At 69.7% G+C, this 56,034-nt stretch carries 49 protein-coding genes and 9 pseudogenes (1 of these 58 only partly in view); 31 read left to right on the top strand and 27 right to left on the bottom strand.

The features are described from left to right. A protein-coding gene (locus ACZ60E_RS41160) for a serine hydrolase domain-containing protein (protein WP_469447304.1) crosses the window boundary here: on the bottom strand, positions 1-242 show its beginning. 913 nt of this gene lie to the left of the window's left edge; 242 of the gene's 1,155 nt are visible here — the first part of the coding sequence; the start codon lies at positions 240-242; the stop codon falls past the left edge of the window. 314 nt (positions 243-556) lie between these two features. Then, positions 557-1,525 carry an acetylxylan esterase gene (locus ACZ60E_RS41155; RefSeq protein WP_469447302.1) on the bottom strand — a complete coding sequence of 323 codons (969 nt, stop codon included), beginning with the start codon at positions 1,523-1,525 and terminating at the stop codon, positions 557-559. A gap of 33 nt (positions 1,526-1,558) precedes the next feature. Here ACZ60E_RS41155 and ACZ60E_RS41150 point away from each other — a divergent pair, with 33 nt between their 5' ends. Beyond that, complete coding sequence (locus ACZ60E_RS41150; RefSeq protein ID WP_469447301.1) at positions 1,559-3,637, top strand: sensor histidine kinase; 2,079 nt, start codon at positions 1,559-1,561, stop codon at positions 3,635-3,637. Between the two features lie 108 nt (positions 3,638-3,745). Here the strand turns inward: ACZ60E_RS41150 and ACZ60E_RS41145 are convergent, their stop codons facing one another. From ACZ60E_RS41145 to ACZ60E_RS41135, 3 genes are all read right to left on the bottom strand, one after another. After that, positions 3,746-4,444: a response regulator gene (locus tag ACZ60E_RS41145; RefSeq protein ID WP_469447299.1), complete on the bottom strand. Its 699-nt coding sequence runs from the start codon at positions 4,442-4,444 to the stop codon at positions 3,746-3,748. Positions 4,445-4,575: 131 nt separating this feature from the next. Beyond that, positions 4,576-5,040 carry a Crp/Fnr family transcriptional regulator gene (locus tag ACZ60E_RS41140; RefSeq protein WP_469447297.1) on the bottom strand — a complete coding sequence of 155 codons (465 nt, stop codon included), beginning with the start codon at positions 5,038-5,040 and terminating at the stop codon, positions 4,576-4,578. 239 nt (positions 5,041-5,279) lie between these two features. Further along, positions 5,280-5,894, bottom strand: a complete 615-nt coding sequence (locus tag ACZ60E_RS41135) for an Rv1733c family protein (RefSeq protein WP_469447295.1) — start codon at positions 5,892-5,894, stop codon at positions 5,280-5,282. Positions 5,895-6,254: 360 nt separating this feature from the next. On the opposite strand from ACZ60E_RS41135, the pseudogene ACZ60E_RS41130 reads away from it, so the two are divergent. Beyond that, positions 6,255-8,621 (top strand): annotated as a pseudogene (locus ACZ60E_RS41130) (phosphoketolase family protein); the annotation flags it as partial. A 73-nt stretch (positions 8,622-8,694) separates the two neighbouring features. Further along, the gene (locus tag ACZ60E_RS41125; RefSeq protein WP_469447293.1) at positions 8,695-9,705 is read left to right on the top strand and encodes a universal stress protein; all 1,011 of its coding nucleotides are present in this window, start codon (positions 8,695-8,697) and stop codon (positions 9,703-9,705) included. Positions 9,706-9,779: 74 nt separating this feature from the next. On the opposite strand, the gene ACZ60E_RS41120 is transcribed toward ACZ60E_RS41125, so the two are convergent. Further along, on the bottom strand, positions 9,780-10,556 hold the full coding sequence (locus ACZ60E_RS41120; protein ID WP_469447338.1) for a ferredoxin reductase: 777 nt from the start codon (positions 10,554-10,556) through the stop codon (positions 9,780-9,782). Between the two features lie 10 nt (positions 10,557-10,566). Next, positions 10,567-11,172, bottom strand: coding sequence for a sulfite oxidase-like oxidoreductase (locus ACZ60E_RS41115; protein WP_469447291.1), 606 nt, complete (start codon positions 11,170-11,172; stop codon positions 10,567-10,569). 254 nt (positions 11,173-11,426) lie between these two features. On the opposite strand from ACZ60E_RS41115, the gene ACZ60E_RS41110 reads away from it, so the two are divergent. Together ACZ60E_RS41110 and ACZ60E_RS41105 are read left to right on the top strand one after the other, a co-directional pair. After that, positions 11,427-12,347 carry a quinone oxidoreductase family protein gene (locus tag ACZ60E_RS41110; protein WP_453793140.1) on the top strand — a complete coding sequence of 307 codons (921 nt, stop codon included), beginning with the start codon at positions 11,427-11,429 and terminating at the stop codon, positions 12,345-12,347. Beyond that, positions 12,344-13,072 carry a GNAT family N-acetyltransferase gene (locus ACZ60E_RS41105; protein WP_469447288.1) on the top strand — a complete coding sequence of 243 codons (729 nt, stop codon included), beginning with the start codon at positions 12,344-12,346 and terminating at the stop codon, positions 13,070-13,072. Before ACZ60E_RS41110 ends, ACZ60E_RS41105 begins: the two co-directional genes overlap by 4 nt. Before the next feature lie 54 nt (positions 13,073-13,126). Here the strand turns inward: ACZ60E_RS41105 and ACZ60E_RS41100 are convergent, their stop codons facing one another. Beyond that, positions 13,127-13,657, bottom strand: coding sequence for a MarR family winged helix-turn-helix transcriptional regulator (locus ACZ60E_RS41100; RefSeq protein ID WP_469447336.1), 531 nt, complete (start codon positions 13,655-13,657; stop codon positions 13,127-13,129). Between the two features lie 260 nt (positions 13,658-13,917). Here ACZ60E_RS41100 and ACZ60E_RS41095 point away from each other — a divergent pair, with 260 nt between their 5' ends. The 3 genes from ACZ60E_RS41095 to ACZ60E_RS41085 all read left to right on the top strand — a co-directional run bounded on the left by ACZ60E_RS41095 (position 13,918) and on the right by ACZ60E_RS41085 (position 17,921). After that, positions 13,918-14,718: a putative protein N(5)-glutamine methyltransferase gene (locus ACZ60E_RS41095; protein WP_469447286.1), complete on the top strand. Its 801-nt coding sequence runs from the start codon at positions 13,918-13,920 to the stop codon at positions 14,716-14,718. Between the two features lie 592 nt (positions 14,719-15,310). After that, complete coding sequence (locus ACZ60E_RS41090; RefSeq protein WP_469447285.1) at positions 15,311-17,326, top strand: FAD-dependent oxidoreductase; 2,016 nt, start codon at positions 15,311-15,313, stop codon at positions 17,324-17,326. A 40-nt stretch (positions 17,327-17,366) separates the two neighbouring features. Next, positions 17,367-17,921, top strand: a complete 555-nt coding sequence (locus ACZ60E_RS41085) for a PadR family transcriptional regulator (protein WP_469447283.1) — start codon at positions 17,367-17,369, stop codon at positions 17,919-17,921. Positions 17,922-17,962: 41 nt separating this feature from the next. Here the strand turns inward: ACZ60E_RS41085 and ACZ60E_RS41080 are convergent, their stop codons facing one another. Together ACZ60E_RS41080 and ACZ60E_RS41075 are read right to left on the bottom strand one after the other, a co-directional pair. Then, the gene (locus ACZ60E_RS41080; protein ID WP_384809714.1) at positions 17,963-18,529 is read right to left on the bottom strand and encodes a hypothetical protein; all 567 of its coding nucleotides are present in this window, start codon (positions 18,527-18,529) and stop codon (positions 17,963-17,965) included. A gap of 160 nt (positions 18,530-18,689) precedes the next feature. Continuing rightward, positions 18,690-19,688: a fibronectin type III domain-containing protein gene (locus ACZ60E_RS41075; RefSeq protein ID WP_469447281.1), complete on the bottom strand. Its 999-nt coding sequence runs from the start codon at positions 19,686-19,688 to the stop codon at positions 18,690-18,692. Between the two features lie 429 nt (positions 19,689-20,117). Here ACZ60E_RS41075 and ACZ60E_RS41070 point away from each other — a divergent pair, with 429 nt between their 5' ends. Continuing rightward, complete coding sequence (locus ACZ60E_RS41070) at positions 20,118-20,897, top strand: glycoside hydrolase family 75 protein (protein ID WP_469447279.1); 780 nt, start codon at positions 20,118-20,120, stop codon at positions 20,895-20,897. A gap of 23 nt (positions 20,898-20,920) precedes the next feature. Here the strand turns inward: ACZ60E_RS41070 and ACZ60E_RS41065 are convergent, their stop codons facing one another. The 3 genes from ACZ60E_RS41065 to dhaK all read right to left on the bottom strand — a co-directional run bounded on the left by ACZ60E_RS41065 (position 20,921) and on the right by dhaK (position 23,041). Next, on the bottom strand, positions 20,921-21,376 hold the full coding sequence (locus ACZ60E_RS41065; RefSeq protein ID WP_469447334.1) for a PTS-dependent dihydroxyacetone kinase phosphotransferase subunit DhaM: 456 nt from the start codon (positions 21,374-21,376) through the stop codon (positions 20,921-20,923). A gap of 4 nt (positions 21,377-21,380) precedes the next feature. Continuing rightward, the gene (dhaL, locus tag ACZ60E_RS41060) at positions 21,381-21,980 is read right to left on the bottom strand and encodes a dihydroxyacetone kinase subunit DhaL (RefSeq protein ID WP_384809708.1); all 600 of its coding nucleotides are present in this window, start codon (positions 21,978-21,980) and stop codon (positions 21,381-21,383) included. 68 nt (positions 21,981-22,048) lie between these two features. After that, positions 22,049-23,041 carry a dihydroxyacetone kinase subunit DhaK gene (dhaK, locus tag ACZ60E_RS41055; protein WP_469447277.1) on the bottom strand — a complete coding sequence of 331 codons (993 nt, stop codon included), beginning with the start codon at positions 23,039-23,041 and terminating at the stop codon, positions 22,049-22,051. 432 nt (positions 23,042-23,473) lie between these two features. On the opposite strand from dhaK, the gene ACZ60E_RS41050 reads away from it, so the two are divergent. The 5 genes from ACZ60E_RS41050 to ACZ60E_RS41030 all read left to right on the top strand — a co-directional run bounded on the left by ACZ60E_RS41050 (position 23,474) and on the right by ACZ60E_RS41030 (position 28,348). Then, on the top strand, positions 23,474-23,938 hold the full coding sequence (locus ACZ60E_RS41050) for a hypothetical protein (RefSeq protein WP_384809704.1): 465 nt from the start codon (positions 23,474-23,476) through the stop codon (positions 23,936-23,938). 339 nt (positions 23,939-24,277) lie between these two features. Beyond that, positions 24,278-25,048, top strand: a complete 771-nt coding sequence (locus ACZ60E_RS41045; RefSeq protein WP_469447276.1) for a response regulator transcription factor — start codon at positions 24,278-24,280, stop codon at positions 25,046-25,048. Then, positions 25,035-27,110 (top strand): sensor histidine kinase, encoded by a 2,076-nt coding sequence (locus ACZ60E_RS41040; protein ID WP_469447274.1) that lies wholly within the window; start codon positions 25,035-25,037, stop codon positions 27,108-27,110. The genes ACZ60E_RS41045 and ACZ60E_RS41040 overlap by 14 nt, the downstream gene beginning before the upstream one ends. Positions 27,111-27,233: 123 nt before the next feature. After that, the gene (locus ACZ60E_RS41035) at positions 27,234-27,626 is read left to right on the top strand and encodes a hypothetical protein (protein WP_469447273.1); all 393 of its coding nucleotides are present in this window, start codon (positions 27,234-27,236) and stop codon (positions 27,624-27,626) included. Between the two features lie 101 nt (positions 27,627-27,727). After that, positions 27,728-28,348, top strand: a complete 621-nt coding sequence (locus tag ACZ60E_RS41030; protein ID WP_469447271.1) for a class F sortase — start codon at positions 27,728-27,730, stop codon at positions 28,346-28,348. Between the two features lie 107 nt (positions 28,349-28,455). Here the strand turns inward: ACZ60E_RS41030 and ACZ60E_RS41025 are convergent, their stop codons facing one another. Beyond that, complete coding sequence (locus tag ACZ60E_RS41025) at positions 28,456-29,877, bottom strand: tetratricopeptide repeat protein (RefSeq protein WP_469447269.1); 1,422 nt, start codon at positions 29,875-29,877, stop codon at positions 28,456-28,458. A 625-nt stretch (positions 29,878-30,502) separates the two neighbouring features. Between ACZ60E_RS41025 and ACZ60E_RS41020 the strand changes: the two genes are divergently transcribed. Then, positions 30,503-30,661, top strand: a complete 159-nt coding sequence (locus ACZ60E_RS41020) for a hypothetical protein (RefSeq protein WP_469447268.1) — start codon at positions 30,503-30,505, stop codon at positions 30,659-30,661. 33 nt (positions 30,662-30,694) lie between these two features. Here the strand turns inward: ACZ60E_RS41020 and ACZ60E_RS41015 are convergent. Continuing rightward, positions 30,695-31,357 (bottom strand): annotated as a pseudogene (locus tag ACZ60E_RS41015) (AfsR/SARP family transcriptional regulator); the annotation flags it as partial. A gap of 266 nt (positions 31,358-31,623) precedes the next feature. On the opposite strand from ACZ60E_RS41015, the gene ACZ60E_RS41010 reads away from it, so the two are divergent. Beyond that, on the top strand, positions 31,624-32,169 hold the full coding sequence (locus tag ACZ60E_RS41010; protein WP_469447266.1) for an RICIN domain-containing protein: 546 nt from the start codon (positions 31,624-31,626) through the stop codon (positions 32,167-32,169). Positions 32,170-32,821: 652 nt separating this feature from the next. Here ACZ60E_RS41010 and ACZ60E_RS41005 read toward each other — a convergent pair. Then, the gene (locus ACZ60E_RS41005; protein WP_469447265.1) at positions 32,822-33,676 is read right to left on the bottom strand and encodes an MBL fold metallo-hydrolase; all 855 of its coding nucleotides are present in this window, start codon (positions 33,674-33,676) and stop codon (positions 32,822-32,824) included. A 90-nt stretch (positions 33,677-33,766) separates the two neighbouring features. Here ACZ60E_RS41005 and ACZ60E_RS41000 point away from each other — a divergent pair, with 90 nt between their 5' ends. The 4 genes and pseudogenes from ACZ60E_RS41000 (at position 33,767) to ACZ60E_RS40985 (ending at position 35,499) form a co-directional block, all read left to right on the top strand. Beyond that, complete coding sequence (locus tag ACZ60E_RS41000) at positions 33,767-34,399, top strand: TetR/AcrR family transcriptional regulator (RefSeq protein ID WP_469447263.1); 633 nt, start codon at positions 33,767-33,769, stop codon at positions 34,397-34,399. 126 nt (positions 34,400-34,525) lie between these two features. Beyond that, positions 34,526-34,717: pseudogene (locus ACZ60E_RS40995) on the top strand (GAF domain-containing protein); the annotation flags it as partial. A 109-nt stretch (positions 34,718-34,826) separates the two neighbouring features. After that, positions 34,827-35,012 (top strand): ANTAR domain-containing protein, encoded by a 186-nt coding sequence (locus ACZ60E_RS40990; protein WP_469447261.1) that lies wholly within the window; start codon positions 34,827-34,829, stop codon positions 35,010-35,012. A 31-nt stretch (positions 35,013-35,043) separates the two neighbouring features. Further along, on the top strand, positions 35,044-35,499 hold the full coding sequence (locus ACZ60E_RS40985; RefSeq protein WP_469447259.1) for a hypothetical protein: 456 nt from the start codon (positions 35,044-35,046) through the stop codon (positions 35,497-35,499). A gap of 229 nt (positions 35,500-35,728) precedes the next feature. Here the strand turns inward: ACZ60E_RS40985 and ACZ60E_RS40980 are convergent, their stop codons facing one another. The 3 genes and pseudogenes from ACZ60E_RS40980 to ACZ60E_RS40970 all read right to left on the bottom strand — a co-directional run. Then, positions 35,729-36,859 carry an amidohydrolase family protein gene (locus ACZ60E_RS40980; RefSeq protein WP_469447257.1) on the bottom strand — a complete coding sequence of 377 codons (1,131 nt, stop codon included), beginning with the start codon at positions 36,857-36,859 and terminating at the stop codon, positions 35,729-35,731. Between the two features lie 121 nt (positions 36,860-36,980). Continuing rightward, positions 36,981-37,139: pseudogene (locus tag ACZ60E_RS40975) on the bottom strand (hypothetical protein); the annotation flags it as partial. A 71-nt stretch (positions 37,140-37,210) separates the two neighbouring features. Then, positions 37,211-37,570, bottom strand: a pseudogene (locus ACZ60E_RS40970) (IS110 family transposase); the annotation flags it as partial. A 344-nt stretch (positions 37,571-37,914) separates the two neighbouring features. Here ACZ60E_RS40970 and ACZ60E_RS40965 point away from each other — a divergent pair. Continuing rightward, positions 37,915-38,598, top strand: coding sequence for a response regulator transcription factor (locus ACZ60E_RS40965; protein WP_384816595.1), 684 nt, complete (start codon positions 37,915-37,917; stop codon positions 38,596-38,598). Continuing rightward, the gene (locus tag ACZ60E_RS40960) at positions 38,595-40,055 is read left to right on the top strand and encodes a HAMP domain-containing sensor histidine kinase (protein ID WP_469447255.1); all 1,461 of its coding nucleotides are present in this window, start codon (positions 38,595-38,597) and stop codon (positions 40,053-40,055) included. The genes ACZ60E_RS40965 and ACZ60E_RS40960 overlap by 4 nt, the downstream gene beginning before the upstream one ends. Positions 40,056-40,264: 209 nt before the next feature. Here the strand turns inward: ACZ60E_RS40960 and ACZ60E_RS40955 are convergent, their stop codons facing one another. The 3 genes from ACZ60E_RS40955 to ACZ60E_RS40945 form a co-directional block, all read right to left on the bottom strand. Next, positions 40,265-42,421: an MMPL family transporter gene (locus tag ACZ60E_RS40955; protein ID WP_469447252.1), complete on the bottom strand. Its 2,157-nt coding sequence runs from the start codon at positions 42,419-42,421 to the stop codon at positions 40,265-40,267. Positions 42,422-42,507: 86 nt separating this feature from the next. Beyond that, a complete protein-coding gene (locus ACZ60E_RS40950; RefSeq protein ID WP_469447250.1) occupies positions 42,508-42,864 on the bottom strand; it encodes an aromatic-ring hydroxylase C-terminal domain-containing protein in 357 nt (118 codons plus the stop codon). Positions 42,865-43,023: 159 nt separating this feature from the next. Next, positions 43,024-43,257, bottom strand: a complete 234-nt coding sequence (locus ACZ60E_RS40945; RefSeq protein WP_469447248.1) for a hypothetical protein — start codon at positions 43,255-43,257, stop codon at positions 43,024-43,026. A 364-nt stretch (positions 43,258-43,621) separates the two neighbouring features. Between ACZ60E_RS40945 and ACZ60E_RS40940 the strand changes: the two genes are divergently transcribed. From ACZ60E_RS40940 to ACZ60E_RS40915, 6 genes and pseudogenes are all read left to right on the top strand, one after another. Continuing rightward, positions 43,622-44,587: a DUF6461 domain-containing protein gene (locus tag ACZ60E_RS40940; RefSeq protein ID WP_469447246.1), complete on the top strand. Its 966-nt coding sequence runs from the start codon at positions 43,622-43,624 to the stop codon at positions 44,585-44,587. An 859-nt stretch (positions 44,588-45,446) separates the two neighbouring features. Further along, positions 45,447-46,913, top strand: coding sequence for a non-reducing end alpha-L-arabinofuranosidase family hydrolase (locus ACZ60E_RS40935; protein WP_469447244.1), 1,467 nt, complete (start codon positions 45,447-45,449; stop codon positions 46,911-46,913). A 147-nt stretch (positions 46,914-47,060) separates the two neighbouring features. Continuing rightward, complete coding sequence (locus ACZ60E_RS40930; RefSeq protein WP_469447243.1) at positions 47,061-47,630, top strand: hypothetical protein; 570 nt, start codon at positions 47,061-47,063, stop codon at positions 47,628-47,630. Next, positions 47,627-48,036, top strand: a pseudogene (locus ACZ60E_RS40925) (SDR family NAD(P)-dependent oxidoreductase). Before ACZ60E_RS40930 ends, ACZ60E_RS40925 begins: the two are co-directional and overlap by 4 nt. 281 nt (positions 48,037-48,317) lie before the next feature. Continuing rightward, entirely contained in the window at positions 48,318-49,271 is a 954-nt protein-coding gene (locus tag ACZ60E_RS40920) for an SMI1/KNR4 family protein (RefSeq protein ID WP_469447242.1), read from the top strand. Further along, positions 49,214-49,741 carry a replication-relaxation family protein gene (locus ACZ60E_RS40915; protein ID WP_469447240.1) on the top strand — a complete coding sequence of 176 codons (528 nt, stop codon included), beginning with the start codon at positions 49,214-49,216 and terminating at the stop codon, positions 49,739-49,741. The genes ACZ60E_RS40920 and ACZ60E_RS40915 overlap by 58 nt, the downstream gene beginning before the upstream one ends. 158 nt (positions 49,742-49,899) lie before the next feature. Here the strand turns inward: ACZ60E_RS40915 and ACZ60E_RS40910 are convergent, their stop codons facing one another. Together ACZ60E_RS40910 and ACZ60E_RS40905 are read right to left on the bottom strand one after the other, a co-directional pair. After that, a complete protein-coding gene (locus ACZ60E_RS40910; RefSeq protein ID WP_469447238.1) occupies positions 49,900-50,304 on the bottom strand; it encodes a hypothetical protein in 405 nt (134 codons plus the stop codon). A gap of 47 nt (positions 50,305-50,351) precedes the next feature. Next, positions 50,352-50,777: a DUF4259 domain-containing protein gene (locus tag ACZ60E_RS40905; RefSeq protein ID WP_469447237.1), complete on the bottom strand. Its 426-nt coding sequence runs from the start codon at positions 50,775-50,777 to the stop codon at positions 50,352-50,354. A 735-nt stretch (positions 50,778-51,512) separates the two neighbouring features. Between ACZ60E_RS40905 and ACZ60E_RS40900 the strand changes: the two genes are divergently transcribed. Then, entirely contained in the window at positions 51,513-51,827 is a 315-nt protein-coding gene (locus tag ACZ60E_RS40900; RefSeq protein ID WP_453795833.1) for a hypothetical protein, read from the top strand. A 14-nt stretch (positions 51,828-51,841) separates the two neighbouring features. Here ACZ60E_RS40900 and ACZ60E_RS40895 read toward each other — a convergent pair whose 3' ends face one another. Next, on the bottom strand, positions 51,842-52,315 hold the full coding sequence (locus ACZ60E_RS40895) for a hypothetical protein (RefSeq protein WP_469447235.1): 474 nt from the start codon (positions 52,313-52,315) through the stop codon (positions 51,842-51,844). Positions 52,316-52,416: 101 nt separating this feature from the next. On the opposite strand from ACZ60E_RS40895, the pseudogene ACZ60E_RS40890 reads away from it, so the two are divergent. Further along, positions 52,417-52,902 (top strand): annotated as a pseudogene (locus ACZ60E_RS40890) (Tn3 family transposase); the annotation flags it as partial. A gap of 278 nt (positions 52,903-53,180) precedes the next feature. On the opposite strand, the pseudogene ACZ60E_RS40885 reads toward ACZ60E_RS40890, so the two are convergent. Together ACZ60E_RS40885 and ACZ60E_RS40880 are read right to left on the bottom strand one after the other, a co-directional pair. After that, positions 53,181-54,695: pseudogene (locus ACZ60E_RS40885) on the bottom strand (sensor histidine kinase). 25 nt (positions 54,696-54,720) lie between these two features. Next, positions 54,721-55,401 (bottom strand): response regulator transcription factor, encoded by a 681-nt coding sequence (locus ACZ60E_RS40880; protein ID WP_469447234.1) that lies wholly within the window; start codon positions 55,399-55,401, stop codon positions 54,721-54,723. Between the two features lie 280 nt (positions 55,402-55,681). Here ACZ60E_RS40880 and ACZ60E_RS40875 point away from each other — a divergent pair. Then, positions 55,682-56,034: pseudogene (locus ACZ60E_RS40875) on the top strand (peptidase S8); the annotation flags it as partial.

Raw genomic sequence — 56,034 nt, 5'->3', positions numbered from 1 at the left:
AGGATGTGTGCGCACAGTGCGGTCGGCCCCTTGGAGGTGGACCACACGTTGACGAGGGTGTCCCGCCCCCAGGCCCGCGTCCTGGCCGCGTCGGCCCAGCCACCCCACAGATCCACGACGAGCTCACCACCCACGGTGACGGCCACCGCCGCGCCGAGTTCACCCCGGTCACGAAAGTTCTCTTCGAACGCACGCCGCACACCCACGAAACGATCCGCGCAGTACCCCTGGACCTGAACCATGACGCCTCCGTCCTCGAAACCAGAGCCCCGCAGGGGGCACGGCAAACGGCACACCCAGCCACAACGAACCCGCACCGCCCTAAGGGGCGCGGGGAACGGCGCGCCGAGCCACGACGAACCCGCACCTACAAGCCCACCCTCACCCCCACCCCCTAAGGGGCGCGGGGAACGGCGCGCCAAGCCACGACGAACCCGCACCTACAAGCCCACCCTCACCCCCACCCCCCAAGGGGCGCGGGGAACTGCGCGACCAGCCACAGTCGACCCGCAGACACCCGACACCGACACCCGACACCCCCACAACAACAACCCGCTCAGAAATACCCCGGCAGCCAAGCCAACTTGACCGCCTCCTGATACGGCCCCCCACCCTCGTGGTCGTTGAAGTCGTACACCTCGATCCCCTTGTCGACATGCCCCCACGCATTGAACGCGGCGAACACAGTCGACGGCGGACACGTCTGATCCTCCAGCGCCGCGGAGAACAACGCAGGCGCCCGCCCCCGCCCAGCGAAGTGCACCCCGTCGAAGTACGACAACGTGCGCAGCACCGACTCGGTCCGCCCCCGATGCGTCTTCAGGTAGTTCCCGATCTCCCGATACGGATCCCGATCCGTCAGCCTCGTCGCGCGCGGGTAGTCGCACAGGAACGGAACATCGGGCGCGACCGCCACAAGGTCCGGCACCAGCCCGCCCACGGCGATCGAGATACCGCCCCCCTGACTCGTACCGACGACCGCGGTCCGTGAGGCATCGACCAGCGGATGCGAACGCGCGGCCTCCACGGCCCGTACCCCGTCGGTGAAGACCCGCCGGTAGTAGTAGTTCTCCGGAGCGTCGATGCCCCGCGTCATGAACCCGGGATACGCGGGCACGCTGCCCACCGGGTCGGGCGTGTCACCGCCACCGCCCCACGCACCGCCCTGGCCCCGCGTGTCCATCACGAAGTGCGCGAACCCGGCCGAGGCCCACAGCAGATGCGTGTGCGAGAGACCGCGTCCGCCGCCGTACCCGATGAACTCCACGACCGCGGGCAGCGGCCCGTCCGCCCCGGCCGGAAGGATCAGCCAGCCCCGCACCGGGTGACCGCCGAACCCGGCGAACGTGACGTCGTACACCGTGACGTTCCGCAGATGCGTCTCGACCGGCTCGAAGCGGGCGTCCAGGTTGTGCTCGCGCGCCTCCGCCAGCGTCTTTCCCCAGAAGGCGTCGAAGTCCTCGGGCTCCACGGACGCGCTGCGATAGTCCCGCAGCTGATCGAGAGGAAGGTCGAACAAGGCCATGGAGGACCGCCTTTGCTACGAATGAGGGTGCGGATGATCCACACCGTACGGGTGGTGCCCGAAGGCCGCCAGGCCATGCCGTCGGACCCGGCACGAGTGGCCCGACTCCGCGATGCCACCGCCGCGTTCACCGGTTACGGTGAGAGACCGGGGGATGACGTCTCGTCGGCTCCCGATGTGGAGGGGCCCATGGCCGGGGGCGGATACGGGAGCGGTGAGAGCGGCCACGGTGAAGTCGACCGTGGAGAAGTGGACCGTGGAGAAGGCGGTCGCGGGGAGGGCTGCGGTGGCGAGGGCCGTCGCGGAGCAGACGGCCGTGGCACCCGGGAGCAGGTGCCGAAGCTGCGGCTCGACGAACTGCTCGACGAGCTCCAGGGGCGTATCGAAACCGTCCGCGGCACCCGGGACCGGCTCCAGGGACTCCTGGAGGCCGTCCTGTCGGTGGGCCGCGAACTGGACCTCGCGCAGGTGCTGCGCCGGATCGTCGAGTCCGCGATCGTGCTGGTCGACGCGGAGTACGGCGCCCTCGGCGTCATCGGTCAGCAGCGACAGCTCGACCAGTTCGTGCCGGTGGGCATCAGCGACGAGAAACGGGCGCTGATCGGCGAACTGCCCGCCGGACACGGGCTCCTCGGTGAACTCATCCGGCACCCCGAGCCGCTGCGCCTCGCCGAACTCTCCGACCACCCGGCGTCCGCCGGCTTCCCGCCCCACCACCCGCCGATGCACACCTTCCTCGGCGTACCGATCAGCGTCCGCGACACGATCTTCGGCAATCTCTACCTCACCGAGAAGCGCGGCGGCGGGGAGTTCGACCCGGAGGACGAGGCCGTCCTGTCGACGCTGGCCGTGGCGGCCGGCGTGGCCATCGAGAACGCCCGCCTCTACGAACAGGTCAGACTGCGGGAACGCTGGCTGGCGGCCGGCGCGGAGATCACCAGCGAACTTCTCTCGAACGTGCCCCAGGAACAGGTCCTGGAAGTGATGCTGGACCGCGCCCGGGAGATCACCGCGGCCGACCTCGGCGTCGTCGACCTGATCGTGGAGGGCACCGGCGATCTGCGCGGAGCGCTGGCGCGCGGCCGGCAGGCCGAGATGCATCTGGGCCTGCTGCTGCCCCGGGAGGGGACCTTCGCGGGCGCCGCGCTCACGGCGGGCACACTCGTCACCACGACGGACGTACGCAAGGACACGAGGATCACCTACGGACCCGACCGCTGGGACGGACTCGGTCCCGCCGTGGCCGTGCCCCTGGGGACGAACGACGGTCTGCGCGGCGTCCTGATGCTGGCCCGTGGCGCGGGCCGCCCGCCGTTCAACGAGCGGGAGACCATGTCGCTCCTCAACTTCGCGGGACAGGCCGCACTCGTCATGGAGCTGGCGGACCGGCGGCGTGACGCCGAGCAGCTGAGCCTGCTGGAGGACCGCGACCGCATCGCCCGTGACCTGCACGACCTCGCGATCCAGCGGCTGTTCGCGACGGGCATGACCCTGCAGAGCGCGCAGCGCTTCGTCCAGCATCCGCAGGCCGCCGACCGGCTGGGCCGGGCCGTCGACGACCTCGACGACACCATAAAGATCATCAGGTCCACCATCTTCGGCCTGCGCGCCCACGAGACGGCGGCCGAGGGGCTGCGGGTCCGGGTCGTGCGCGCCCTGGAGGAAGCGGCGGCGGTCCTGGGCTTCACCCCGTCCCTGCGCATGGAGGGGCTGCTCGACGTCGACGTACCCGGTGATGTCGCCGAGGACGTCGTGGCCGTGGTGGGAGAGGCACTGACCAACGTCGCCCGGCACGCGAAGGCCACCGCGGTGGACGTCGCCCTCGTCGTGCGCGACGGCCACCTCACGCTCACCGTCACCGACGACGGCACCGGAATGCCGACCGGCGCCGACGGCCGCCGCAGCGGCCTGCGCAACCTCGCGGAACGGGCCCGACGCCGGGGCGGCGACCTGCTGCTGACGAGCAGTCAGACACGCGAGGAGCGCGTCGACGGCGGTGTCGAGAGCGACGACAGAAGTGACAGCGGAGGCAGCGGTACGAGGCTGACGTGGCGGGTTCCGCTGGAAACCCACCGGGCGCCCGAAACACCGCGAGTGACCGACCCGCCGTGAGTGACCGACGCGCTGTGAGCGACCGACGAGCCGCGAGCGATCAGTGCGTCATGAGCGATCGGTGCGTCATGAGCGGTCGACGCCACTCGGCGCGCACGCGCTCCGATCTCACCGTTCGCCTTTCCGGCGAGGAGGCGGCAGTCGCGCCGCGAGCACCGCTGCCTGGATGCGCCGTTCCACGCCCAGTTTGGCCAGCAGCCGGGAGATGCCGTTCTTGACGGTCTTCTCGGAGAGGTAGAGCCGTTGGCCGATCTGCCGGTTGGTGAGCCCCTCGCCGATCAGGACGAGGAATTCGCGCTCGCGCTCCGTGAGGCCCGCCGGCCGCGCGTCGTCGGCGGCCGGGGTGTCGCCCGCCGGGGCCCGCAGCGTGTTCATGAGCCGGCCGGTGGTCGCCGGATCGAGCATCGACTGCCCCGCCCCGACCGTGCGGACCGCCGAGATCAGGTCGGAGCCCTTGATCTGCTTGAGGACGTAACCGGCCGCCCCCGCCATGATCGCGTCCAGCAACGCGTCGTCGTCATCGAAGGACGTCAGCATCAGACAGGCCAACTCGGGCATCCGCGAACGCAGTTCACGGCAGACGGTGATGCCGTCGCTGTCGGGGAGCCGGACGTCCAGGATCGCCACGTCGGGCCGCAGCGCCGGTCCGCGTACCAGCGCCTGTGCGCCGGTGGCGGCCTCCCCGACGACCTCCAGGTCGGGCTCGGCGTCCAGCAGATCGTGCAGTCCCCGGCGCACGACCTCGTGGTCGTCGAGCAGGAAGATCCGGACCGGTGCGCCGCCGGGCGCGTTCTGACGGTCGGCCATGACCACGACTTCCTGGGACTGGGCTGGGCTGAGGGCGGTTGGGTTGGGCTGAGCAGAGCTGCGGTGTCCCGATCGAGCGTCGCGCACCGGGCGGGAGACCCGACAGGGGCCGAACGGTCCCCTGCGGAGGCTCAGCGGGGAGCACCGCTGCCGTTGGCGGCGTACAGGTCGAGCAGCCGGGTGCGGGCGGCGTGCAGGCGCCGGGAGAGCACCCGTCCCACCCACTGCCCGACCGCCGTGCCGAGGGCGGGGTCGGACTGGCACATCAGACGTACGGTCGACGCGTCCAGCTCGTACGCCTCGACCGCGGACACGGCCTCCGCGCCCAGCTGCCACACATAGGGCGGGAACAGCCAGGACCAGCCGACGAGTTCACCGTGGCCGAGGGTGTCGATGACGGGGGAGTTGTGGCCGGGAACGCGCAGGTCGAGGGCTACGGTTCCGGTGCGCACGATCCAGAAGTGGTCGGCCCGCCCTCCTTCCTCGAAGAGGCGTGTGCCCGGTGCGAACGACACCTCCCGTGCGAGCCGCATCAGGCGGTGCGTCTGCTCGGCGTGCAGGGCCTCGGACAGTCGGGGAGTGGAGGGTGAGAGCATGCGGGTCCCCTTTCTGGAGTGCCGCGAACACCGCGTCGGGACACCTCCAGGGTCCCGGGCGCCGCCCTCCGGGGACAGGGACCAACCGGTCCCGGCAGGGGCCATTAGGTCCCGTTCCAGGGCTGGTCGGCCCGGTCGTCATGGACGGACGGACCACTTTCGTCGCCGCCCGACTCGTCGTCCTCACCGGCGCCCGGTCAGTTGCCTCCGTCGCCGTTCGGCCCGTCCCGCCCCGGCCGTCAGGTCCGGTCCCGCGCCCATTCGGGCCCGAAACGGGCCCACTCCCGCTCCCACTCGGCCAGCCGCCGACGCGCGGCGACCCGGCGTACCAGGGCGTGCAGGGCCAGTACGCCGGCCGCGGCCACCCCCGCGGCACAGGCACCCACCGCCAGCGTGTGCTGCCAGACCACCGTGTCGCTCGTCGGCGCCGGGACGATCCGGTCCTGGCGGTCCAGCCAGATGTACGTGCGGTCGCCGACCCCGGCTCCGGCGTGCACCCGGGTCTCACCCGTACGCGCCCGCTCGCCCGGCTCCGACCAGCGGACGTTCACCCGTTTGACCGGCCGCCGGTCCCCCTCGCCGGTGGGCGCGGAGGCGTACGACCCCTCGACGATCTCCGCCAGGACCCGGTGATGTTCGGCCCGCTGCTCCACCGCCGTGGACCGCGCCCCCTCGTACGCCCACCAGCCCACCGCCAGCCCGGCCAGCGGCGCGCCGGCCCACAGCACGACGGAGACGACCAGCGCGGTCCACGCCTCCACCACGTCCGTACGACGGCACAGCGGATTGTGGCGCCAACGCCGCCCGATCACCCGCGCCCGCTTCTCGCTCGCCCGCTGTTCCCGTGTCCGCATGTCCCGCCTCCTCAGCACCCGCGACCGTGCCGCGCCGCCCGAGCCACTGCCGTACACCGTGCGTGTGCCCCGTGTAGGCCGAACGGACCCTCCCAGGGGCCGGTTTGCCACTCCCGCCCGCTCGCCGGTCGGTGCGAACGTCACGAGGGTGCTCGTAGCAGGGCCCACCACCGGACACGACGGCCACCGCACGGAGCGGGGGCCACCGACACGAACGGCCGAACAACCCGTCCTTCCACGACTGATCGGCGCCCCGTGTGGAACCCGCGTCCCACCCCCTCCGAACCATCGCAACTGCCGGAACCCCCGTAGTCCCCGTAACCCCCATTACCCCCGTAGCCCTCGGAACAGGAGTCCCTCACCATGGCCAAGGACCGCATGGCGGCGCTCGACGCGCACTGGCGTGCCGCGAACTACCTGGCCGTCGGTCAGATCTACCTCCTCGGCAACCCGCTGCTGACCGAGCCGCTCACGGCCGCACACATCAAGCCGCGGCTGCTCGGACACTGGGGCACCTCGCCCGGCCTCAACCTGGTGCACACCCATCTCAACCGTGTCATCGCCGAGCGCGACCTCGACGCGATCTGTGTGTGGGGCCCCGGCCACGGCGGCCCCGCGGTCCTCGCCAACTCCTGGCTCGAAGGCAGCTACACCCAGACGTACCCGGACGTCACCCGGGACGCCGCCGGCATGGAACTCCTCTTCCGGCAGTTCTCCTTTCCCGGCGGAGTCCCCAGCCATGTCGCCCCCGAGACCCCGGGCTCCCTGCACGAGGGCGGCGAGCTGGGCTACTCGCTCACCCACGCCTACGGGGCCGCCTTCGACAACCCGGACCTCCTGGTCACGTGTGTGATCGGGGACGGCGAGGCCGAGACGGGACCCCTCGCCGGTTCCTGGCACTCCAACAAGTTCCTCGACCCGGTGCACGACGGCGCCGTCCTGCCCGTCCTGCACCTCAACGGCTACAAGATCGCCAACCCCACCGTGCTCGCCCGGCTGCCGCGCGCCGAACTCGACGACCTCATGCGGGGCTACGGACACGACCCCATCCACGTGTCCGGCGACGACCCCCGCCGCGTCCACCGGGAGCTCGCGAAGGCGATGGACCAGGCGCTGGACCGCATCGCCGAAATCCAGCAGGGGGCCCGCGGCGGGAAGAGCGGGGGTCCGGCCGGCGGGCGGCCCCGCTGGCCCATGATCGTCCTGCGGACCCCCAAGGGCTGGACCGGCCCGGCCGAGGTCGACGGGGAGCCGGTCGAGGGCACCTGGCGCTCCCACCAGGTCCCGCTCGCCGGCGTCCGCGAGAACCCCGAGCACCTGAGGCAGCTGGAGGCCTGGCTGCGCTCGTACCGCCCCGAGGAACTCTTCGACGCCGAGGGACGGCCCACCCGCCTCGTCCTCGACGCCGTGCCCGAGGGCTCCCGCCGCCTCGGCGCGAACCCGCACACGAACGGCGGACTGCTGCTGAGTTCACTGCCCCTGCCGGACCTGGACGACTTCGCCGTCCCCGTGGACAAGCCCGGCGCGAGCACCCACGAGCCCACCCGGGTCCTCGGCGGCATGCTCGCCCGCATCATGGCCGACACGTCCGAGCGGCGGAACTTCCGGGTCGTGGGCCCCGACGAGACCGAGTCGAACCGCCTGGGCGCGCTGTACGAGGCGACCGGCAAGGCCTGGCAGGCCGAGACCCTCGACACCGACGAACACCTCGCCCGCGACGGCCGCGTGGTGGAGGTCCTCTCCGAACACCTCTGCCAGGGCTGGCTGGAGGGCTATCTCCTCACCGGCCGGCACGGTCTGTTCTCGTCGTACGAGGCGTTCGTGCACATCGTCGACTCCATGGTCAACCAGCACATCAAGTGGCTCAAGACCTCGCGGGAGCTGCCCTGGCGGGCACCGCTCGCCTCCCTCAACTACCTGCTGACCTCGCACGTCTGGCGCCAGGACCACAACGGCTTCTCCCACCAGGACCCGGGCTTCGTCGACCACGTCCTCAACAAGAGCCCCGAGGTCGTACGGGTCTATCTGCCGCCGGACGCCAACACCCTGCTGTCCGTGGCGGACCACGCCCTGCGCAGCCGCGACCACGTGAACGTGATCGTCGCCGGGAAGCAGCCCTGCTTCGACTGGCTGTCCATGGACCAGGCCCGCGCCCACTGCGCCCGGGGCGCGGGCATCTGGGAGTGGGCCGGCACGGAGAACGGCAACCGCGAACCCGACGTGGTGCTGGCCTGCGCCGGAGACGTACCCACTCAGGAAGTCCTCGCCGCCGCCGCGCTGTTGCGCACCCACCTGCCCGACCTGGCGGTCCGTGTCGTCAACGTCGTCGACATCGCCCGGCTGATGCCGCAGGGCGAACACCCGCACGGCATGGCCGACTCCGAGTACGACGCCCTCTTCACCGCCGACAAGCCGGTGATCTTCGCCTACCACGGCTATCCCTGGCTGATCCACCGGCTGGCCTACCGGCGCACCGGCCACGCCAACCTCCATGTGCGCGGCTACAAGGAGTCGGGCACCACCACGACCCCCTTCGACATGGTCGTCCGCAACAGCCTCGACCGGTACCGCCTCGTCATGGACGTCATCGACCGCGTCCCGGGCCTCGCCGTCCGCGCCGCCGCCGTACGCCAGCGGATGAGCGACGTGCACACCCGCCACGAGACCTGGATCCGCGAGCACGGCACGGACCTGCCGGAAGTCGCCGAGTGGACCTGGTCCGGCTGACGACGACCCACGACGACCAACGACGACGAGAAGACGCAAAGACGCGCGTGATGAACCGGGAAGGGCCCGCACCATGAGGAAGGACATCCGAACCGTCACCGTGGGTGTCGACGGCTCCCGCGCCGGTCTCGACGCCGCCGACTGGGCGGCCCGCGAGGCCGAGCGCCGCCGTGTCACCCTGCGGCTGCTGCACGCGGGCGGCGAACCCACCGCGTCCGCCTCCGGAGCCGCGTCCGCCTCCGGAGCCGCGCCCGCGTCCGGATCCGTACCCCGCCCCCGCCGCCCCCGGGTACGCGTCCGGCCGGGCCCTGAGCTGTCAGCAGCCGCCGACAGCGAGCTCCAACGGGGCATCCTCGACCGGGCCGCCGTGCAACTCTCCTATGCGCACCCGACGTTGGAGATCGCCGCCCGCCGAACGGACACGCCGGCCCTTCCGGCGCTGCTCGAAGCCGCCACGGAGTCCGAGACGGTGGTTCTCGGCTCACGCGGCTTCGGCGGGTTCAGCGGATTCCTGGTCGGCTCGGTCGCACTCGCCGTCGCCGCGGGCGCCGCGTGTCCCGTGGTGCTCGTCCGCGCGGGCGAACTCCCCCTGGACGAGCGCGTACCGGCCGACACGGGCGACGACACCACCTCGCCCGCCCGGACCCCGTACCTGCCGGTGGTCCTGGGACTCGACCTGGAAGAACCGGCCGACGAACTCATCGGCTACGCCTTCGACGCGGCCGGTGTCCGGGCCGCGCCCCTGCACGTCGTGCACACCTGGACTCTGCCGCCGCTGTCGCCGCCGTCGCCCCTGCGCGATGGCGCGGGCGGTGCGGGAGCGCCCGGCGAAACGGCCGTGGAGCAGGACGCCAGGGAACAGTCCCTGGCGGCGGTCCTGGGACCGTGGCGCCACAAGTTCCCGGAGACCGAGGTCTCGGAGGAGGTCGTGTACGGGCATGTCGGCCACCATCTCCTGAAGGCGTCGACGAGGGCGGGGCTGCTCGTGGTCGGCCGTTCCGCGGCGGACGACGGTCTGGGCCGGGCCGCGCACTCCCTGGTCCACCACTCCACGTGCCCGGTCGCCGTGGTCCCGCACGACTGACGGCACCGGGATCGGGGTGGGGTCACGGGCAGGCCCGCACTCTGGGCCGGGCTCGCGCTCGGGATTCGGGGCGGTCAGCCGAAGCGTTCGATCCGGATACGTTCCACCGGCTGGCCCGCGTCCACCAGCAGCCGCGAGGCGTGCTCGGCGAACCCGTTCGAGCCACACACATAGGCTTCCCACCCACCATCGGGCCCGTCGGCCAGGAGCCGCGCCACATGTGCGGCCGCCACACGGCCCACGGCCACACCCTCAGGGGCGCTGCGCGTGAACACCGGGGTGGTCTCGGCGCCGTACTCCGACGCGTAGATCAGTTCCTCGGGACTGCGGGCCGACACCAGCAGCCGCAGGGGCACCGTCAGGTTCCGCGCACGGTGGTGGCGGAGCATCGACATCAGCGGTACGACACCGGAGCCCGCGCCGATCAGCAGGGCGGGCCGGTCGCCGGGCCAGGCGAAGAACCCGCTGAGCGGTCCACGCAGCTCGACCTCGTCGCCGGGCTTGGCAACCGTGTGGAACCAGCCGGACACCTCACCGCCGTCGACGTGGTCGAGGGTGAGTTCGACGTGTCCGTCGTCCTCGGGGGGCGAGGCGATGGAGTAGTGCCGCTGGGCGACGTAACCGTCCTCGGCCCGCAGCCGGAGCATCAGATGCTGGCCGGGCAGATGACCCGTCCACTCGGGCACGGCGAACCGGAAGGTCGCCGCGTGGGGGGTCTCCCGGCGGATCTCGGTGAGGGTGGCGCGCTGCCAGGTGGCCGCGGCGCGGTTGCTCACGGCGATCCGGCCGGGCACCGCGAACCGCGTCGAGGGCACGGAGGCCGCCGAGGACAGGGAAGTCGCCGAGGGCATGGAGGTTGTCTCAGTCACCGGAGTAACGCTGCTCTTCCCAGGGGTTGCCGCGGTGGTGGTAGCCGTTCTGCTCCCAGAAACCCGGCTCGTCGTGGTCCAGGAGCCGGATGCCGGCGATCCACTTGGCGCTCTTCCAGAAGTACAGGTGCGGCACGATCAGCCGTGCCGGGCCGCCGTGCTCGGCGGGCAGCGGCTGGTCCCCGTACTCCCAGACGATCCAGGCCCGTCCGCCGGTCAGATCGGCGAGCGGCAGGTTCGTGGTGTAGCCCGTGTGCGAGTAGGCGACCGCGTGGGTGGCCTCGGCGGCTGGGCGGGCGAGATCGAGGAACGCGTCGAGTGACACGCCCGCGAACCGCACCCCGAACTTCGACCAGCTCGTCACGCAGTGGATGTCGCCCTCGTAGGCGGACGGCGGCAGCGCGTGCGCCTCGTCCCAGGACCAGGTGCGCTCCTCGGCGACGAGCCCGTCGACGGTGAACGTCCACTGCGAGGTCGCCAGCTCCGGCGTGACCTCCGCGGACAGGACGGGCCAGTCGTCGCGGGCGTCGTACTGGCCGGGCGGCAGTCCGTCGTTGCGGACGCGCGGGCGCCCGGCGAAGCCCCGGGTGACGTTCATCGGGTCACGTTCATGCGAGTGGTGCCTCCAGGCCGACCGGACGGCGGCCCTTGATCGTTGCGTACGCCCTCCACGGTACCGGGCCCGCCGGGGGCACCCCACCGGGGATCATTGCCGCCGTATGAACACTCGCCGGGTCCGGCCGCTTCCGGGAATAGCCGCACCCGCGATCTTCCTTGCCGATAGTGCCCAGCCAGTAGCCGGCCGGCTTCCGGCCGGTGCCCACATCGGCGTGAAGGAGAGTGACGGAGTAGATGCCCAAGGCGTACGTCTTCACCCAGTACGGCGGTCCGGAGACCGAGGCCCTCGTCGAACAGGACCGGCCGAGCCCCGGACCCGGCCAGTTGCTGGTCGCCGTCCGGGCGGCGGGCGTCAACCCGGTCGACTGGAAGCAGCGCACCGGCTACCAGCGGCCGGGCCAGCAGCGGCGTGAGCTGCCCGCAGTCCTCGGCAACGAGGCCGCAGGGGTCGTCGAGGAGATCGGCGAGTCGGTCACGGGCTTCGCGGTCGGCGACGAGGTCTTCGGCAACCCCGTGGCCGGCGGCTACGCCCAGTACGCGCTGTTCCCCGTGGCCGTGACCGCGCACAAGCCCGCCGGTGTCTCCTTCACGGACGCGGCCGCCCTGCCCGTCGCGGCGGCCACCGCCTACGACGGAGTACGCCAGCTCGCCCTGCCGACGGGCGCGACCCTGCTGGTCACGGGCGCGGGCGGCGGTGTGGGTGTCGCGGTCGCGCAGATCGCCCGCGCCGACGGACTGAACGTCATCGGAGTGGCGAGCGCCGGCAAGAAGGACCTGGTCGAGTCGCTGGGCGCCGCGCACGTGCCGTCCGGCCCGGACTTCGCCGAGGGCGTGCGGGCTCTGGCGCCCGACGGCGTGGATGCGGTGTACGACCTGGTCGGCGGCGAGGTCCTGGAGGCCGCGGCCGAGCTGGTGAAGGACCGCGCCAAGCTGATCACCGCGGGCGGCAAGGACATCGTGGAGGGCCTGGGCGGCTCACCCGTCGTACGGGCCCGTACCGCCGCGGTGCTCGACGAGGTGGTCCGGCTCGTAGTCGACGGCAGGCTCGACCCCCTGGTGACACGGACGTTCCCCCTCGAAGAGGCCGCCGAGGCACTGCGTACCGTCGAGGAGGGCCACGCCCGCGGCAAGGTCGTGATCGAGGTCGCGGAATGAGCGGCACGCCCCACATCCTGGACAACCCCGCGCGGGCCTCGCTGACCGGTCCGCACGCCCACTTCGCCGAACGCCGTGGCCGGGTGCTGCGCTACCCCGCCGACGTGTCGCCCTGGCTGGCGCTGCCCGACGACCCCGGCGCCGACGACTGGGCCGATGTCGCGGCGCTCGCCGGGCCGGGCAACGAGATCGCGCTGCCCGGCTTCCGCGGGGAGATCCCGGAGGGCTGGGAGATCACGTTCCGCGGGGAGGGCGTGCAGTTCGTCGACGACGGCCTGGCCGCCGCGCCGGACCCCGAGGCCGTCCGGCTGGGCCCTGCCGACGTACCGGAGATGCTGGCGCTCGTGGAGCGGACCAGACCGGGCCCGTTCCTGCCGCGCACGGTCGAACTCGGCACCTATCTCGGCATACGCCGGGACGGGGCCCTGGTCGCCATGGCGGGGGAGCGGCTGCATCCGCCCGGCTGGACGGAGATCAGCGCGGTCTGCACCGACGCCGCCGTCCGCGGCCAGGGCCTGGCGACCCGGCTGACGCTTGCGGTCGCGCACGGCATACGCGCCCGGGGCGAGACCCCGTTCCTGCACACGGGCGCTGACAACACCACTGCCGTCCGCCTCTACGAGTCACTGGGCTTCCGGCTGCGACGCAGCACGAAGTTCCTGGCGGCGCGGGTACCGGAGCGGCCGGACCGGCTGGAGGACGAGCGGGTGGTGGCGGCCGGCTGAGGGCTGGGGAGCCCGCCCGGGTCGGGGCCCTGGTGCCGCGTGCTCGGGCGCCGCTCAGCCGCTCGCGGGCGAGTCGTCCGGACGCGCGGTCACACCTGGCCCCGGACCTGGCCCGGGACCCGGACGTGAGTCTGGGCTTGGGCCTGTGGGTGGGTCGATGCCGGGTCCCGCCGCGTTGTACCGCAGCAGATAGCCCGCGAACCGTCGCAGATCCTCCTCGGGCCAGCCCGCCAGCCGCTCGCGGAAAGCCACCCGGCGGCTCGCGGTCACCTGCGCGAGGATCTCCGTCCCGGCCGCCGTGAGGTGCAGCACCTGGACGCGCTGGTCCTGCGGATCGGACCGCCGCTCGATCAGCCCGGCACCTTCGAGGGCCGACACCTGGCGGCTGACCGTGGACTTGTCGAGGGCGTAGTGCGCGGCGAGATCGGTGGCACGGCAGCCGTCGCGCTCCTCCAGATGACCGAGCAGCGTGTACGAGACCAGGGACAGCTCCGGGTGCAGACGGCCGGCCGAGGCCCGAGCGCGGCGGGCGAAGGCCGTCATCTCGTGGTGGATGGTCTCGATGGCGACGTCGGCTGCGGACACGGATGCGTTCACGGGGGTTGCCCTTTCACTGATGGTTGCACGCTACAACCATCAATTGCATGAGGCAATCAGAAGGCCGGCGTGTAATGTTGCCGTCCGGCTGGGAACTGCCCCGGCCGTGTCGGACCAAGGAGGTGAGCCCCATTACTGCTGTGTCAGCTCGGGTGCTCCCGCCTCGTGGCCTCATCGGCATCAGGTGACCTAGGCCCTGCCGGCCTCGGAGAGCGCCCTTCGGTTTCCCGAAAGGCTCCTCGGCTTCCATGCCACCTTCTTACGTCCATGTCGTCACCGCGCTCCGCTCCGCGGGCTGTGTCTTCGCGGAGGACGAGGCACGACTCATCCTCTCCGCCGCCCGTACTCCGGCCGAACTCACCGCCATGGTGGACCGTCGTGCGGCGGGCCGGCCTCTTGAACACGTCCTGGGGTGGGCCGAGTTCAGCGGTCTGCGGATCGCGGTGGAACCCGGCGTCTTCGTGCCGCGCCGCCGTACGGAGTTCCTGGTCGGGCAGGCCGTCCGGCTCGCCCGCGCTCTTTCCTCCGAGGTACCGGTCGTCGTGGACCTGTGCTGCGGCTCGGGGGCGGTGGGTGCGGCACTCGTGGCGTCGCTTCCCGGCGCGGAACTGCACGCCGCCGACATCGACCCCGTGGCCGTACGCTGCGCGCGCCGCAACGTCGGCGGACACGGCCGGGTCTACGAGGGCGACCTCTTCGGGCCGTTGCCGCGCGGTCTGCGCGGGCGGGTCGGGGTCCTGGCCGCGAACGTGCCGTACGTGCCCACGGGCGAGGTGGGGCTCCTGCCGCCGGAGGCCCGCGACCACGAACCGCTCGTCGCGCTCGACGGGGGAGGGGACGGGCTCGACGTCCTGCGCCGCGTGGCCGCGGAGGCGCCGGGGTGGCTGGCGCCCGGGGGGAGCCTGCTCGTGGAGACGAGCGAGCGGCAGGTCGGGCGGGCCGTCGAGATCTTCGAGGCGGCGGGCCTGGTACCGCGAGTGGAAACCTCGGAGGAGCGAGGCGCAAACGTCATAGTCGGCCAACGCCCACACGGAGGGGTCGCGGATTGACCGCGCCCACTGAACCTGGGGGGCGCGCCGGCGGTCTGTCGGCTGCGGTCCGGCGGGGGCTGGCAGCGCAGTTCCCCGCGCCCCTAAAAGACAACACTGCCCCTGACCCCCGCGCCGCCTCAGGGACGCGAGGAACGCCGCGAGCAACCACGACGTTCCCGCAGGTCAGATCGCACCTGTGCCCCCGCCCCGTGAGGGGGCGCGGGGAACGGCGCGAGCAACCACGACGCTCCGGCAGGTCAGATCCCACCCGGGCCCCCGCCCCGTGAGGGGGCGCGGGGAACGGCGCGAGCAACCACGACGTTCCCGCAGGTCAGATCTCACCCGGGCCCCCACCCCCCAAGGGGCGCGGGGAACGGCGCGAGCAACCACAACGCTCCCGCAGGTCAAATCACACCCGGCCCCCACCCCGTGAGGGGGGCGCGGGGAACGGCGCAACCAGCCCCCACACACCCGCACCCGCAAGCAACCCCCCAACACGCCCCGCCGAGAGGCTCTCGTCACAAAGACCCCCCACCCTTTTGCAACTAGTTGCATAAACCCCCGGACGTCGTCTACAACCATGGGGACGACGCCGCGCACGGAGGGGCCAATGACCCACTACCCACACCTGCTGAACCCGCTGAACCTGGGCTTCACCACCCTGCCGAACCGCGTACTCATGGGCTCCATGCACATAGGCCTGGAAGAGGCAGAACACGGCTTCACCCGCATGGCCGAGTTCTACGCGGCCAGAGCCCGCGGCGGCGTAGGCCTCATCGTCACCGGCGGCATCGCCCCCAACGAAGCGGGCCGCCCCTACGAGGGCGGCGCCAAACTCACCACCGAGGCAGAAGCGGAACAGCACGCCGAGATCACCGCCGCGGTACACCGCGAAGGCGGAAGGATCGCGATGCAGATCCTCCACTTCGGCCGCTACGCCTACCACCAGGACCTGGTCGCCCCCAGCGCACTCCAGGCCCCCATCAGCCCCCACATCCCCCGCGCCCTGACGGACGACGAGGTCGAGCAGACCATCGACGACTACGCCAGGACGGCCCGCCTCGCCAGGCGCGCGGGTTACGACGGCGTGGAGATCATGGGCTCCGAGGGCTACCTGATCAACGAGTTCATCGCCGCCCGGACCAACAAGCGCGACGACCGCTGGGGTGGCAGCTACGAGAACCGCACGCGGTTCCCCCTCGAAATCGTCCGCCGCGTCCGCGAAGCCGTCGGCGACGACTTCATCATCATCTACCGCCTGTCGATGCTGGACCTGGTCACGGGCGGCTCCTCCCTCGACGAGGTGATCACCCTCGCCAAGGCCGTGGAGGCCGCGGGCGCGACCATCATCAACACCGGCATCGGCTGGCACGAGGCACGCATCCCCACCATCGCGACCTCGGTGCCGCGAGGCGCGTACGCCTGGGTCACCAAGAAGGTCATGGGCGCCGTGTCGATCCCGCTCGTGACGACGAACCGCATCAACACCCCGGAACTGGCGGAGCAGTTGCTCGCGGACGGCCACGCGGACATGGTGTCGATGGCTCGCCCGATGCTCGCGGACCCCGACTTCGTCAGCAAGGCGAAGGCCGGCCGCCCCGAGGCCATCAACACCTGCATCGGCTGCAACCAGGCCTGCCTCGACCACACCTTCGGCGGCAAGATCACCTCCTGTCTGGTGAATCCGAGGGCCTGCCACGAGACGGAACTGGTCCTGGCCCCGACCCGTACCCGTAAGCGCATCGCCGTCGTGGGCGCGGGCCCGGCCGGACTGGCCTGCGCGGTCAGTGCCGCCGAACGCGGCCACGACGTCACCCTGTACGACGCCGCGGCCGAGATCGGCGGCCAGCTCAACGTGGCCCGCAAGGTCCCCGGCAAGCAGGAGTTCGACGAGACGATCCGATACTTCCGCACGCAGCTCGAACTGCACGGCGTGGACGTCCGGTTGAACACCCCGGTGTCCGACGGCGACCTCGCCGCGTACGAGGAGGTCGTCGTCGCCACGGGCGTCGGCCCACGCACCCCCGAGATCCCCGGCGTGGACCACCCCAGCGTCGTCGGTTACCTCGACGTGCTGCGCGACGGTGCCCCCGTCGGCGACCGGGTCGCGATCCTCGGCGCGGGCGGCATCGGCTTCGACGTCGCCGAGTACCTGACCGACAGCGGCGACAAGGCGAGCGAGGACCCGGCGACGTACTTCCGGCACTGGGGCGTCGACATGGACTACCAGACACCCGGCGGCCTCGGCGCCCCCGAGCGGCCCGCCCCGCCGCGCAGCGTCCACCTCCTGCAGCGCAAGGCGTCCAAGGTCGGCGCCGGGCTCGGCAAGACCACGGGCTGGATCCACCGCGCGGAGCTCAAGCACCGCGGAGTCACCATGGTCCCCGGCGTCCGGTACGACCGTATCGACGACGCCGGACTGCATGTCACCGTCGACGGCGAGAGTTCCGTCCTGGCGGTCGACACCATCGTGCTCTGCACGGGCCAGGAACCACGCCGCGACCTGTACGAGGCACTGCGCGTCGCGGGTCGCAGCGTGCACCTCATCGGCGGCGCCGACGTGGCGGCCGAACTGGACGCCAAGCGGGCCATCAAGCAGGGCACCGAGCTGGCGGCGGCGTTGTAGGCCGCCGGACCCCGCCCGGACCCGTCCCTAGGATGACCCCATGTCACTCCCGCACGCGATCCTCACCGCCCTGCTTGAGAAGCCGTCGTCGGGGCTGGAGCTGACCCGCCGCTTCGACAAGTCGATCGGCTACTTCTGGTCGGCGACGCATCAGCAGATCTATCGCGAGTTGGGAAAGCTGGAGGCCGAGGGCTCCATCAGGGCCCTCGCCTCGCAGCAGCCGGCCCGCGGGCAGAAGAAGCGGTACGAGGTCCTGCCGGCGGGCCGCGCCGAACTGGCCCGCTGGACCGCCGTGTCCCAGGACCCCAAGCCGCTGCGCGACACACTGCTGCTGCGGCTGCGCGCGGCGGCGGTGGTCGGCACCGCGGGCATCGGGGAGGATCTGCGCCGCCATCTCGACCTGCACCGGCGGCAGTTGGCGGAGTACGAGGAGATCCAGGAGCGCGACTTCCCGCCGGGCAAGGACGCTCCCGCGGACCGGCTCCAGCATCTCGTCCTGCGGGCCGGGATCGACTTGGAAACCTTCTGGACGGGCTGGCTCACGCACGCGCTGGAGGAGTTCGACCGCATCCCGGCCGAGGGCTCCACACCCTGACCGGCCCGGTCACAGCCGACGAGGTCGGAGGCGGGCCCCTGTCACAGGCGGTTCGGCTTGGAGCGCCGGCGCAGGACCCAGACGGTGGCCCCGACCCCGGCGGCCACCAGTACCCCGCCCGCCGCGTAGGTGACGGTGCTGTAGTCCTGACTTGTGCTGCCCATACCGCCCATCACCCCGCGCGACGGTGACGCCGTGGCCGTTGCCGTCCTCGTCGCCGAGATCGTGGGGGTCGAGACCGGCGAGACGGTGACGGACTGCGTGCCCGCCGTCGACCCGTCGGCGCACACCACGATGACGGTGTACGTACCGGAGGTGACGCTCGACCAGGCGGCGGACTGGCTCCCGCTGGTCCCGGACAGGGTCACCTGGCGCCCCTGCGCGAAGTTGGCCTGACCGCTGGAGAGCAGCGAGGCGTTCCCCATCGATCCGTTGGACCTGGTGACGCACGCGGCCGTGGTGACCTGCACCGTCCCGCCACTGGTGGTCACGTTGATCCCCGTGGCCGCCGCGGCGGCCACGCCGGGCATGCCCGCGGTGAGGGCCAGCGGCAACGCGGCGACCGCCACGGCCTGCCCGGAGCGGACGAGTGTCTGAGTGATACGCATAGGACTGCCCTCCAGCGGCACGGTGGCGGTACATCCCATGAGCCGCCGAGGGTCGGGAACGCCCGTGCTGCCTTCGGACCGAGCCAATGCGACGGCCACCGTTTCCGCATGCGGGCCGGGACCGTACAGGTGAACAATTGCCGTGGTGTGCGGCTCTTCCTCACGCCTTCCCGGTCGTCACCGTCCGCTCAGCCGAGAAGGCGCCCCACGTGCCGTCCGGCAGCTTCGCCCGGATCCGTACCCGCTGGGTGAGCCCGGCCTCCCGGCCCACGTAGAAGCTGTACGTCGCCCTGCCGGGCGGAGGGGTCGCGCCCCAGACGAGCGAGGTGACCGGCTTCCGGTCGAGCTGGATCTGGTACTCCGTGATCACCCCGTCCACCTTCGGCTGGGTCCATGACAGGTCGAGGTAGTACGCCCCGTCCTTGCGATGCGTGGCGGCACGGAACGCGGCGGGCGCCATGCCCGTCCCGGTGCCCGCGCCCTTCGCGCCGTCGGGGCCCGCAGCGGTGGTGATCCGGACGGCCTCGCTCGCGGGCGAGACGTTGTCCGCCGCGTCGCGTGCCCGGACCGTGAAGGAGTAGCGCGTCCCCGGCCGCAGCCCGGTGACCACGGTCGCCGTCTGGGCACCGCCCACACTGTGGATCTTCGTGTCGCCCTGATAGACGTCGTACGAGGCCACGCCCACGGCGTCCGTGGACCGGGTCCAGGAGAGTTGCGCGGCCCGGTTCCCGACCGCCTTCCCGCCGGGGCGCTCCGGGCGGCTCGGCGCCCGCTCGTCGGCGGCGGTCGCGGCGGGCGTGGTGGCCCGGACCCGCTCGCTCGGCGGCCCCAGCCTGCCGTCGGCGTCCCGGGCCCGCACGGAGAAGGCGTACCGGGTCGACGGCTTGAGCATGGTGATGTCCACCATGTACTCGGAACCGGGCACTTCCTTCACCTTTGTGGTGCCGCGATACACCTCATAGCGGGTTACCGCCGGTTTTCCCGAGGCCCGGTTCCACATGACATGGACGCTGGTCGCACTGCCCGCCGCCGCGGTGACCCCGGCCGGAGCGCCCGGAGGCCGGTCGTCCTCGCCCGAGCCCTGCCCGGTCCGACCGCAGGACACCATCGTGAGCAGCGCGCCGCAGACCACGGCGGCTCGCAGGAGTACGCGTCGCACAGCCCTGCCCTCCCTCGACGTTTCCGCAACGAGATTGGTCCGGACCAATATGGCGTCCCATGTGGGGCCACAACAAGAGGGCCGCCGTTCGCGATTTCGGCCGTACGTTACGTATGCTGATCCTCTGAACGGCTGAACTCGCCCATGTCGCAGGGAAGTTCATGCCGACGGTGCGGAACGCTGTCGTCGCTGATCCCGCGCCGGCGAGGGCGGCCGGGTGGCCGGAGTCGTCGACGAATCCGGCCACCCGGCCCCCGACGACACGTCACTCGGCACGTCCCCGGCACGTCACCCTGTGCACCCCTCTGTACGTCCCGACGTGTCACCGGACGTGCACCGTACGGCCCCCCAGCGGTGGCCGCCCGGGCGGACCCCCACCAGATTGGGCTGAGTGTTCGTCAGTGCCCGCTCAGGAGAGGGTCTTTTATCGTGCGTGTCCGGTCACTGATGCTGGCCGCGGCCGGTGCCGCCCTGATCGCCCCCACGGCGCTCGCCAGCGCCGCCCCGCCGCCCGACGCCGCGCACGAGCGCGCCGGACACGGCGGCCCGGGCGCGGAGAACGTCCCACGGGCGGGTGGCGCCGCGGACACGCGGAAGGCACCGCGTCGGAAGGCGCCGCGTCCGGGGAACGTGCGGGCCACGGAACTCCTGGCCGCCGTACGCGACTGCGCCCCCGTCTCGGACGACCGCTTCAGCAGCGACGACGGCGAGCCTGCGGACATCGAGGTCTGCGGCAGGAAGGAAGCCGTCTTCTGGAAGGCCGACCTGGACATCGACTGCGACGGCAGACCGGGCAAGCACTGCAACGAACGCACCGACCCGCTCTTCTGCGACACCACCGCCTTCCAGCAGTCCGACGGACGCCAGCTGAGCGCCGAGCGACTGCCGTACGTGGTCGTACCCGGGCCGAGCCACCGCTGGAACCACAAGGAGCACGACGTCCGGCGCGGGACGGTCGCCGCGGTCATCCACGGCGACCGTGTCCGGTACGCGGTCGTCGGCGACATCGGCCCCGCGGACATCATCGGCGAGGCCTCGTACGCCCTGGCCCGGAACCTCGGCATCCGCCCCGACCCGAAGGGCGGCGGAGCGGCGTCCGGAGTCACCTACATCCTGTTCAAGGGCTCCGGCGCCTCTCCCATCGAGAACCCCGGGGCAGCCGCGGCCCAGGGGGAGCGGCTGGCCCGCGAACTCGTCGGCCGCAGCTGAGCCACCCCGTCGACGTGCCGGTGTCAGACCTTCCGGTAGGTGTACGCCTCCGCTGCCGCGGCCTCCACCGCCGCCAGGTCAGCTCCGGCGGAGGCCGTGACGACCGCCGCCACCGCGCCCTCGACGAACGGCGCGTCCACCAGCCGGGTGTCCGGCGGCAGCTCGTCGCCCTCGGCCAGCAGGGCCTTCACCGTGAGGACCGCACTGCCGAGATCGGTCAGTACGGCGACACCGGCACCGCGGTCCACGGTGGCCGCCGCGGCGGAGATCAGCTCGGAACTGGTGCCCAGGCCGCCGTCCCCGTCACCGCCCGCCGCCGCGACCGGAGCGAGCGTGCCGCCGCCCGCGAGCCCCGCCGCCAGTTCGGCGACCGCCGTGGCCACCGCGGCGCTGTGCGACACGAGCACGACGCCCACGAGCTTCGCGCCGTCGCCGTCGCTGTCACCTTCGGCCGTCCGGCTGTCCGTCCCGCCGTTCACGAGGTCACTCACCGGCCGTCTCCGCGAGTGCCGCGATCAGGATCGCCGAGGAGGTGGCACCCGGGTCCTGGTGCCCGATGCTGCGTTCGCCCAGATAGCTCGCCCTGCCCTTGTGCGCCTGCAGCGGCGTCGTCGCCTGGGCGCCCTCCTCCGCGGCGGACCGTGCCGCGGCGAAGGACTGCCCCAGCGCGTCGACCGCCGGCAGGAGCGCGTCGATCATCGTCTTGTCGCCGGGCGCCGCGCCACCGAGCTGCATCACGGCGTCCACGCCGGTGCGCAGCGCCTGCGCGAACTCCGGCTCGTCGACCTCGGCGGCCTCACCGAGTGCCTTGCCCGTCCGCCGCAGCAGAGTCCCGTACAACGGGCCCGAGGCGCCGCCCACCGTCGAGATCAGCGTGCGTCCGGCGAGGATCAGGACAGCGCCCGGGGTGCCGGGCTCCTCCTTCTCCAGCGCGGTCGCCACGGCGCGGAAACCGCGCTGCAGATTGCTGCCGTGGTCGGCGTCGCCGATCGGCGAGTCGAGGGCGGTGAGCCGTTCCGCCTCGTGTTCCACGGACACGGCGGTCGCCGTCATCCAACGGCGGAAGAAGTCGGCGTCGAGCACTGGATCTCCTTGCGTGGTAAGGGTGTTGCCGGGTCGCACCGGGAGGGACGAGGCGGGGGAGCGGCCCCTCACATGCCCCAGCGCAGACCCGCGGTACGCACCGGCGCGTCCCACAGCCGCAACAGGTCCTCGTCGACCTGGCACAGGGTCACCGACGCGCCGGCCATGTCGAGTGAGGTGACGTAGTTCCCGACGAGGATGCGGGCCACCGGGACCCCGCGGTCGGCCAGGATGCGCTGCACCTCCGCGTTGAAGCCGTACAGCTCCAGCAGAGGGGTGGAGCCCATGCCGTTCACCAGGACCAGGACGGGGTTGCGCGGGTTCATGTCCTCCAGGATGGCGTTCACCGAGAAGTCGGCGATCTCCCGCGAGGTCATCATGGCCCGCCGCTCCCGGCCGGGCTCGCCGTGGATCCCGACGCCCAGCTCCAGTTCCCCCGGGGGCAGGTCGAAGGTGGGGCTGCCCTTGGCGGGCGTGGAGCAGGCGCTGAGCGCGACACCGAAGCTGCGCGAGTTCTCGTTGACCTGGCGGGCCAGTGCCTCGACGCGCTCCAGCGGCCGGCCCTCCTCGGCGGCGGCGCCCGCGATCTTCTCCACGAACAGGGTCGCGCCGGTGCCGCGGCGGCCGGCCGTGTAAAGACTGTCGGTGACCGCCACGTCGTCGTCGACGAGCACCTTGGCGATCTGGATGCCCTCGTCCTCGGCCAGCTCCGCGGCCATGTCGAAGTTGAGGACGTCACCGGTGTAGTTCTTCACGATGAACAGCACTCCGGCACCGCTGTCCACGGCCGCAGCGGCCCGTACCATCTGGTCCGGAACCGGACTGGTGAACACCTCGCCCGGACAGGCGGCGGACAGCATCCCGGGACCCACGAATCCGCCGTGCAGCGGCTCGTGCCCGGACCCGCCGCCCGACACGAGCCCCACGTTCCCGGCCACCGGCGCGTCCCGCCGCACGATCACCCGGTTCTCGACATCCACGGTCAGCTCGGGATGCGCGGCGGCCATACCCCGCAACGCGTCCGCGACAACGGTCTCCGCGACGTTGATGAGCATTTTCATGGGTACCTCCTGGGAGCCTTGCAGGCGGGTGTACGACCTGCGTTCTTGCTGTTCAAAGGGCGTGATGCGGGTTCTCGATCTTGACGGTCCGTAGCGGCTGGAAGCGGGTTGTGACGGTACTGACGCTGACCCAATACTGACTGCACTGACGGCCCGTCGGTACTTCTGTGCGGCTGGACGAGGGGCAGCAGCGGTGCTGTCATCCGCAGTATCGACCTTGCGGCAGCGAAGGGCACGTGTGTGGCTGCGTGAGCGGGGTCGGCTCGACGGGGGCAGTGAGGGGACTTCGTCATGAAGCTGCCTACCCAGAGGCACTGACCTGCGTGACGCCATGTCCCGGGTAAGGGCCCCTTACGGGCATCGGCGGGCTTCCGGAGGGAAGGCGGTGGATGCCTGTTCAGGTCTTTCCTATTCGTTGGCCGGGAGCGCTTCATGCTTGAGATCAAACGGGAACGCGCCTTCGGACGCACCTACCAGGTCTTCTCGGAGGGTGTGCCGGTCGCGCGATGGTCCGCCCGCGCCTGGAGGTCGGGCGGTCACGTCGAGCTGGCGGGCGAGGTCTTCGAGCTGCGCTCTTCCAACTGGGGACGCTCCTTCCACATGCTCGCGGGCGAAGCGGGAGGACCGGTCCGAGCCGAGGCGCACCGGTCCGGCCGGCGGTGGTACATCACTGACGGGGAGACTGAGTACGAGCTGACCCGCCCGTCGGCCCTGCGCGGCAAGCGGCGGCTGGTCCGGGGCAAGAGCGTCCTCGGCGAATTCCGGCGTGGCCGGTTCGGCAGCGGGCTGATGGCCGACCTCACCGATGTGCCGCTCCCTCTTCAGGTCTTCGCGGGCTTGGTGGTCCTGTCGCTGCAGCAGCGACAGGACGCGGCCGCTGCGGCGTCCAGCGGCTGATCGGAGTAGGCAGGAGGGGAACTCGGCACGCCGGTGTCCGCGCCGCGTTCTTGCAGGGTCAGTACGGTGACCGCAGGGCATGGCCAGGCGTTCGGTGGCGCTGCCGTCGGCCTTTCCAGCGATCGGGCGCCACCCCGACCAGCTCAGTTCAACTCAGTCATCCGAGCCCGCATCACCGCAACCCGCGGGGCCGTCCGCGCCCGCGACAACCGGCGAACGACGGCCCGTTCGGCCTCGTCACGCCCCGGACCTTGCACACTCGCCCGTCCACCACCGAACCGCCTTCACGGTAAGGACACTTCCGACCTCCCGGCGCCGGTGGTCGCTACGATCTGCGGCGTGTGCGCAAACATTGTGGTCGCCGAAGACGACGCGAAGCAGGCCGAACTGGTGCGCCGCTACCTGGAGCACGAGGGGCACGCCGTCACGGTCGTCGAGGACGGCCGGACGGCTCTCGAGACGGTCCGGCACCAGGAACCCGACCTGGTCGTCCTCGACGTGATGATGCCAAGGGCCGACGGTCTCGACGTCGTACGGATCCTGCGCGCCGAACGCCGGGAGGTGCCGGTGCTGATGCTGACGGCCCGCAGCACCGAGGACGATCTGCTGCTCGGCCTCGACCTCGGCGCCGACGACTACATGACCAAGCCGTTCAGTCCGCGTGAACTCACCGCCCGGGTAAGGACGTTGCTCCGCCGCAACCGGCGCGGCCCCGACCCGGCTCCGGCGACCGTGCTCGCCCCCGCTCCCGCCTCGGGGCCCGAAGCGGCCCCGGACGACGAGGTGTTGACGGTCGGCGTGCTCAGGGTCGATCCCTCGCGGCACGAGGTGTCGGTCGCGGGGGCGCCCGTCGAGTGCACGCCCGGTGAGTTCCGTCTCCTCGCGGCGATGGCGGCCGAGCCCGGCCGGGTCTTCACCAGGGCACGGCTCCTCGACGAACTGCACGGCTTCGACAAGTACATCAGCGGCCGGACCGTCGACATGCACGTCATGAACCTGCGCAAGAAGATCGAGCGCGTCCCACGACGGCCGGCCCGCCTCATCACCGTCTTCGGCGTCGGCTACAAACTCATGGACCCCGCGAAGAACGTGCGCCATGCGTCGTCCTGACAGGGGAGGTGCGGTGGGGGCCGCCCGGCTGCCGCTGCGCAAGAGCCTGGCGGGGCGGCTGTTGACCGTGACGGCGCTGGTGGCCTCGTGCTCGGTCGCCGCGACCGCCTGGCTGGCCGTGCAGACGACCTCCGTCGCGATCCGCCAGGAGCAGGGGCAGAACCTCAAGTCCGACGCGAAGATCTACGACACCCTCCTCGGCTACGCGGCCACCCACCCCGACTGGGACGGCGTCGACACCACCGTGCGAGATCTGGCTGTGGAGTCCGGGCGCCGGATCGTGCTCACCACGCCGGGCCGACGCCCGTTCGTGGACTCGGCCGACTCGCGCTCAGCGGGCGGCGGTTCGTCCGACGATCTGCTCGCTCAGCAGGCCTCGGCGGTCGTGGATCCACGCTCCGTCGACACCGTGCTGGTGCCCGACGATGCCAGGGCCGGCGCCGACCGCGTCGATCCACGGGCCGTGGGGCCCTTCCGGCTGCCCGCGAAGGAACACGACGCACTGCGGAAGGCCTCCGCCGGGAGGGTGGAGTGCCTCAGCCGGATGGGTATCGCCGCCGACGTCGTCGAGAGCCCGGGCGGACGGCCCCGCGTCCAGTTCGTGAGCGACGAGACCGAGGCGGGGACCGGCAGCGTCACCGACCGTGACATGGAGGCCAAGTGCTTTGCGTCCTACCCGGTCGGTCCCACCGCGACCGAGCGGAAGGCCCTGAGCGCCCTCAACCAACTGGCTGACGCCTGTCTGAAACGACAGGGTCGCACCGCCGTGAAACTGAACCTGGACCTGTCCTGGGACCGGAGTTACGCATACGGGCGGGACGACGCGGTCTCCGGCGCCGAGGACGGCCTCAGCGATCGGGAGGCGAAGGCCCTGGCCGCCAAGAAGGCGGAGGACGCCGCGACGGCCGAACGCAAAGCGGCTTCCGGCGACGCACTCGACTACGCCCCCGCCGAGATCCGCGACAGCGCGTACGACCGGGCCGTGGCCAGCTGTGTCGAAAGCGCTCGCCGGGAACAGCTCACGGGCTATGTCGCCGAGCCCGCACTCCTGTTCATCGACGGCCCGGGTGCCGCCGGCGTGCCTGGCTTCGACCTCTCCCGCGCCAACACCGCACGCATCGCCGGTGTCACCGCCCTGGTCCTCGCCCTCACAGTGGGCGCCTCGGTGCTCGCCGGAGCCAGGCTCGTACGCCCGTTGCACGCGCTCACCGGCGCCGCCCAGCGCATGCGGGAGGGCCTGCACGCGACGCCGGTGCCCGTGCCCGTCGTCTCCGACAACGAGATCGGACGGCTGACGGCGGCCTTCAACGACATGGCCGCGCACCGGGCCCGCCTGGAGGAGCAGCGCAAGGTGATGGTCAGCGATGTCGCCCATGAGCTGCGAACGCCGCTGAGCAACATCCGGGGCTGGCTGGAGGCGGCCCACGACGGACTGGCCGTGCCGGACCCCGCGTTCGTCTCCTCGCTCCTGGAGGAGGCGGTGCAGCTCCAGCACCTCATCAACGACCTCCAGGACCTGGGTGCGGCCGACGCGGGCGCCCTGCGGCTGCACCGGAAACCGGTACGGATCGACGAGCTGCTCGGCCAGGTCGCCGCCCCGCACCAGGGGCTGGCCGAGACGGCGGGCGTCACCCTCACGGTCCTGACACCGCCGCTGGGCACCCCTCACCCACCGCTCCTGGACGCCGACCCCGTACGGCTGCGGCAGGCCGTCAGCAATCTGCTCTCCAACGCGGTGCGCCACACCCCGGCCGGCGGCACGGTGACCCTGCGCCGGTACGTCACCGACCCGGGGGACGAGCTCGCCGTGGAGGTGTCCGACACCGGCAGTGGCATTGCGGCGGGCGACCTCCCGTACGTGTTCGACCGTTTCTGGCGGGCGGAGAAGTCCCGCAATCGCAGCACCGGCGGCAGCGGCCTCGGCCTGGCGATCGTCCTCAAGCTCGCCGAGGCCCACGGCGGCACGGTGGACGTGGCGAGCACGGAGGGGGAGGGGGCCACCTTCACCCTGCGGCTGCCGACAGCCGGGTCACGGAAGCCGGAGGGCACCGGTCGACCCTGATGGGATGACGACAGCGCTCTGACAGTTTCCTCACAAGCGGCCGTCAGGGTGAAGCCATGCCCGGAACCTGGTGCGGATCGGCAACCAGGAACGACCAAGCCGGGCTGGAACTGGAGCCCTCACATGTCCCGCCGTCTCACCCTGCGCCCGCTGCGTATCGCTGTCCTGACCGGCGTCGCGGCCGGCGCGCTGCTCGTCCCGGCCAACGCGGCCTTCGCCACCGATCCGACCCCGACGCCGGGCGCGACCGACTCGACCCCGGCCGACAAGGAGGCCCTGGCGAAGAAGAAGGCCGAGGACGCCAGGACGCTCAAGGAGGCCGAGGCCCGGAAGGCCGCCGAAGCCCGGAAGGCCGGAGGCAAGGACTACCCGCGTGGCGGTGTCGCCGCGGGCGAGGCCCCCGCCCAGGACGACAACACCGGCACGCTCATCGGTTCGGCCACCGGCGCGCTGCTGCTCGCGGGCGCCGGCACCTACGTACTGCGCCGCCGCACCACTGCCCGCCGCGAAGGCTGACCCGACAGCACGACCTCTCGTACGAAACGGTGGCGCCGCCCTTCACCAGGCGGCGCCCTGTGCGTTCCGGCGAACCCTCGCACCCTGTTCTGGAGCCCGAGTTGCCCCCTGCACACCGTCCGGCCCTGTCCCGGGCCCGCCTCGCGACCCTCACCCTGTTGACCCTCGTCACCCTGCTCACCGGCTGTTCGTCCGGCCCCGAACCGACGGTCCGGGTCGCCCCGACCGCCCCCGCCGCGTCGGGTGCTCCGAAGTCCGGGCGGCCTGCGGCCGACGCTCCGGCGGCCCCTGCCGAGGTGGCCGTCCCCTCCGTGGGGATCACCAGTTCGCTGATGGAGTTGGGCCTCAACACGGACCGGACGGTCCAGGTCCCGCCGGCCGAGGAGGGGATGACCGCGGGCTGGTACACGGGCGGTGCGGTGCCCGGTGAGATCGGCGCGGCCGTCATCATCGGCCACAACGACACCCGCTTCGGCGAGGCCGTCTTCCACGACCTGAAGAAGATCAAGGAGGGTGCGGACATCACCGTCACCGACAAGACGGGAAAAGCCCTCCACTTCACCGTCACGGCCACGGAGAGCGTCGCCAAGAACGCCTTCCCGACGGAGAAGGTCTACGGGCCGACCCAGGAACGTGCTCTACGGCTCATCACGTGCGACGGCGACTTCGACGCGCAGGGGCACCCTGTCGACAACCTCATCGTGTACGCGACAGCGAGCTGAGGTCCGTAGGCGTGTCCGTTTCGCCCTGTCGTCACGGGTGACGTCCGCAGCTCGATCGTCAGCGGCCGGTTCCAGGAGCGCGCCGCTGACCGGTAGGTACGCGTCAGTCACGGCGCGGCGATGCGCCGCGACCGCCCGGAGGCCGTCACCGCTCTCGCCTGCACAGGTCCGGGGTGTTCGCTGGTGGGGTGGGGGTGCCGGTTGAGGTTGTGGAGGATCTTGGCGCGCAGTGGGGCTGTGCCCGGGAGGCTGATCTCGTCGGTGATGGCCAGGGCCTGGGTCCAGGCGTAGTGGGCGGCAGCGCGGTCGGCTGCGGCGTGGTGGGTGTCGCCGAGGTCGGTGAGGCTGGTGGCTTCGTGGTAACGGTCGTCGGTCTTGCGGTACAGATCGATGGCCTGCCGGTGGGAGTCGATGGCGTGCCCGTACTGGCCGAGGTGGTGGTGGATGTAGCCGAGGCTGCTCCAGGTGTAGGCCTGGCCGTTGATATTTCCGATCTCCTCGACCAGTGCGAGGGCCTGCCAACCGTAGGAGAGTGCCGCCTGGCGGTGGTCCCCGAGCCTGACGTGGTATCGGCCGATGTCGTCCAGGGCGATGGCTTGTCCAAGCATGTTGTGCGCGGCCTTGTAGTGCGTGGATGCCTGGTGGGCGTGACCGAGTGCTTCCCGGTGGTGACCCCGGTCCGAGGACAGCCTGCCGAGATGTTTGTGGATGCGAGCCTGACCGTTGTGGTCGCCGAGTTCCTTGAACAGCTCCATCGCGAGCTCGTAGTGGGCGCGGGCTTCGTCGAGATGGTCCAGCCGGGTCCGGACAAGCGCGAGACCGTGGTGGGAGTTGGCCTGCCCGGCCTTGTCGTTCGCGCGCTGTGCGGCGTTCAGGGCGGTCGTGTGGGCGGCGGCCAGCGCAGGCCAGCGTCCCTGCCTGCTGAGGGAGGTGGCGACGGCCGTGGCCAGTCGCCAGGTGTGGGTCTCAAACCCTGCGGGGGCCTGCTCGATGGCGGCGAGGATGACGGGGTTCTCGGCGGTGAACCAGGCCAGCGCCTCCCGGCGATCGCGCAGTTCCTCAGGAGCAGCTCTCGGTTGAGCTGGGGCCAGGCTGATCGGAATCTGCCTGCGGGGGGTCAGCAGCGCGTCGGCGGCGTGGGCGGTGTGCAGATAGTGGTCGAGCATCCGGTGGGCCGCCGCACGCCGGGTGGCATCGTTGTCCTGCGTGGTGACCAGTTCGGTGGCGTAGATGCGGAGCAGGTCGTGGAGGGCGTACCGGCCCGGGGTGTGCTCGGTGAGCAGGTTGCCGCGGGTCAGCTCGGTCACCAGGGTGCTGGTGCGGGCGGGTGGCAGACCGGCCAGGGCGGCGACCGCGGGCAGCGCGGTGTCCGGTCCGGGGTGCAGGCCCAGCAGCCGGAACAGCCGGGCCGCGTCGGGGCTCAGCGCTCGGTAGGACCAGGTGAACACCGCCCGTACCTGGGTGGCCGGGTCCCCGCCGTCCAGGGCGTTCAGACGAGTGCCGGCCTCCCGTAGCTCTCCTGCGAGCACGGCGAGCGGCAGATGGAGCTGGTCGTCGGCGCGGGCGGCGACGATCGCCAGCGCCAGGGGCAGTCCGGCGCACCGGGTGACGATCTCGTCGACGGCGGCGGGTTCGGCGGCCGTGCGGTGGGGGCCGAGGCGGCCTGCCAGCAGGTCCCGGGCCTGGCCGGGGTTGAGCAGGTCGACGGACAGCAGGTGGGCGCCCTCGGTCGCGGCCAGACCGGTGAGGCGGTTGCGGCTTGTGACCAGGGCCAGGCAGCCGGGGGGCGCCGGGCAGCAGCGGGCGGACCTGTTCGGCGTCGCGGGCGTTGTCCAGCACTACCAGCACCCGTCGGCCGGCCAGCAGGCTCCGGTACAGGCCCGTCTGTGCTTCCAGGCCGTTCGGGATGCGGGCCGGGGGCACCCCCAAGGCGTCCAGGAACCCCCGGACCGCCTCGGCCGGGTCCGTGATCGAACTGCCGGGGACGAATCCGCGCAGGTTCACATACAGCTGCCCGTCGGGGAAGGCTTCCCGTACCCGGTGAGCCCAGTGCACGGCCAAGGCGGTCTTGCCCACCCCCGCGGTGCCCGACACCGCCGAGATGACCACTGCGGCAGACCGCACTGGACCGGCCCCGGCCGCGGCGGGCAGGAGATGGTCGAGCTGCGCGAGTTCGCCGTCGCGTCCGGTGAAGGCCGCGACGGACAGCGGCAGTTGCGCTGGGGGCGGGCTCGGCTGCGCCGGTGCTCCCGGCTGCGGGACGGCGGTGGGGGCGGTGTCCTGGCGCAGGACAGCGGTCTGGATCTCCTGTAGCGCCGGCCCGGGGTCGATACCCAGCTCCCGGGCCAGCCGGTCGCGGGTGCGGTGGTAATGGTCCAGGGCTTCGGCGGAACGGCCGTTGCGGTGCAGCGCGAGCATCAATTGACCGGCCAGACGTTCGTCCAGCGGGTGCGCCGCGGCGCGGGCCGACAGCTCGGGCAGCAGCGCGATGTGCTGACCCAGCCGTAATCGCAGGTCGCCAAGGTCCAGTTGGGCCGCCAGCCGTTCCTGGACCAGGGCGTCGCGCAGCGCGTTCAGCCAGGGAGTGTCCAGGGCGGCGAAGGGCTCCGCGCGCCACAGCCGCAGGCCTTGCTCGAACAGGGCCGCGGCGCGGATGTCGTCGTCGGCGGCGCGGGCCTGTGCGGCCAGGCGGCGGAAGGAGTGCATGTCCACGGCCACAGTGCCGGCTGTGGCCAGCACGTAGCCGCCCGGCTGCCGGGCGATGACCGCCTCGCCGGTGGCGGCCAGGGCCTGTCTCAGCCGGGAGAGGTAACCGCGCAAGGTAGCGCGAGCCTGCCGCGGAGGATGGTCCCCCCAGACGCGGTCGATCAGTTGATCGACCGTCACCGGATGGTCGATGTCCACCAGCAGAACCGCCAGTACACCCCGCTGGCGGGCATGGCCCAACCCCACGGGCCGGCCGTCGATGCTGCCCTCGACGCTGCCCAGCACCCTGAATTCCACCGTCATCCCGACCGCACTCCCTCAGAAGCCGGATACCGCACACCCGTTCTTACCGGGCCCGGATGGTCGATACAACGTTTGTCCAACGTTTGTCCCTGACCGGCCTGCCACCTTGGTCCGAGGCAGCAAGAGCTCCCGAGGAACCATCCCCGTCGGCCGCCGACCCATCGGCGTCCGCACGGTTTCCGTCCCGGACCGGCGGAGAAACACCGACCCGCTTCCACCGGGACACAGCCGAGCAGAAACATTCGTCGAAGGAGAGTCCTGAGATCATGCGTTTTCTTCTGCGTAAGAGACTCGGCGGTTCAGCCGCCGCGGTACTTCTGGCCGTCGCCGGTCTGGCCGCCACCGCACCGAGCGCGAACGCTCAGCCGGTGCCGGCTGCGTCCGCGTTCACTCCCATCAAGAACGTCGGCAATGGCCTGTGCCTCCAGCCCGCGGGCGGTTCCACGCAAGAGTTTGCGGCGATCGTGCAAGAGACTTGTGTGTCCGGAAGTACCGCACAAGGCTGGAGCTCCACGGAGGTCGGCACCAACCACTACCGCTTCCTGAACCAGCGCAGCGGCTACTGCTTCGACGCCTTCGACGGTGCCTTCGACGGAGGGCGCCTCCTGCAGGGCACCTGCGCACGGATCAGCAACGAGGAATTCAACACCGGCACGGCACTGCCTGACGTCGTGGCACTGGAGTCCAGGGTCGGCTTCCGTGACACCGGCTTCTGCATCGACGTGCCGGAAAGCCAGAACACCCGAGGACTGGCCATGCAGATCTGGGGCTGCAACGGGACCCTCGCGCAACGCTGGATCGTCGGCTTCTAGCCCGGAAGTAGCCTGGAAGACCGATGAAAACGCTGGGCACTGGTCCCGCCGCCCGCGCGGCGGGACCGGACTCGTTTCGTGGCGCTGGGGGCATACGACGCCGGTCTCGGAACGGGGTGCGCCGGCGCGCGGATCGTACAACGACCCGCAGCCGGGGAAACGCCCGAGTCCGGCGAACAGGGCCACGCTGTCGTCGACTTCCACGGTCCGCCTCCGTGGATGTCCAGCAGCAGGCCGTCCAGCGGCCCGGCGGCCAGTTCGGCGTACGTCTGGTCCGGAGCGCGCCAAGGTTGAGGGCAGCTCGCCGGGCTACACCTCGACGGCTTCCACGCCGGTGGCCTCGTCGCCTTCGAGCTGGGTCTTCCGGTCGTTGGTGCTGCCCTTGCCATACCTGACACAAGGATCAACTCTCTTCAGTCGCTATCTATCCCGGCGGCTGGTTTGTGGCGCGTGCTGCTCGTCCGAGCCTCGCCAAACTCCCAGGTGGAAGCCCTGCCACAGGTCCCTGCCGTCCCGTCGGCGGCAAGGCCCGCCGCGTCTTCCGGTTCCCCACGGGAGGTGTTCGGCTGGCCGGCGCCGGTATGACTTGGGAGTCTGCAAGCAGGCCGGTGTCATCAAGGCCGATCTCGATCTCGGCGGCGCTGTCTGCACCTCATTCGCTTGCATTCGGAGCCAAGCGCGGGATCCCGTTGTAGGCGCCGATGTCGTGAGCCGGGACTATGTGTATGAGGTCGTCGAGGGCGATCATTCGCAGCAGCCCCTCACGCACGGAGGTGTGATCCTGGTCGGCGAACTTCCGCATCAGCCAGGGTCGTTCGACCCGGCGGCGGATGCCGTCAAGCTGCCAGGTCAGATCGCCGACGAACGCATGGCGTTTGCCGAAGGGCTGGGTCACGAAGACGATCACCGAGCCGGCTGTGTGGCCGGCGGCGAGCACGATGACCACGGAGCCGTCGCCGTGCACGTCGTGGCTGGCCGGGAAGCCGAGGTAGGGGCCACTGGCGAAGCCGTAGGAGTGGATTTCGTGGTCCTGGGACACGTGTCGGAAGACCTTGCTGTCCGGTTCGTCCGCAGCGTGTCGTCGCTCGGCCGCGTTCAACCAGACCGGCGTTCCATGAAGGCTGTCGAGGCCACTCGTGTGGTCCCAGTGCGTGTGTGTCGGCACCACGCCGATCAGTCTGCCGCGGTCGTAGCCGACTGCGTCGAGCTGCTCGGCAGCTGTCTGGGCCGCCTCATGGGGAGAGCGCATGTACCAGGGAAGCATCGCGATGTGCCGCGCCAGGTCGGCGCCGAAGCCCGCGTCGATCAGCAGGTCGCCGCTCGGGTGCCGCACCAGGATCGCGGACGCGGCGAACGGGCGCCTGTCTCGGAATGATCCGCCTTGGATGGCGAGCGCGGCCCGAGTCTCGTAGGTACCAGTGGGTAGGTGATAGACGCCCATGCTGGCGGGCGGGTTCGCCTCTGGCAGCGGCCTCGTCCAAGCGGCGGGAATGTCAAGAGGAGGCATGGAAGGCTCACATTCGGTTAAATGATGGGACCCCGGTCCCGTCATCGTAGCGCATGATGGGTCCAGGGTCCCATCACTTATGATGGCCCCATGGGTAGATGGGAACCAGGCACTCGCGAACGACTGCAGGACGCTGCCCTGGAACTGTTCGAGTACGGCTACGACAACACCACCGCCGCACAGATCGCCCAGCGGGCTGGGACATCGAAGAGCACCTTTTTCCGCCACTTCACTGACAAACGTGAAGTGCTCTTCGCCGGCACGGGCGAGATCACCGACCGAGCCGTTGCTGCGATCGCCGGACTGTCGCCTGGAATCACGGCCTTCGACCTCGTCAACGAAGTCCTGCGGGCGATCATCGAGGTCTTTGACCCGGCCAAGCGCGCCTGGTACGGGCGGCGCCAGGCGATCGTCGACCTCAACCCCGAACTACGGGAGCGTGACCTGCTCAAACGGCAGTCCCAGAACGAGGCGATCACCACGGCCCTGCGCGAGAAGGGCCTGGACGGCCTTTCCTTGGATCTTGTCGTCGCCCTGATCGGGCTGGCCTCCCACGCGACCTACACCCGCTGGATCGAAGGCTCCGACGATCAAGATGTTGCCGCCCTGGCCACCGACGTACTCGCCGAACTTCGCACTACCACAACCGCCTTGATTCCCGCAGCCGCGACAGCTGGGCCGACTTCTTCAGGCGCGGGTGCGAGGCCTCCCGTATCGCCATGAGGCCACCGGTTCATGTCACCTCGGAGGGCTTGTTCTAGGTGGCCCCAGGCAGCGTCTTCATGTGATCTCTAGTGGTGGACCAAGAGCCAAGGGTGCGCTGGACGGGATCGTGGGAACCGGCATGGTATCGGCCCTGCAACGGCAGCTTGTTGCCACCGATGGCTACAAAGGCCCGAAGCCGCCGACCGGCGCTGGCCGCGCTTCGCGCCGCACGCCCGGCAGTTGGGCTTTACCTCGGTGGTCGCCGCTCCGCTGCAATGGCAGGGCCAGGTGATCGGAGCTCTCAACTTTTTCCGGCACCGTTCGGGCGCGCTGGACGGCGGCCAGTTGCGTCTGGCGCAGACGCTGGCGAACATCGCCGCCCTCGGCATCGACCAGCAACGAGCCGTATACGAGCATTCGAACGTTCACGCAGATCCGGGATGCTGTGGACTCCAGGGTCGTCATCGAGCAGGCCACGGGCCACCTGGCCCAGCGTCACCGCATAAGCATGAACACGGTGTTCGACAAAGTGAGTCTCCACGCCCTCCGGCACAGACTCGAACTCGCCGTAGTGGCCCGCGAGGTCCTGGACGACACCGCCGTGCTCGCGCTGGAGGGTCCCGAGCACTGAAGTGCCGCCCGGCCACCCTCGCCATGGGGGAATGGGGTGTTGTGATGCCGGTACCGGATCCGACGGTCACCTGCCGGTACCGGATTCGACGGTCACCTCGCTGCTGCGCGTTCTGGACGCGCACCGCGGCCGCGGTCTGCCCCCGCTGCCCCTGGCGGATCCATCCCGGACCTTAGGCCTGGACGGGCTGGCCTTCCTGCTGGTCCCCGTCGGCGGGCCCGGTCGTCTGGTGCAGTCCTTCGGTGAACGCACCGCCGCCCTGGAGGACCTGCAGCTGACTCAGGGGCAGGGCCCCGCCCCGGACGCGGCCCGGCACGGGGCCGCGGCCCTTGTCCCCGACCTGGTCGCCCTCGATTCGGCCCGCTGGCCCGGCCTGCCCCCTCCGGCTCTGGACCTTGGTGTGCACGCGATGTTCGCGTTTCCGCTGGGAATCGGCCTCATCACCGCCGGTGTCCTCACCGGCCACCGCACCCCCCCGGCCCACTGAGTCACGGCCGCCTCACCACCACCCTCATCTGGGCCGACCACCTCACCCAGCACCTCATCACCCAAGCCGCCGGACCAGCCGCCCCGACCAACTCACCCGCCGACTGCACCTGAACACCGAAAACCCTTGCATCGCATACTTTGGCCGTACTTTCGCCTCAACGCAGTCTCCGCTTCTGCCGATGCCCGCGCGTCACTTCACGGGGCATCATTCTACCCGTCGGGACGTGTCAGACTTTGATTCCGAACAGTTTTTCTGCATTTCGGTACGCAATTTTTTCCTTGGCATCGCGCGACAAAGCGACTCCCCGGAACCAATCGGTTTGAGTTTTCATATCCGCGAACGGGTAGTCGGTTGCGAACATCACTCGGTCCACACTTATGTGTTTCAGCAGGAGATCGAGCAGTTCCGTCTGAGGGAACGCGCTGGTCGTGAACCAGAAATTGTCGTGGAAATACTGCTCGAACGGCTTGTCCAGGCTCTTCTTGGTTACTTCGCTCATCTTCTCCACGACGCGTTCGTAGAAGAACGGAAGACCCTCTCCCATATGGCCGATGATAATCTGGAGCTTGGGATGCCTGTCGAATACTCCTGAGGTGACCATTCGGAGGCACTGGGTGACGACTTCCTGATGCCAGCCATATGCAGAGATGCTGAGAACCTGGTCTTGGAACTCTTTCTGATATTCCGGCCGCATATTGCTGTAGTAGATGTCGAAAACCTCTTCAGGCGGCAGGCCCGGATGGATGTATATCGGCACATCGAGGGTTTCGGCGCGCGCCAGCAGGGGCTCGAAGTCGGGATGATCGAGGAATTTCGTCCCGATGATCCCATTGGTCAGACATCCCAGGAAGCCATCTTCCCGAACTGTGCGTTCCAGTTCGTCTGCCGAGGCCTCGGGATTCTGCAGAGGCAAGGTTGCAAATGCTTTGAACCGCCCCGGGTAGGTGGCCATCGGTCCATCGACGAGCAGCTTGTTGAGACGATACGCAAAATCGATGCCCTTTTGACCTTTCACATTCTGCACGCCTGGCGTGTGTGCGGAGAGGATTTGAACGTTGAGCCCCGCCTTGTCCATTGCGCCGATGCGGCGCGGGCCGAGCTCGGCAAGACCAGTATCCTCAAGAAACAGCCTGTCGTTCAGTACCATCAATTCATGGGTGGAAAAGGTCTCTTCCGTGCCGATGAAGGGCAGGTCCTGGTCTCGCTGTGAAAAATTCGTAGTCTCGTCGTCCGCTGCCACGTGGGAGGCGATGGCATGCGTGGACAAGCCGGCACCGATGCCAAGTGCTGCCGTACCGGCTAGGAAGCCGCGGCGTCCCGTCGTGAGGCGCTTCACAGGGTTTGCGTTGGACTTCATGTCAGTTTCTCCTCGGGTGTTTGTGTAGTGCGGTATCCGGGCGGCATCCGTCTGCAAGCCGCGACGGGTTACCTCGCTTATCCGGATTCCTACTTCCTACCGAGCGAACCTGAGACGAACGTTAATGCCGCCGCTCAGGCCGGTTGGCGAACCAGGTGCCCAGCGCACGCACCGGCGTGGTGGCGTCGAGGACCTGCCCGGTGGGCACGGGCAAGGCGACACAGCCGTCGGGCCGGATCAGCAAGGCATCGACGTCCACCCGGTCCGTGCGGGCGGTGACGGTGTTGACCCGTCAGGTCCACGCAGCCGCGGCGTCGCGGACCTCAGCCCGGTCGACGAGGTCCAGCAGGAGTCCGCAGCCAGGTGCAGGCGACGTGAGGTCAGAAACCGCAGGCCGACCGCAATGTCGTCGCCGCGGTGAACCGGCTGAAGGGCACATCGCCTGCGCGCCTGATCCGCAATGACGAAGGCATCCTTCGAGGCCGTCTTCCCATCGCCCCGGTAGGATTCGGAGGAGTGATGGACGGTGCGGTTGGGGATGTAGAGGACCTTCTGCCCGTGGTCGGTCAGCAGCGCTGACAGCAGGGCAGCCCCGCCGGCGTTGAGGTCGATCGCCTACGTCACCGGCTCACCGCCGCTCAACACCCACACATGGCTGAGCAGTTCGAGCCATGCATTCTCTGCGTTGACCACACGCTGCGACAGATCCCGCGCGGGGCATCGCGGGATGCCGGGTGGCCAATCGTTGGAAGCCACCACTGGGCTGGAGACACACAGCCACACCCAGCATCCCCGGGTCTTCCGAGCCTACGAGTGACCGGAGTCAGCCCACAACAACGTGAGGGGACATGACCCTCAACTACCTGGCATTTCTCGGACTTTCCGCCGCCCTCTGCCGCTACCAGTGCCTCGCCCGACTCATCACGTAGGGCACGATCTTGGGCATTCGGAAGAGCACGGCCCGCGGGCACCACAGCGGCGACGCTCTAATCCTGGCCTCAGGTTGATCGGGGACAATGAGCGGAACAAGTATCGACTAGAGGGGGCGGGCCGGCGTGCGGATCATGATCGCGGATGACGAGGTGGCCATCCGTGAGTCGCTGGAGCGGGTGCTTCAGGTCGAGGGTTATGACACCAGCACCGTCGCCAACGGTTTCGCCGTGCTCGACGGGGTCGGTGGCGACGCGCCGGATCTGCTGCTCCTCGACGTGATGATGCCCCGCCTCGGCGGGTTGGAGACCTGCCGGCGGTTGCGGGCCGCGGGCCGGGATCTGCCGGTGCTGATGCTGACTGCCCGCGACCAGGTCTCCGACCGGGTCGCTGGACTGGACGCAGGCGCCGACGACTACCTGCCCAAACCGTTCGCCACCGAGGAGTTACTGGCCCGGGTGCGGGCCCTGCTGCGTCGGCGCATGCCGACCGACGACGAGTCGCAGATCCTGTCGTTCGCCGACGTCCGGCTCGATCCCGACAGGTTCGAGGCGTGGCGGGGCGCGCGACCGCTGCGCCTGACCCGCACCGAGTTCTCCCTGCTGCAGGTCCTCGTGAGCAACGCGACCCGGGTCGTGACCCGCGACGCGCTGTTCGGGGCGATCTGGGGTTTCGGCATGAGCTCCACCGCCAACAACCTCCAGGTGTACGTGAGTTACCTGCGCCGCAAGATGGAAGCCGAGGGTGAGCCGCGATTGATCTACACGCTGCGCGGCCTGGGATACACGTTGCGGGAGACACCTCCGTGAGCAGGCACGTCGGCCGGGAACCGCGTCGGCTGACCCGATGGTGGCGCCGGTGGTCCCTGCGGGCCAGGCTGACGGTGATCGCGGCGACGGCCATCGCGGTCAGCGTGTTCGTGGCCTTCCAGGTGGCCAGCCAGCTACTGGACTGGGAGCTGAAGGACACCGCCGAGAACCAACTGCGCGCCGACTCCCGCGTCCTGGCGGCGAACGCGGAGCGTACCGGTCTGGCGCAGGTCCAGCTACCGCCGTATCCCGGATCCGGTCGGCTGGTGCGGGTCATCCTGTCCGACGGCTCGATCCGGACACCGGCCGGCCAACCCTCGCTGCCCCCGGTCAGCGAGGGCGCCGGGCGTGTGGCGCAGGGTGCGTCGGCCGACCTGATGGAGTCGAACGACAGCGACGAGGACGGCTACGTCATCTACACGCTGCGGGCGGCCGAGGGCGCGGTCCAGGTGGCCCACGTCGTCGACGACAGCCCGATCAACCAGTTCGGGTTCGGCATGCTGCTGATCGGGCTGCTCTGCGTGGTCGGCGGAGCCCTGGTCGGGCGGACCGTGGCGCGGACCGGGCTGGCACCGCTCGACCGGCTGACCGCCGCCGCGGTACATGTCGCGCACACCAGGGATCTCGACGCCGACATCCCGGATGAGGGCGGTGGGGAGATCCGGCGGCTGATCCAGTCGATCAACGACATGCTCGCCGCGCTCCGGGACTCCCGGCGGGCCCAGCGGCTGCTCGCCGAGGACGCCGCCCACGAGCTCAAGACCCCGCTCACCAGCCTGCGCCTCAACGTCGAGCTGCTGATCCGGCTCGATCGGCGCGGCACCCTGGACAGCGCGCTGCCGACGGAGAGCCGGACCCGGCTGCTCAATGATCTCGGCGCTCAGGTGGCCGAGTTGAGCACCCTTGCCGCCGAGCTGACCGACCTGGCGCGCGGTGACGTCAGCGACGAGAGCACCGAGGTGCTCGACCTCGCCGACGTGGTGGTGGCCGCCGCGACCCGGGCGGGTTCCCGCGTGCCCGACATCGAGATGGCACTCGACGTGACGTCTGTGTGGGTGAGCGGGCGTCCCGCTGCGCTTGAGCGGGCGGTGCTCAACCTCATCGACAACGCCGGCAAATGGTCCCCCGAGGACCAGCCGGTCCAGGTCCGGCTCAGGGCCGAGGGCGCGTCGGCGGTGCTGGAGGTCGACGACGCCGGGCCGGGTATCGACGCCGTCGACGTACCGCGGGTGTTCGACCGGTTCTACCGTGCCGACAGCGCCCGGGCGTTGCCGGGATCCGGTCTGGGGCTGTCGATCGTGCAGCGGGTGGTCGACGCGCACGGCGGCCGGGCCACCGTCGCCCGCTCCGCACGCGGTGGCGCGCTGCTTCGGGTCGACCTTCCGGCCGCGGCCCCGCCCGCCTCGCCCGCCCCGGTCGCGCGCCGCGCCGCCGGGGAGGACACCGCGATGCGCTGACCTCATCCCCGGCGGCGCGGCGCGGGGCAAAGGGCGGCGGCCCTCGGGCATGGCCGCCCCGCGCGGCTCACCGTAGGAGTAGGACACCGCGATGCGCCGACCCCAACCCCGGCGTGTGGCGCAGGACCAAAGGGCGGCGACCGTCGGGCCCATGAAAAATCCGGGACGGGCCAGGGGCCCCGTCCCGGATCTCGTCCGTGCCGCCGCGCTCACCGTTGCAGCGCGGGCTCCTGCTCCTCGTCGTCGGCGAGCGGCTGCTGACCGGTCGGCAGCTCCGCCGCCGGCCGGGACAGCCGGCTCGGCCACCAGATCCGGCGGCCGATCAGCAAGGTGAGGGCGGGCACCAGAACCGACCGCACCAGCAGGGCGTCGAGCAGCACACCGAAGGCGACCAGGAACCCGACCTCGATCAGCATCACCAGCGGAAGTGTGGCGAGGACCGCGAACGTGGCCGCCAGGACCAGGCCTGCCGAGGTGATGACGCCACCGGTGGCGGAGAGGGCTTTGAGCATGCCCTCTCTGGTGCCGAGACGCACGGTCTCCTCCCGGGCCCGGCTGGTCAGGAAGATGTTGTAGTCGACGCCGAGTGCAACCAGGAACAGGAATGCCAGCAGTGGCACCGAATAGTCGATGCCCTTGAACCCGAGGATCGTGTCGAAGACGAACACGCTGCCGCCGAAGGCTGCGGCGAATGAGACGATCACGGTGGCCATCAGGACCAGCGGGGCCGCGATCGAGCGCAGCAGCAGCCCGAGGACGATCAGGACGACGGCGAGCACCAGCGGGATCACCAGCTTCTCGTCGCGCTTGGTGGTCACCTCGGTGTCGAGGTTCTCCGCACTCGGCCCGCCGACGATTGCCTCCGCCCCGCCCACCGCGTGCACGGCGGTGCGCACCCGCTTGATCGTGTCGTACTCCGCGGCGGTGTCCGGCGCGTCCTTCGGGAACACGGAGATGTTGGCCCAGCCACGGCTGGTCTGCTCCGGGACGGCCTGGGCCACACCGCGGGTGCCCTTGACGATGTCGAGCACCTGCTTCTGGTGTGCCGGCCGCGTGAAGACCGTCATCGGCTGGCCGCCGAGCTCCGGGAAGTGCTGGCGCAGAACGGTGAAGCCGGTGACCGACTCCGGCGCGGACAGGAACTGGTCCTGCTCCCGCAGGGCGCCGGTGTTGCCCGCCAGCCCGAGGGCGAGCACGCCGAGGACTCCGAGCGAGCCGAGCGTCGCCACCCACCGGCGGCGGCTGATGGCGGTGCCGAGCCGTCCCCACAGCCCCGGCTTCTCCTCCACGGCCGTGCCGAGCCGCGGGATGGCCGGCCAGAAGATCCGCCTGCCGAGCACCACGAGCACCGCCGGGAACAGTGTCAGCATGGCCACCAGCGCGCACAGGATGCCGGCCGCACCGATCGGACCCAACCCGCTGGTGCTGTTCAGGTCCGCGACGAGCAGGCAGAGCAGGCCGGCGGCCACGGTGGCTGCGGACGCGACGATGGCCGGCGCCGCGCCGCGCAGCGCGTGGACCATCGCGACCCGGACGTTCTCATGGTGGTGCAGTGCCTCCCGATATCGAGCGATGAGCAACAGCGCGTAGTCCGTGCCGACGCCGAACACCAGGATCGTCAGCAGTGCCGAATTCTGGTCGTTGACCACGATGCCGAAGCCCCTGACGAGCAGGTAGACGGTCCCCATCGAGGTCAGTGCGGCCGCGCCGACGGTCACCAGCGGGATGATCCACAACACCGGGCTGCGGTAGGTGAGGATGAGCAGGAGCGTGACGACGACGATGGTGGTGAGGAGGACCTGCACGTCGATGCCGTCGAAGACGGCATCCATGTCGCCGTCGATCCCGCCCGGGCCGGTCACGTCGAGTTCCAGGCCCGAGGGGCGGTCCTTCGCGGCGTCACGCAACGGGCCGACGATGTCCTCCGGTGCGCCGTAGGCCGTGCTCACCTCAAGGGTGAACATCATCGCCTTGCGGTCGGTGGAGGGGCTCGTCGGTGAGCCCTCGTCGTCCTCGCCGACCGCGCTCTTCGCCTTCGGCGGGTACCGCTTGGCAAGGGTGTTGTAGTGGCGCTCGACCGTCGCGCAGTCGGCGTCGGTCATGCCGCCGGAGCGGTGGTACACGAAGACAAACGTGTTGTTGTCACCGCCGGGGAGACTGTCGTCCAGCACCGCCACCTTGGTGGACTCGGCACTGGCCGGCAGGGTGTCCACTGCGCTGTCGGTGGTGACCGAGCTCAACTTTCCGCTCAGCGGCACCATGCCCGCCGCCAACACCAGCCACAAGCCAATCACCAACCATGGCACCCACCGGCCTGCCAACCGACCGGCCGGCGCTTGCCCGGACGGCGCTGCGTCGACTGCCATCACTAGCCTCCTACATACGAGTTACATCGCTTAACGGGATGCCTACTTCGTACCGAGCGAACCTGAGACGACTGTTAATACGGTGCTCAGACCGGTTGGCCGAACCAGGTGCCCAGCGCACACACCAGCGTGGTGGCGTCAAGGTCCTGCCCGGTAGGCAAGGCCCAGGCGACACAGCAGTCGGGCCGGATGAGCAACACGTCGACGTCCACCCGGTCCGTGCGGGCGGTGACGGCGGTGACGGCGTTCAACTGTCCGGTCCACAAGGCCGCGACGTCGCGGACCTCCGCCCGGTCGACGAGGTCGGGCAGGAGCCCACGACCCTCACGCAGCAGGTCCGCCGACGGGGTCACCGCGGTGATTACGTCCGGGGCGGGCCGCTCCAGCGTCACCTTCATGTCCGGGCACAGGGTGCCGAAAGCAGCTGCACCAGCGCGGGCCATGTCTCGGGCCTCACCGATCTCGGCGCTGCTCTTGAACGAGTCTGCTGAGGGCTCCTGTACGAGGCGTTCGTGGCGTGGTTCGCGTGTTCCGGCGTTCAGTTGCGTGAGCGGTTTCTCGGACGGCAGCCGTAACCTGTGCCGGACTGGACCTCAGGGCGGTCAGTGGTGGAGGGCGTGTTCGAGGACGGGGTGGCAGTCGACGATCTGGTCGACGCCGACGATGTGCAGGCCGCGCTGGACGGCTTGTTGGGCGCCGGCGATGTGCAGCCAGTTCTTGAAGACGAGGGGCAGCCGCTCGCAGATCGCCTCGTTGAGGTACTTGGCGAACCAATGGGCGTCGCCTTCGTAGTACTGCCGGTTGACGCCGATCAGCACCGTGTCGGTGTCGTACACCAGAGAGAAATTGAGGCTTTCGACGTCGTGGCTCTCCGACGTGCGGAGGTGGCAGGCACGGAGTCGGGCGAGCGACAGGTGCCCGACCCGTTTGCGGCGCCAGGGCATCCCACGCCGGGTGATGGCCAACGGGGCGAGGACCGCAAGAAGGCCGACACTCAGGCGCCGCCGACGGGTACCTCGCCCTTGATGACGTCGGCGGAGCCTGACGGACAGGAATCTGCCTCGCCCGACATGCGGGGCCACCGCGCGGGCGCTGACGACCCGTTGTGGACCGTCAGGCGAACGGGGTCGACAGGGGCAGGGCCTGGTCGGCGAACTTCCCTCGGCGGTCTGCTCGACGCGGTCGCCGGACCATTACAGTGTGCGCCAAAGCCGGTCGACCTACAGGAGGTTCTGCATGCGGGGTGAGCACGGCCCGTCCGAGTCCTTGGGGGACAGCGCTCCGGTGTCGGCGATTACGCACGGTCGTTTCCTGTTGTCCGACAACGGGAAACGTTCGATCGTCCGACGCCCGGACGGAGGGCTCGATTGCCGCCGCGACGGCGGTGCCGGATCGACGGGCCTGTCCGCGGACGAGGCTCGCGCCCTCGAACTGCCGGGAACCAGACTCACTTGGCGCTTCCTCGATGTCGGCGGGTCGTCGGGATGGATGCCCGTGCTCGTGGACGAGCAGGGGACAATCGTGTGGGCGCACCACGAGGGCTTCTTCCCGAGCGGTCACCGACCCGTCGACACCGAGCCGACCGATGAGTCCTCCGACGGGTCCGAGCCCTGGATGGACTACCTCGACATGGGCGAGCACTACTGCGTGACTGTGATCCAGAACGTCACCCCCGACGAGGCACTGCGCCGGTTCGGCGCAGCGGATGACGACATAAGCACCTCCACCTGGCGGGAACTGAGGGATCGCGCCGCCTTCGAAGAAGTCGACGACCACCACAACCACGTCGTCGCGGCTTTCGCCCTTGGTCCGCACGCCCTGCTGGTGGAGGACATCGGCAACGAAGGCGTCCACCGACCTGACCTGTCCGTGGGCACGCTCGCCGTCTCGGCCTTCCGCAACCACAGCAGCGAGCACTTCAGCGTCAGCCGCGACGGTACGGAGCTGGCCTCTATGCACCTGTCGGCCCTCTGTGCCGTCGAGGGGACGCACCCCGACGAAATCACCAAGGTGCTTCCGGAGATGGGCATCGTCGACGCGGAAGCATTCGAAAGCGATCCCGAGAACCTCTTCAACGACCTGGAACTCCTTCGCAGGATCGCAGGCGTTTCCCCCGACGTCACCGACCTTGCAGGCCAGGGCAGCGTCGCGATCATCCCGAGTTAGCCGCAGGTCGCACAGCACGGCAAGGATACGAGGTCTTCAGACCGCTTCCTCCCGACGCGGCAGAGGCAGAGCCCTTATCCCGCCGGGCACCGTCCGGGGGGGGGCAACGCGCCTACCCCACACACGACGTGACGGTGTCTCACCCGGCCGCCTGGGAGGTCTCCCGCTCCGCTGGCCCGAAAGCTGTCACCGACGTGGCCGGCGCCCTGGTCGTGTCAGAAGGCGGCGGCGCGGCGGTCACCGAGGGCGCGGTGGTGGAGAGGGAAGCAGCCGTCAGCGACGGCCTGGCCCACGGGGCTACCGCATCATCGTGTCCGGTCCGCTGCAGACCGGATCTGGGTTCATTCTATGCTCGACTTGGTGTACCTGTGCTCGGCCCGGCGTAGGGGCAACTCCTTTCACGCCCGACCACATACGGCGCAACCCCTTTGGCCACCGCTCACCATAAGAAAGTTTCTCCTTATTTTTCGAAACATTCGATCTGTTGTCGAGCAGGGTGGGAACGCCCGACGCCGCCATCGGCGGACACTGCAAGGCCCGGGGTGAGGCAAGGGCGAGCGTGCGGACCCCTCGCGCCGGCCTCCCAATTCCGCGCGACAGTCGCTGAATAGACGGGCCGGATGACCTGCTCGCTGGAGCATTTTTCGTCCTCGAGGCCGCTCGCAGAGCCCTTGGAGGTGAGGGGCTGATTGCGGACATGTGCGTGACAAGCCTTGACCGAGAGGTCGCACGTTCCTAGCTTGTGGCGTCGAAGGATCCGGGAAATCCCCGAATGTTTCGACACCGTCCCGGGTCCCCTTGTCGGGCCGCTCCTCGGCTCGTCCGCGTCGCCTCGCCCCACCCTCAAGGAGGCTCTCTGATGTGGTTCCGACGCTCGTCCCCGGTTCGTCCCAGACGCCTGCTCGCCGTTCTTTCACCCCTGCTGCTCGTAGCCACCTTTCTCGGTGCCCAGCCCGCCGACGCGGCAACCGTGGACCCCAACGCCTCGTACGTGCTGGTCAATCGCAACAGCGGTAAGGCTCTGGACGTCTACAACATGGCGACCACCGACGGAGCCCGCATCACCCAGTGGAGCAGAAACGATCAGAACCAGCAGCAGTGGCAGTTCGTCGAATCCGGAGACGGCTACTACCGCATCAAATCCCGCCACTCCGGCAAGGTGCTGGACCTCTACAACTGGTCCACCGCGAACGGTGGCTCGATCGTCCAGTGGACCGACCTGGACAGCACCAACCAGCAGTGGCGACTGGCCGACAGTTCAGACGGTTACGTGAGGCTCATCTCGCGGCACACCAACAAGGCTCTCGAAGTACAAGGTGCCTCCACCGCCGACAACGCGAACATCGTCCAGTACGACGACTGGGGCGGTACCAACCAGCAGTGGCAGCTCGTCAAGGTCGGCGCCGAAACCCCCGGCCAGTGCGACCTCCCGTCGACATACCGCTGGACATCGACGGCCGCGTTGGCGCAGCCCAAGTCCGGCTGGGTCTCCCTCAAGGACTTCACCGTCGCCCCCTACAACGGGCGGCAACTCGTCTATGCGACGACGCACGACACGGGGACGAGCTGGGGCTCGATGAACTTCGGCCTGTTCACCAACTGGTCGGAGATGGCCTCGGCAGGCCAGAACACGATGTCGACTCCCACCGTCGCGCCCACGCTCTTCTACTTCGCGCCGAAGAACGTGTGGGTACTCGCCTACCAGTGGGGCGGGACCGCCTTCTCCTACCGGACGTCGAGCGACCCCACCAACCCGAATGGCTGGTCATCGCCGCAGGTGCTCTTCTCCGGAAGCATCTCCGGCTCCGGAACCGGCCCCATCGACCAGACACTCATCGGCGACGGGACCAACATGTACCTGTTCTTCGCCGGCGACAACGGCAAGATCTACCGGGCCGGTATGCCGATAGGGAACTTCCCCGGCAGCTTCGGCACGACCTCCACAGTGGTCATGAGCGATACGACGAACAACCTGTTCGAGGCCCCTCAGGTCTACAAACTGCAGGGCCAGAACCGCTACCTCATGATTGTTGAGGCGATCGGCGCGCAGGGCCGCTACTTCCGCTCCTTCACGGCCACCAGCCTGAACGGCTCATGGACACCCCAAGCCGCGACCGAGAGCAACCCCTTTGCCGGCAAGGCCAACAGCGGAGCCACCTGGACCAACGACATCAGCCACGGCGAACTGATCCGCACTGGCTCCGATCAGACCATGACCGTCGATCCCTGCAATCTGCAGTTGCTCTACCAGGGCCGCAGCCCCAACTCCGGTGGTGACTACGGCCTCCTGCCCTACCGTCCGGGTCTGCTGACACTGCAGCACTGACGACCTGGCACGGGTCCGGCTCCCCTACGGAGCCGGCGGGGCGGGCCCGGCGAAAGGCGTCGAGCCCGCCAAGGCCAGGCGAGTCATCAGCGCTCACTCGGCGACACAGCGCGAGCTCGGCAATCACGGCCGGCCCATTTCACGACGATGTCGGCGAACTCCTGCGGCACCTGCTCCGGCACCGCCACGTGTCCGTCGGACAGCACTCTGGTCGGACGGCCCAGCGCCGCCGCGAACTTCGCCAGGGACGGCAGGGAGAAGCTGTCGTCGGGGGCGCAGACCGCGAGGGTGCGCGATGATCCTCGGCAGGCGGGGTCCCATGGCATAGCGGCGCTCCGCCTCGTGGCCCTCCTCGACACGGTCGAGGACGGTCAGTGCGTCGACGACGTACCGGCCCAGGGCCTTTTCTTCCCCTGGCCGGTAGAAGGGGCGCCGCTTGTCCCACAGCTCTCGCAGATGCGTGCCGTCGGCCGCGGGGCCGACATGGTCGACGCTGCCGGAGGCGCCGTCGCGCTTCTCGTCGTCGACGAACGAGGTCACCGAAAGCAGCAGGCTGGTCACACGGTCCTGGAAGCGGGCCGCCACCTCCACGGCGACCACCCCGCCGATGTGGTGCCCGACGAGGTGGAAGGGGTCCAGGCCGAGCGCCTCGATCAGGTCGCCGACGCCTTGTCCGCGAAGCGCTCGTCCTCAGCACCCGACTCGTCCCGGGCATGATCGAGCGGGGCGGCGGCAACATCGTCAACATCAGCAGTATCGCCGCTGCGATCGCCATGCCTCACATGGCGACGTACGGGGCGCAGAAGGCGGCCGTCGAATCCTCACCCGCAGTTGGGCCGCGGAGTGGGGCCGGCACGGCATACGTGTCAACGCGGTGGCTCCCGGGAACGTGACCAGCGACAACGTGGTCGAATTCATTGGCGCCGACCAGTTCACGTCCTGGCCCGAGGTCAACCCGCTCAAGCGCAACGCCACACCCGAGGAACTCGCCGAGGCCATCGCATTCGTGGCGAGCGAGCGCGCGAGCTTCGTCACCGGCCAGGCGATCGTGGCCGACGGCGGCAGTGCCCGTCCCGCCACGAGCACGGTTCGGCGCCGCCCGCTTGGCAGTGGTGGCGTCTGAGGGTCTACTCCGGAATGGATGGTCGGTTGGTTGCAGGCCGCAGAGGTGGGGAGGGCAGGGCTGGAGCCGGCAGAGGAATCGTCCGACCGTGTCGGGTGCGGGCTGATGGGCAGATCTCAAGTGGGTGGGTGCGGTGGGAACTTGAGCCCCGGAATGTACGGGGCGGCCGACGGATCTGCCCCGCACGCCAGGATGTCCGTCGCACCGGCCGCCGTGGTACGCGGAGGACTACTGTGCGAGGAACACTGTCTCTCCCCCGGACCGTTATGGAGCATCAGGCTGTGAAGGTCGAGATTCAGCCGGACGTACGCGAGACCGCTGCCCGGCTCGGAGCAGATGTTCCCAACGCCCTGAAGGCCCTGGCCGGTCAGCTGGCCGATGATCCTGACATGGGCCGGCCCTCGGGGCTGCCCGGCATTTTGACGGTGCGGGTCGACGGCGACATGTTCGACGACTGCCCCGATCTGTCCGTCAGCTATATCCGTGAGCCGGACCGCATCGAGATCCGCCTCCTCAAAGCGCTTGCCTCTTCCATCGCACCCGCCGTGGGCGTCGCTGATCAAGCGCAGGAGCAGCGGGTTGAGGACCAGCGGGGCGACCCTGCCACTGCCGCGGTCGTCGTACGGCAGGTCGCCGATGCCTGGCGGCGCATTACCGATTGGCTGCAGCACCACGCTCCTGCTTCCTATGCTGCGCTGCGTGCCGGTACCAGTGCCGCTTCCATCGCCGCCCTTGAGGAGGACCTCGGCATCCGGATACCCGCCGAACTGCACGTTCTGTGGCTGCTGAGTGCGGGTGACGATGGGGGTGATGGCTGGGGATGCCTTCCGGGCAACAGGGCTCTGATGACTCTGGACGCCGTGGCCGCCACCTATCGGCTCAAGACGGGCGCCCAGACCGAACAGGCCGTCCTCAACGCCGGCCGTCCCGAGGAGGAGCGGATCACGGTGTGGGAGGCGACTCGGATTCCGGTGATCGCCTTGGGGCCGGCCGACCACACCATGGGCCTGTACCTGGACGCCGCTACCGGCTACCTCGGCTTCTTCTCCCGCGAAGTTGAAGCCCCCGCCGACGTACTCGACACACTGGTCACCTACCTGGAAGAGGCTGCCGACATGCTTGAAGCCCCGGCCCTGGCGACGCGGGACAAGCCGGGCTTGATCGACGGGGCGCTGGTATGGCTCAGCAGCATCACTGCGGCACTCGAAGACCGGTGGCAGCCCTGGACCGGCTGATCACATACAAGAAGGGGCCAGCCTTACGGCCAGTGGTACCTGCGCATAACGATGACGGAACTTGCGGAATTGGGGCTGGCGGAGACCATCCGTTTTGGAGCCTGAACCCGGCGGGGCAGAAGGCTCTGGTCGGCGGCAACGCGCTGCTGTCCCGTCCGAAGGCCGGCACTGGAGCGATGGCCGTTCGCACCGGGTTCGGTCCGCACGGTGTCGCGGTGACGGACGCGATCCTCGCTTACGGCGGCCGGGAGCGTCTGACCGGCTGGCAGGTGGAGGTCAGCCACGCCGTCAAGGAGACCGTTTTGAGCTTCGACACCGACGCCGTCCTGGTTCTGGCGACCACGACCAGTGAGGTGTGCCTCTTTGAGCTCGACAACGGGAGCATGCCCCAGGCCCAACTCCGGCTCGGAGCTCCGTCTGCACGATGTCGCGTTTGGCAGGGCGCACCATGCCATGAGCGTCTCGAATGATGAGTCCGCCACAGCGGCCCGTAACCACCGGTCCGGTCGTTGTGGCTGATGCATAGTGACCGGGCGCTGAGCTGCGGGGTGAAGAAAGATGTGGTCTGGTGGGCCCGAATCTGGGCCGGTTGACTGTGCATCTTTGGCCGAGGGTGGGTTGTGGCAAGTCAGTGAGAGGGGTAGATCACGCGGTCACGGAACTTTTGGAAGGTGTGCCAGCCTGAGAGTTCTTGTGGAGTGATCAGGTCTCCTGTGGAGCAGTCCAGCACCTTGCATTCGAGGGCGTCCGCGAGGCGGAAGACGGGGGTGAGTACGTCGTCGCCGGTCCCGCGGATGTGGAGCATGATCGAGTCCACGGGGTCGTCGTCGCCGATGTTGAGTTCGATGGACCAGGTGGGTCCGCAGAGTTCGCCCCAGGTGGGGTCCGAGAGGTCGGCTTTGGGGGCGGCCTGGCTCACGGCCGCGAGGACTTCTTTCCGCTGGCAGAGTGAGGGCGGGGTGTAGTCGTCGGGTATGTCCTGTAGTGAGGTGAAGTCGTCGGGCAGGCGGAGGAGGAGAACGTCCCAGCTCATGTGGACCTTCCAAGTAGGGATCAGGCAGTTGCGTTGAGGTGGGGGAGTCAGCTCAAGTGGGGTTGCTCGTGCGGAGGTTGGGGTGTGAGCGTGCTTCGGAGTCGGTTGATGGTTGCCTTCCAGGGGCCTCCGTTTGGTTCGGCCCAGAGTTCCAGGAGTTCGGACGGCTCGGTCATGACGCGGTCGAGGGCGTGGAGGGCGAGGTCGCGTAGATCGGTGAGGTCGGGGAGAGGCTCGTCCGGTCCGTAGTGGGGATGGGCGGGCTCGCCGCCAGGGCATTGCGCGGCGACCAGGGCGGCTGCGGCGATGGCTTCATCGGCGACGTCCGCGTCGAGGTAATCGGCGGTGTCGGCTGCTCGGGTGAGCGTGTCTCGGACCAGGTCCTGACGCGCGTCGGGCGAGGCGTCGTCGAGGTCGCCGCACCAGTCTGCCGCGGTGTCGTTGTCGAAGGGGCCGACGTCCCAGGTACCCATGTGTCTCTCCTGACGGTGACGATGTCCGGGCATCGTGACAGGTGCTACTGACATCAGCCTCCGACCCTGACCGGAGGTTCGGGACGCGCGGGTTCTTCCCACCGGACACCTGGCGATGCGGGACAGCAGCCCGAGGCGCGGTGAAGGGCTGCCGGAGAGCGATGACACTTGCGGGCCGGCTGGGGCTGTTTCCCGTCCGACGGGTGCCGGGGAAGAAAGACCGGCCGCTGCTCATGCTTGGCGGATAGGAAAGCTGATCGGCGTTCTCTCATACAGCAGGGCCGTGTGACGTGGTCTGCATGATGCATATAGCGCTGATCACGCGCAGTCAGACGTGCCGCTACTACTTGTGTCAGGTCCTCGTTGGTGACGGACGCGAGCCGCTTGGGAAAGCGCAGCGGGATGCGGGAGTTCCGGTCGACAGGTGGACGGGGCGGGGTCTGCTCGACTTCGGTCTCGGGCTTGGTCGGGATGTGACCGAGGTGCAGTTGCGGTCCCTGTTCGGCGAAAGGTGGTACCAGGACGCCGGCCGACTTGTAGCCGAGCGTCGGCCGGCTGCATCCACCGGGCGAAGTCCCGCCCCCCTCCCAGCTCGCGCGATCCCAGGCGATGGCCGGAGCCCACAGGAACCGCCACCACTGCAGCAGGTCGATCCCGTACGACCGCAACGTCGAAGCGGGGTTCCCAGAGGCCTGAAGGTACTCGGCCACACCTCCGTCAGCATGGCCCTGGTCTATGCGTGACTGGCTCACGACGAACTTCTTCAAGACCGAACTCGAACTCGGCCGCTGCCTGTGTCTCCCCGCCGAAGGCCCCTGCGAGTGTGGCCTCTACCTGACCTGCGCGAAGTTCGTCACCACGCCCGAGTACGCACCGCGCCTGCGGGCCCGACGCGAAGTCGAGCAGACCTACGCTCTCGACGCCGCTCAACGCGGTTGGGACCGCGAGGTCGAACGACACCGCTGCACGGGAGACCGCATCGACAAGCTTCTCTTGGGCCTCGGGCAACCCGCCCATCGGGAAGAGAAAGCCAAGAACACCAGCTCGTGACTGCTACCTGGGGGTTATCGGACCGGGCCTTGCTCATCGACAAGCACCGTGGGCAAAGACAAGAACACGTCAGCTTCTACCGGGCCGAAGGCGATGTTGAAGGTGTCGAGCCAGTACGACCAGGCCCGCACCCCCGCCGCGCTGCTGAAACGGTAGTTGAGCTGCCAGCGGACCCACTGTCCGGGAACAAGCCGTACGGCCGGGGGCCGTCGTGGCCGAGGAGGTATGGCAAAGAGAGGCTGGACCCGAGGAAGGACTCGCAACCGACCGTCGTCCTCGCGGAGCTGGACGTCGACCTTGCGCAGGTCTTTCTGACCGTCAAAAGGGTCGAAGCCGTCGCACTCATGCATACGAACTACGTGCGCGACCGCGGGCGGCATAGGCGGGACGCGAAAGCCGACCGGGACAGCGTTCCTGCGAGCCGCGGCCTCCCCTCCACGAGACTGCTTCGTCCAGGACGTCCGTATCCACTGAACGGTGACCTCCACAACGCTTCCCCCTGTCACCTCGTCGAAAGTCTCACCTTATGTCCGTACGGCCTGACGACAGCTCGGAGAAAGATGAAGTTGAACTGTCCACATGAACAGGCATCGTCTTCGGAGTCCTCACCATCGCCGGGTTCGCGTACGCGGCGCAGCTCGCGGACCTGCCGGACCAGAAGATGTGGCGCATCGACCGCACCGCCGACTACGGCGCCTTCCAGAAAGCAGCCCGCGGCCGGGTCGATCTCGCTCGCATCGAGCGCCAGGTGGAGGACATCCTGCGGATCATCGGGTCCATCCACACCAGCGCGATCCGCGTGTACGGCGTGATCCGGATGCTGTCGCGGGACGGGCGGCAGACTCCGCTGGGGGACGCGATCGCGCGCTACGGGCGGATCGCCAAGTCCCTGCACATCCTGCGCCTGGCCTACGAGCCCGGCTACCGCCGCCAGATCCAGGCGCAGGCCAACCTCCAGGAAGGCCGCCACGCGCTTGCTTGGGAGATCTTTTACGGCCGCTCGGGGCAGCTCTACCAGCGTCACCAGGACGGTATGGAGGACCAGATCGGCGCCCTCGGCCTGGTCCTCCATGCATCCGCGCCGACCAGAGCCTCGCGGAGGTACGGGTGCCGTCACACCGGCTGGAGGCGAGACGGCACCCGTGCCCGCTCGGCCTCCCGGCGCCGGTCGGGTCACTTGCTGTCGGACGGACGCGGATTTTCCACGTGTGAGACCCACTTGGTGAGCAGTCCTTCGAGCGCCTTGGCCTCGGCGGGCGGCAGCAGGCTCAGCAGGCGGTGTTCGTTGAATTTTTGCGCTGGGCCGGCCACCGGTGTCACTTCGGGCGGCCAGTGCTGCCTGGGTGAAGCGCGCTAGTCCTCGGCTGGGGTTGGGGCTTGGGGGAGGCGGAGTTGGAAGCATGCTCCGAGGGTGCGGGGGGTGAGTGTGAGGGTGCCTTTGTTGCGGTGGGCCAGGTCGCGGGCGATGGCGAGGCCCAGGCCGGTGCCGCCCTGGTCGCGGGAGCGGGCGTCGTCGAGCCGTACGAAGCGTTCGAAGATGCGCTCGGCGTCTTCGGTGGGCACGCCCGGTCCGTCGTCGTGCACCGTGAGGTCGACCCAGCCGTCGTGGTTCCGGACGGTGATGTGGATGCGGTGTGCGGCGTGGCGGGCGGCGTTGTCGATGAGGTTGCGCACCAGTCATTCGTATTCATCGGGGTTTCCGTGCGCGCGGGCGGGGGCGGTGCTGTTGCAGGTGAGGGTCAACCCTTTCTCGGTGAGGGGGTATTGCTCGGTCAGCCGGGAGGCGAGGGCTGTCAGGTCGACAGTTTCGGGGTTGGCTGTGGGGGCGCGGGTGTCGAGGCGGGCGAGGAGCAGCAGGTCTTCGGTGAGGGCCTGGAGGCGGCGGGTCTGTCGTGCGGCGGTGGTGACCGCGGCGGGCCAGTCGGTGCGGTCCGGGTAGGCGAGGGCGACTTCCAGGCTGGCCAGCAGTGTGGTGAGGGGGCTGCGTAGTTCGTGGGCGGCGTCGGCGACGAAGCGGCGTTGCTGGGCGGCGGCGGTGTCGAGGCGTTGGAGTGTGGTGTTGATGGTGGTGGCCAGGGCGGTGATCTCGTGTCCCGCTGCGGGCACGGTGACACGTTCGCGGGGGTCGCTCGCGGTGACCGAGGCGGTGAGGACGCGGATGGCTTCGACCGGCCGCAGCGCGATGCGGACGGCGAAGTAGGCGACGGCGGCGATCAGGATGAGGCTGACGAGCCCGGCTCGCAGCAGCCGGCGGTCGGTGGCCTCGGTGATCGTCCCGGCGATGTCCTCGGCTGCGTGGGGGAGCACCACCGCATAGACCCGCAGCTGGGCGTCGGCCGCGACACCCAGAGCGGCGACCGTGTCGCTGTTCAGTTCATCGGCCCTGACATCGTGGTACATGACCTGGTAGGTCACACCGTCCTTGCCGAACCGGTCCCCGGGCTCGGAGTCGGGGCGCCCCGGTATGCGCGTGGGAATGGTCGTATAGCCCCAGCCTGATGACTCGTCATCCGGTGGGGCCGGCAACTCGGCCTTCGGTGGGGCGGGCAGCACATGGCGGGTGCCGGGATCGAACTCCTCCATGCCTCCGCCGTAGGCGACAGCACCGCGGCGGTCGGTCGCGACGACCTCGTACGGCACAGTGCTTCGGCGAACGGGAACCACACCCTCCTTCACCTGATCGACGAGAGCCCGGAATTGTGCCTGCGCCTGCTCTTCGGCGATCTGCCTGCTCTCGCGGTAGACGTCGTGGTGTACCCACCAGCCGATGCCGGCCAGGATGACGGCGGTGGCCGAGGCGGCGGCCAGGGCCGTGCGGGCTCGTACCGAACGCGGCCACCAGCGCTGTCGCGGCCCGGTCGTGTTCACGGTCGGCCACCAGCGCCGTCGCGGCTCAGTCGCGTTCACGGTCGTCCACCAATCGATAGCCGGTTCCCCGTACGGTCTGCAGGGACCGTCGGCCGAACGCGGAGTCCATTTTCTTTCGCAGTGCGCTGACGCGTGCCTCCACCAGGTTGGGATCCCAGGCTTCGTCGGGCCACGCGTGATAGAGCAGATCCGATTTGGAGACTGCCTGGCCCGCCCGGCGGGCCAGCAGTTCCAGCACCGCGAACTCCCTGGGTGTGAGCTCCACCCGGGCCCCGGCCCGGCGGCAGACCCGGCCGGCGACGTCCAGCGAGAGGTCGCCCACGGCAAGGACGGGCGGGGCGACCGTGGCGGCTCGTCTGACCAGGGCCCGCAGCCGTGCGACGAGCACCACGTAGGAGAAGGGTTTGGCCAGGTAGTCGTCGGCTCCCGTGTCCAGGGCCTCCGCTTGATCCCACTCACCGTCCTTGGCGGTGAGGACCAGGATCGGGGTCGCGTTGCCCTCCCGGCGCAACTGGGCGCAGACCTTGTAGCCGTTGAGCCCGGGCAGCATCAAGTCCAGTACGACCAGGTCGTATTCGCCGGTCCGGGCCATCCACAGTCCCTGCCGGCCGTCATGGGCGAGGTCGACGCTGTAGCCCTCGGCGGTCAGGCCGGTGTGCAGGGTGTGGGCAAGGTCAACCTCGTCTTCGACCACCAGGATGCGCATGCGGTGCAGCCTCGCACAGCGTCGGACCGCCTTCCTGATCGTCCGATCAGGTTGGATCAGCAACCGGTCAACGAGGTCCCGGCATGCTGGCGCAACGTCTTCGCCACTGCTGGAAGGCAACGAAAGTGAACCCTTGCCGTTACGAGCCGACATGGGGAACACCGCGTCGATGGCGAAGCGGTCGGCGGCAGATTCACGCCTGACCAGCAGAAACCCAGTGATTGCAACCGGAAGACAACAACTTCTCAGAGAGCCTCCAGGGGGAGACTTGCGCAGACAAGTGAAAAGAGCGTGCGCGGGCACGATCGCCACGGCGGCTGCCGTGGCTCTGGCGGCGGGCATGACCAGCCCGGCGTCGGCGGAGCCCGAGCGCACGGCCGCCGACCAGGCTGTGCAGACCGCGCCCAAGCACCGTGTCACGCTGATCACCGGTGACCGTGTCGTCGTCGACGCGAAGGGCCGTGTTCTGGGCCTGGAGCGGGCCAGGAGCCGCGAGGGGATACCCGTCCAGATACGCAAGGCCGGCGGACACACCCTTGTCGTGCCGGCCGACGCGGCACGGCTGATCGCCGGTGGCAAGCTCGACCGGCGGCTCTTCGACGTCACCGAGCTCAACAAGTCGGCCAGCCGCAG

It is taken from the genome of Streptomyces sp. NPDC102514 (genome assembly GCF_055584525.1).
This window is presented reverse-complemented; position numbering and strand designations above follow the sequence as displayed.

Coding starts and splice junctions, on each gene's coding strand:
- ACZ60E_RS41000 (WP_469447263.1), top strand. CDS start 33,767: ATGGGTAGATGGGAACCAGGCACTCGCGAACGACTGCAGGACGCTGCC.
- ACZ60E_RS41140 (WP_469447297.1), bottom strand. CDS start 5,040: ATGCTCTCACCCTCCACTCCCCGACTGTCCGAGGCCCTGCACGCCGAG.
- ACZ60E_RS41105 (WP_469447288.1), top strand. CDS start 12,344: ATGAGCGGCACGCCCCACATCCTGGACAACCCCGCGCGGGCCTCGCTG.
- ACZ60E_RS41095 (WP_469447286.1), top strand. CDS start 13,918: ATGCCACCTTCTTACGTCCATGTCGTCACCGCGCTCCGCTCCGCGGGC.
- ACZ60E_RS40900 (WP_453795833.1), top strand. CDS start 51,513: ATGCGTGACTGGCTCACGACGAACTTCTTCAAGACCGAACTCGAACTC.
- ACZ60E_RS41120 (WP_469447338.1), bottom strand. CDS start 10,556: ATGCCCTCGGCGACTTCCCTGTCCTCGGCGGCCTCCGTGCCCTCGACG.
- ACZ60E_RS40950 (WP_469447250.1), bottom strand. CDS start 42,864: ATGGCCCGCGCTGGTGCAGCTGCTTTCGGCACCCTGTGCCCGGACATG.
- ACZ60E_RS41080 (WP_384809714.1), bottom strand. CDS start 18,529: ATGCGTATCACTCAGACACTCGTCCGCTCCGGGCAGGCCGTGGCGGTC.
- ACZ60E_RS40915 (WP_469447240.1), top strand. CDS start 49,214: ATGGCTCAGCAGCATCACTGCGGCACTCGAAGACCGGTGGCAGCCCTG.
- ACZ60E_RS41010 (WP_469447266.1), top strand. CDS start 31,624: ATGCGTTTTCTTCTGCGTAAGAGACTCGGCGGTTCAGCCGCCGCGGTA.
- ACZ60E_RS41150 (WP_469447301.1), top strand. CDS start 1,559: ATGATCCACACCGTACGGGTGGTGCCCGAAGGCCGCCAGGCCATGCCG.
- ACZ60E_RS41050 (WP_384809704.1), top strand. CDS start 23,474: ATGCTTGAGATCAAACGGGAACGCGCCTTCGGACGCACCTACCAGGTC.
- ACZ60E_RS41085 (WP_469447283.1), top strand. CDS start 17,367: ATGTCACTCCCGCACGCGATCCTCACCGCCCTGCTTGAGAAGCCGTCG.
- ACZ60E_RS40935 (WP_469447244.1), top strand. CDS start 45,447: ATGTGGTTCCGACGCTCGTCCCCGGTTCGTCCCAGACGCCTGCTCGCC.
- dhaK (WP_469447277.1), bottom strand. CDS start 23,041: ATGAAAATGCTCATCAACGTCGCGGAGACCGTTGTCGCGGACGCGTTG.
- ACZ60E_RS40905 (WP_469447237.1), bottom strand. CDS start 50,777: ATGGGTACCTGGGACGTCGGCCCCTTCGACAACGACACCGCGGCAGAC.
- ACZ60E_RS41005 (WP_469447265.1), bottom strand. CDS start 33,676: ATGCCTCCTCTTGACATTCCCGCCGCTTGGACGAGGCCGCTGCCAGAG.
- ACZ60E_RS41110 (WP_453793140.1), top strand. CDS start 11,427: ATGCCCAAGGCGTACGTCTTCACCCAGTACGGCGGTCCGGAGACCGAG.
- ACZ60E_RS41040 (WP_469447274.1), top strand. CDS start 25,035: ATGCGTCGTCCTGACAGGGGAGGTGCGGTGGGGGCCGCCCGGCTGCCG.
- ACZ60E_RS41035 (WP_469447273.1), top strand. CDS start 27,234: ATGTCCCGCCGTCTCACCCTGCGCCCGCTGCGTATCGCTGTCCTGACC.
- ACZ60E_RS40910 (WP_469447238.1), bottom strand. CDS start 50,304: ATGAGCTGGGACGTTCTCCTCCTCCGCCTGCCCGACGACTTCACCTCA.
- ACZ60E_RS40880 (WP_469447234.1), bottom strand. CDS start 55,401: ATGCGCATCCTGGTGGTCGAAGACGAGGTTGACCTTGCCCACACCCTG.
- ACZ60E_RS40980 (WP_469447257.1), bottom strand. CDS start 36,859: ATGAAGTCCAACGCAAACCCTGTGAAGCGCCTCACGACGGGACGCCGC.
- ACZ60E_RS41135 (WP_469447295.1), bottom strand. CDS start 5,894: ATGCGGACACGGGAACAGCGGGCGAGCGAGAAGCGGGCGCGGGTGATC.
- ACZ60E_RS41155 (WP_469447302.1), bottom strand. CDS start 1,525: ATGGCCTTGTTCGACCTTCCTCTCGATCAGCTGCGGGACTATCGCAGC.
- ACZ60E_RS41145 (WP_469447299.1), bottom strand. CDS start 4,444: ATGGCCGACCGTCAGAACGCGCCCGGCGGCGCACCGGTCCGGATCTTC.
- ACZ60E_RS41125 (WP_469447293.1), top strand. CDS start 8,695: ATGAGGAAGGACATCCGAACCGTCACCGTGGGTGTCGACGGCTCCCGC.
- ACZ60E_RS40985 (WP_469447259.1), top strand. CDS start 35,044: ATGGGGTGTTGTGATGCCGGTACCGGATCCGACGGTCACCTGCCGGTA.
- ACZ60E_RS40955 (WP_469447252.1), bottom strand. CDS start 42,421: ATGGCAGTCGACGCAGCGCCGTCCGGGCAAGCGCCGGCCGGTCGGTTG.
- ACZ60E_RS40930 (WP_469447243.1), top strand. CDS start 47,061: ATGTCGGCGAACTCCTGCGGCACCTGCTCCGGCACCGCCACGTGTCCG.
- ACZ60E_RS41115 (WP_469447291.1), bottom strand. CDS start 11,172: ATGAACGTCACCCGGGGCTTCGCCGGGCGCCCGCGCGTCCGCAACGAC.
- ACZ60E_RS41090 (WP_469447285.1), top strand. CDS start 15,311: ATGACCCACTACCCACACCTGCTGAACCCGCTGAACCTGGGCTTCACC.
- ACZ60E_RS41020 (WP_469447268.1), top strand. CDS start 30,503: ATGGTCGAGCTGCGCGAGTTCGCCGTCGCGTCCGGTGAAGGCCGCGAC.